The 41,000-nt window shown below is 48.5% G+C and carries 36 protein-coding genes and 3 pseudogenes; 23 read left to right on the forward strand and 16 right to left on the reverse strand.

Features of this window, described 5'->3' with window-relative positions; translation table 11 throughout:
• Positions 1-284 precede the first annotated feature (284 nt).
• The 5 genes from RSA72_RS03160 to RSA72_RS03180 all read left to right on the forward strand — a co-directional run bounded on the left by RSA72_RS03160 (position 285) and on the right by RSA72_RS03180 (position 3,257).
• Positions 285-593, forward strand: coding sequence for a BolA family protein (locus RSA72_RS03160; RefSeq protein WP_332623129.1), 309 nt, complete (start codon positions 285-287; stop codon positions 591-593).
• 18 nt (positions 594-611) lie between these two features.
• A complete protein-coding gene (locus tag RSA72_RS03165; RefSeq protein WP_332623115.1) occupies positions 612-1,004 on the forward strand; it encodes a SirB2 family protein in 393 nt (130 codons plus the stop codon).
• 82 nt (positions 1,005-1,086) lie between these two features.
• Entirely contained in the window at positions 1,087-1,923 is an 837-nt protein-coding gene (locus tag RSA72_RS03170) for a ParA family protein (RefSeq protein ID WP_332623117.1), read from the forward strand.
• A gap of 12 nt (positions 1,924-1,935) precedes the next feature.
• The gene (locus tag RSA72_RS03175) at positions 1,936-2,328 is read left to right on the forward strand and encodes a hypothetical protein (RefSeq protein ID WP_332623118.1); all 393 of its coding nucleotides are present in this window, start codon (positions 1,936-1,938) and stop codon (positions 2,326-2,328) included.
• Positions 2,329-2,663: 335 nt separating this feature from the next.
• A complete protein-coding gene (locus RSA72_RS03180) occupies positions 2,664-3,257 on the forward strand; it encodes a LysE family translocator (RefSeq protein ID WP_332623119.1) in 594 nt (197 codons plus the stop codon).
• A gap of 8 nt (positions 3,258-3,265) precedes the next feature.
• Here RSA72_RS03180 and RSA72_RS03185 read toward each other — a convergent pair whose 3' ends face one another.
• Positions 3,266-3,907 (reverse strand): DedA family protein, encoded by a 642-nt coding sequence (locus RSA72_RS03185; protein ID WP_332623120.1) that lies wholly within the window; start codon positions 3,905-3,907, stop codon positions 3,266-3,268.
• Positions 3,908-4,172: 265 nt separating this feature from the next.
• Here RSA72_RS03185 and guaA point away from each other — a divergent pair, with 265 nt between their 5' ends.
• On the forward strand, positions 4,173-5,741 hold the full coding sequence (gene guaA, locus RSA72_RS03190; protein ID WP_332632748.1) for a glutamine-hydrolyzing GMP synthase: 1,569 nt from the start codon (positions 4,173-4,175) through the stop codon (positions 5,739-5,741).
• 256 nt (positions 5,742-5,997) lie between these two features.
• On the forward strand, positions 5,998-6,936 hold the full coding sequence (locus RSA72_RS03195) for a restriction endonuclease (protein WP_332623122.1): 939 nt from the start codon (positions 5,998-6,000) through the stop codon (positions 6,934-6,936).
• A gap of 38 nt (positions 6,937-6,974) precedes the next feature.
• Here the strand turns inward: RSA72_RS03195 and RSA72_RS03200 are convergent, their stop codons facing one another.
• The 3 genes from RSA72_RS03200 to RSA72_RS03210 all read right to left on the reverse strand — a co-directional run bounded on the left by RSA72_RS03200 (position 6,975) and on the right by RSA72_RS03210 (position 9,840).
• Positions 6,975-7,970 carry a DNA cytosine methyltransferase gene (locus RSA72_RS03200; RefSeq protein ID WP_332623124.1) on the reverse strand — a complete coding sequence of 332 codons (996 nt, stop codon included), beginning with the start codon at positions 7,968-7,970 and terminating at the stop codon, positions 6,975-6,977.
• Between the two features lie 185 nt (positions 7,971-8,155).
• Positions 8,156-9,505: a GGDEF domain-containing protein gene (locus tag RSA72_RS03205; RefSeq protein ID WP_332623126.1), complete on the reverse strand. Its 1,350-nt coding sequence runs from the start codon at positions 9,503-9,505 to the stop codon at positions 8,156-8,158.
• Complete coding sequence (locus RSA72_RS03210) at positions 9,502-9,840, reverse strand: hypothetical protein (protein ID WP_332623127.1); 339 nt, start codon at positions 9,838-9,840, stop codon at positions 9,502-9,504. The genes RSA72_RS03205 and RSA72_RS03210 overlap by 4 nt, the downstream gene beginning before the upstream one ends.
• A gap of 27 nt (positions 9,841-9,867) precedes the next feature.
• Between RSA72_RS03210 and RSA72_RS03215 the strand changes: the two genes are divergently transcribed.
• From RSA72_RS03215 to RSA72_RS03230, 4 genes and pseudogenes are all read left to right on the forward strand, one after another.
• Positions 9,868-10,815, forward strand: coding sequence for a pirin family protein (locus RSA72_RS03215; protein WP_332632750.1), 948 nt, complete (start codon positions 9,868-9,870; stop codon positions 10,813-10,815).
• Positions 10,815-11,183: pseudogene (locus tag RSA72_RS03220) on the forward strand (pirin-like C-terminal cupin domain-containing protein); the annotation flags it as partial. The gene RSA72_RS03215 and the pseudogene RSA72_RS03220, both read left to right, overlap by 1 nt.
• 43 nt (positions 11,184-11,226) lie before the next feature.
• Entirely contained in the window at positions 11,227-11,625 is a 399-nt protein-coding gene (locus RSA72_RS03225; protein ID WP_332624769.1) for an OsmC family protein, read from the forward strand.
• A 116-nt stretch (positions 11,626-11,741) separates the two neighbouring features.
• Positions 11,742-12,350: a glutathione S-transferase gene (locus RSA72_RS03230; RefSeq protein ID WP_332624770.1), complete on the forward strand. Its 609-nt coding sequence runs from the start codon at positions 11,742-11,744 to the stop codon at positions 12,348-12,350.
• 70 nt (positions 12,351-12,420) lie between these two features.
• Here RSA72_RS03230 and RSA72_RS03235 read toward each other — a convergent pair whose 3' ends face one another.
• The 4 genes from RSA72_RS03235 to RSA72_RS03250 form a co-directional block, all read right to left on the reverse strand.
• Positions 12,421-12,570: a hypothetical protein gene (locus RSA72_RS03235; protein WP_332632752.1), complete on the reverse strand. Its 150-nt coding sequence runs from the start codon at positions 12,568-12,570 to the stop codon at positions 12,421-12,423.
• Between the two features lie 194 nt (positions 12,571-12,764).
• The gene (phoR, locus tag RSA72_RS03240; RefSeq protein ID WP_332622642.1) at positions 12,765-14,123 is read right to left on the reverse strand and encodes a phosphate regulon sensor histidine kinase PhoR; all 1,359 of its coding nucleotides are present in this window, start codon (positions 14,121-14,123) and stop codon (positions 12,765-12,767) included.
• Positions 14,124-14,147: 24 nt separating this feature from the next.
• The gene (phoB, locus tag RSA72_RS03245; protein WP_332622643.1) at positions 14,148-14,858 is read right to left on the reverse strand and encodes a phosphate regulon transcriptional regulator PhoB; all 711 of its coding nucleotides are present in this window, start codon (positions 14,856-14,858) and stop codon (positions 14,148-14,150) included.
• 226 nt (positions 14,859-15,084) lie between these two features.
• A complete protein-coding gene (locus RSA72_RS03250) occupies positions 15,085-15,780 on the reverse strand; it encodes a TetR/AcrR family transcriptional regulator (protein ID WP_332622645.1) in 696 nt (231 codons plus the stop codon).
• Positions 15,781-16,003: 223 nt separating this feature from the next.
• Here RSA72_RS03250 and RSA72_RS03255 point away from each other — a divergent pair, with 223 nt between their 5' ends.
• Positions 16,004-16,840 carry an SDR family NAD(P)-dependent oxidoreductase gene (locus RSA72_RS03255; protein WP_332622646.1) on the forward strand — a complete coding sequence of 279 codons (837 nt, stop codon included), beginning with the start codon at positions 16,004-16,006 and terminating at the stop codon, positions 16,838-16,840.
• Between the two features lie 96 nt (positions 16,841-16,936).
• Here the strand turns inward: RSA72_RS03255 and RSA72_RS03260 are convergent, their stop codons facing one another.
• The 4 genes and pseudogenes from RSA72_RS03260 to uvrA all read right to left on the reverse strand — a co-directional run bounded on the left by RSA72_RS03260 (position 16,937) and on the right by uvrA (position 23,004).
• Positions 16,937-18,304, reverse strand: a complete 1,368-nt coding sequence (locus tag RSA72_RS03260) for an MATE family efflux transporter (RefSeq protein ID WP_332622647.1) — start codon at positions 18,302-18,304, stop codon at positions 16,937-16,939.
• Positions 18,305-18,591: 287 nt separating this feature from the next.
• The gene (locus RSA72_RS03265) at positions 18,592-19,059 is read right to left on the reverse strand and encodes a hypothetical protein (RefSeq protein WP_332622649.1); all 468 of its coding nucleotides are present in this window, start codon (positions 19,057-19,059) and stop codon (positions 18,592-18,594) included.
• Positions 19,060-19,231: 172 nt separating this feature from the next.
• Positions 19,232-20,055: pseudogene (locus tag RSA72_RS03270) on the reverse strand (AbiJ-NTD4 domain-containing protein).
• Between the two features lie 117 nt (positions 20,056-20,172).
• Positions 20,173-23,004, reverse strand: coding sequence for an excinuclease ABC subunit UvrA (uvrA, locus tag RSA72_RS03275; RefSeq protein ID WP_332622651.1), 2,832 nt, complete (start codon positions 23,002-23,004; stop codon positions 20,173-20,175).
• Positions 23,005-23,232: 228 nt separating this feature from the next.
• On the opposite strand from uvrA, the gene RSA72_RS03280 reads away from it, so the two are divergent.
• The 4 genes from RSA72_RS03280 to ssb all read left to right on the forward strand — a co-directional run bounded on the left by RSA72_RS03280 (position 23,233) and on the right by ssb (position 26,987).
• On the forward strand, positions 23,233-23,592 hold the full coding sequence (locus tag RSA72_RS03280) for a hypothetical protein (RefSeq protein WP_332622652.1): 360 nt from the start codon (positions 23,233-23,235) through the stop codon (positions 23,590-23,592).
• A 165-nt stretch (positions 23,593-23,757) separates the two neighbouring features.
• Positions 23,758-24,843: a DUF475 domain-containing protein gene (locus RSA72_RS03285; protein WP_332622654.1), complete on the forward strand. Its 1,086-nt coding sequence runs from the start codon at positions 23,758-23,760 to the stop codon at positions 24,841-24,843.
• A 149-nt stretch (positions 24,844-24,992) separates the two neighbouring features.
• Entirely contained in the window at positions 24,993-26,357 is a 1,365-nt protein-coding gene (locus RSA72_RS03290; RefSeq protein ID WP_332622655.1) for an MFS transporter, read from the forward strand.
• Between the two features lie 51 nt (positions 26,358-26,408).
• Complete coding sequence (ssb, locus tag RSA72_RS03295; RefSeq protein ID WP_332622656.1) at positions 26,409-26,987, forward strand: single-stranded DNA-binding protein; 579 nt, start codon at positions 26,409-26,411, stop codon at positions 26,985-26,987.
• A gap of 252 nt (positions 26,988-27,239) precedes the next feature.
• Here the strand turns inward: ssb and RSA72_RS03300 are convergent.
• Positions 27,240-28,117 (reverse strand): annotated as a pseudogene (locus RSA72_RS03300) (IS982 family transposase).
• Positions 28,118-28,465: 348 nt separating this feature from the next.
• Here RSA72_RS03300 and RSA72_RS03305 point away from each other — a divergent pair.
• The gene (locus RSA72_RS03305) at positions 28,466-32,026 is read left to right on the forward strand and encodes an AAA domain-containing protein (RefSeq protein WP_332621776.1); all 3,561 of its coding nucleotides are present in this window, start codon (positions 28,466-28,468) and stop codon (positions 32,024-32,026) included.
• A gap of 2 nt (positions 32,027-32,028) precedes the next feature.
• A complete protein-coding gene (locus RSA72_RS03310) occupies positions 32,029-33,978 on the forward strand; it encodes a phospholipase D-like domain-containing protein (RefSeq protein ID WP_332621774.1) in 1,950 nt (649 codons plus the stop codon).
• A gap of 299 nt (positions 33,979-34,277) precedes the next feature.
• On the opposite strand, the gene RSA72_RS03315 is transcribed toward RSA72_RS03310, so the two are convergent.
• Positions 34,278-34,613, reverse strand: a complete 336-nt coding sequence (locus RSA72_RS03315; RefSeq protein ID WP_332621772.1) for a hypothetical protein — start codon at positions 34,611-34,613, stop codon at positions 34,278-34,280.
• Here RSA72_RS03315 and RSA72_RS03320 point away from each other — a divergent pair.
• Both RSA72_RS03320 and ahpC read left to right on the forward strand, forming a co-directional pair.
• The gene (locus RSA72_RS03320) at positions 34,603-34,803 is read left to right on the forward strand and encodes a hypothetical protein (RefSeq protein WP_332621770.1); all 201 of its coding nucleotides are present in this window, start codon (positions 34,603-34,605) and stop codon (positions 34,801-34,803) included. The two genes, RSA72_RS03315 and RSA72_RS03320, sit on opposite strands and share 11 nt — an antisense overlap.
• 19 nt (positions 34,804-34,822) lie before the next feature.
• The gene (gene ahpC / locus RSA72_RS03325; protein ID WP_332621768.1) at positions 34,823-35,386 is read left to right on the forward strand and encodes an alkyl hydroperoxide reductase subunit C; all 564 of its coding nucleotides are present in this window, start codon (positions 34,823-34,825) and stop codon (positions 35,384-35,386) included.
• 55 nt (positions 35,387-35,441) lie between these two features.
• On the opposite strand, the gene RSA72_RS03330 is transcribed toward ahpC, so the two are convergent.
• A complete protein-coding gene (locus RSA72_RS03330; protein WP_332621767.1) occupies positions 35,442-36,362 on the reverse strand; it encodes a LysR substrate-binding domain-containing protein in 921 nt (306 codons plus the stop codon).
• A gap of 153 nt (positions 36,363-36,515) precedes the next feature.
• Complete coding sequence (gene ycaC / locus RSA72_RS03335) at positions 36,516-37,145, reverse strand: isochorismate family cysteine hydrolase YcaC (RefSeq protein WP_332621777.1); 630 nt, start codon at positions 37,143-37,145, stop codon at positions 36,516-36,518.
• 305 nt (positions 37,146-37,450) lie between these two features.
• Between ycaC and RSA72_RS03340 the strand changes: the two genes are divergently transcribed.
• The 3 genes from RSA72_RS03340 to RSA72_RS03350 all read left to right on the forward strand — a co-directional run bounded on the left by RSA72_RS03340 (position 37,451) and on the right by RSA72_RS03350 (position 40,893).
• The gene (locus RSA72_RS03340; protein ID WP_332621765.1) at positions 37,451-38,332 is read left to right on the forward strand and encodes a pirin family protein; all 882 of its coding nucleotides are present in this window, start codon (positions 37,451-37,453) and stop codon (positions 38,330-38,332) included.
• 431 nt (positions 38,333-38,763) lie between these two features.
• Positions 38,764-40,062 (forward strand): FAD-dependent oxidoreductase, encoded by a 1,299-nt coding sequence (locus RSA72_RS03345; protein WP_332621764.1) that lies wholly within the window; start codon positions 38,764-38,766, stop codon positions 40,060-40,062.
• A gap of 3 nt (positions 40,063-40,065) precedes the next feature.
• Positions 40,066-40,893: an SAM-dependent methyltransferase gene (locus RSA72_RS03350; RefSeq protein WP_332621762.1), complete on the forward strand. Its 828-nt coding sequence runs from the start codon at positions 40,066-40,068 to the stop codon at positions 40,891-40,893.
• Positions 40,894-41,000: the final 107 nt, after the last annotated feature.

The raw sequence follows: 41,000 nt of genomic DNA on the forward strand, positions 1-41,000 counted from the left end.
CGACCCCAACCTTGGCAAGGTTATGCTCTACCAACTGAGCTATTCCCGCATAGCGATGTATAATACATTAAGGATTTCCAAGGTCAATAGCTTTATGCAAAACCTTGCTTCAATTGCATAAAATAAAAGCAATTCGCAAAATAGCGGCAATTATTTGAACAGATTCCTGCACATGCAGCGCATGCAGGGGCGGCGCTGGGGATTAAAAATTGGCGGAAGCTGAAAACCGGCGCGCAGAACAGGCTATACTCAGCGCAGTTCATTTAGATTTTTGGAGCGCAGCCTTGAGCCTGGAACAGCAACTTATCGAACGTTTGCAGCAGCTTTCACCCAGCCATCTGCAGGTGGAAAACGAATCTGCCGGCCACGGCGGCTACTTCCCCGGCAAAGAATCGCATTTTAAGGCGGTGATTGTCAGCGAAGCGTTTGCCGGCCTGCGCCAGGTGCAGCGCCATCAGAAAGTATACGCCGCCGCCGCCGGGCTACTTGGCCCCGGCGCCATCCATGCCTTGGCGATTCATGCATTTCTGCCTGAAGAATGGGCCGGGCAGGACACGTCCAGCCCGGAATGCGCGCATGCCCCTAAGCCTTAACCGGGAGGCGGAGCATTGATGGAAACTCAACAGCTGATGAATCTGCTGCACCTGTCTGGCGCGGCGCTGGCCTGCTTGGCCGTGTTCAGCCGCGGGCTGACCCTGTTTAAAGGCGTGCAGGGCGATTTGCCCAATCCGGCCGGGCGCAAAGCTTTTGTTGCGCTGCAGCATCTGTCCATGACGCTGCTGGCTGCGACAGGCATTGCCTTGCTGGTCATGAAAAACTTTGAGGTGCAGCCGTGGTTTTACGCTAAAATTATCCTGTTTGCAGCGCTTTTATCTGCGCTGAGCAAAGCCTACCGCAAGGAAGGCGGCATTGCCCTGAACCAGCGCCGCGCCGGCCTGTTTCTGGCTGCCGTGGCCTTAAGCGCCATTTTTGGCCTGGTGCTGATTCAGCCGGACTTCGGCTGACGGCTGGACATAATAAATTGCAGCGGCGCGGTGCTCAGGCCGGCTGAAACAGCGGAATAATAATGAGATCAAGGGGGTTTTAATGCGTACACGGGTAGTATTCAACCAAAAAGGCGGCGTGGGGAAATCCAGCATTACGGTGAATCTGGCGGCCATCAGCGCGCATCAGGGCCTGAAAACGCTGGTGATTGATTTAGACCCGCAGGCCAATTCCAGCCAGTATCTGCTGGGCGATGATGCAACATATTCGGCCGGCAAGCCCGCGCTGGAGCCGAATATTGAAAATTATTTTGAGGAAGTGCTGGGCGCGCAGCCCGGCAAGGGCCTGCTGGGCAATGCCATTGGCTCGATTTTAAAAAGCCGCGCCAAAGGGCTGGAAAGCTATGTGCACCAGTCGCCGTTTAAAAATCTGGACGTAATTCCGGCCAGCCCAAGCCTAGGCGCGCTGGCGCACGCGCTGGAATCCAAGCATAAAATTTACAAGCTGCGCGATGCGCTGCAGCAGCTGGACGGCAAATATGACCGCATCTTTATTGATACGCCGCCGGCATTCAACTTCTTTACCCTGTCTGCGCTGATTACCGCCGACCGCGTGCTGATTCCTTTTGACTGCGATGTGTTTTCCAAGCGCGCCTTGCAGACCCTGATTGAAAATGTGATTGAAACGCAGGACGACCACAATGACCGCCTGGAGATTGAAGGCATTGTAGTCAACCAGTTTCAGGCGCAGGCCAAGCTGCCGCGCGAAGTGGTGCAGCAGCTGAAGGATGAAGGCCTGCCGGTGTTAAACAGCATGCTGCCGCCGTCGGTGCTGATGAAAGAATCGCATCATAAAAATCAGCCCTTAATCCATCTGGCGGCGGATCATAAATTGACGCAGGCCTATCAATCATTGTTCAATGAAATTGAGCAAAAATAAGACGGGAGTTCTATGAAAGCGATTAAATTAAGCCTGCTGGCGGGCAGCGCGCTGCTGCTGGGCGCCTGCGCCACGGCAGTGAAGCCGACTTATGTTTCGCCAGCGCAGTATCAGGCGCTGAACTGCCAGCAGCTGCAGAGCGAGTACAGCCGCATTCAGCAGCATATTGACAGCGGCGTGCAGCCTGCGAAACGCACCGGCATGGGGGTTGGCGTCGGCCTGGGCGGAGGCTGGGGCAGCGGCGGAGGCTGGGGCATCGGCCCAAGCATTTCGGTCAACATGGGGCAGTCATCCAACACCAAAAAAACTGAATTGGCGCGCCTGATGGGCGAGCAGGAAGCGCTGGTTCAGGCTGCTCAATTCAAAGGCTGTCCGGCGATTGCGCGCGCCAAAGCGCAGCCTTAGCGGCATGAGCCAATGGCGCTGCCCGGTTTTGCGGAACCGGGCAGTGCGCAGAAAAAAATGTAATAAAATTTGTCTTTGCCCCTGCGGCTATCCCAAAGCGGATTCTATGCGGATTATGCGCTTTGAGCTGAAGGCCATTTTTAATGCAAATCAATGAAAATAAAAAAATTAAACTGAATAATCAGGCACTCCGGCCGCGCGCTTTCCGGGCAGCGGCTGGGCGCTGCGCCTGGGCGGATTTCCGCTGAAAAGATGCTTTCCGGCCTGAAGCAGACTTGTTTTTATAAATTATTTTCAGATATGGTGTGGCCACTTTTGGGCAGTTTCAGGTGTTTATGATTGAGAGTTGGCTTTTTGTCTTGGCAATGATTGCTGTCCTGATGGCGCCGGGGCCGACCAATGCATTGCTCGCAAGCTCCGCGCATCAGCAGGGCACCGCAAAAACCAGCCTGCTTATTCCTGCTGAATTTTTCGGCTATTTTTACGCCATCAATTTATGGGCGCTGCTGATTCATCTGACTGCGCCGGTTTGGCCGAACCTGATTCATCTGCTGCATTTTCTCAGCATGATGTATGTCTTTTGGCTGGCTTTTCATTTGTGGAAAGCTGCCGACCTGCACAAGCATAATCAGAAATACCCCTGCATCCGCCCGCGCCAGCTGTTCTTTTCCACCTTGAAGAACCCGAAAGCGCTGCTGTTCGCAGCCGGCATCCTGCCGCTGGAAACATGGAACAGCCCCGCCAATTTTGCGCTGGTATTTGCCGTGTTCAGCCTGGCGCTCCTGCCTTCGGCAATTGTCTGGATGTCTTTCGGCCGCGCCATCCTTTCCGGAAGCGTCAGGAAAATAAAAGCCGATCTCTTGTATAAAGGATCGGCCATGGTGCTGGTGCTTTGCATGTTTCCGGTGATTATCCGCTTTTTTTCCTAGGCGGATGCTCAGGCGGCTGGGCCGGCCTTTTTCATTTTCTGGCGGATAAAGCCGATAATGCCCGGCAGCACGCTGATGATGATGATGCCGAAAATCAAATGGGTGAAGTTGTCCTTGACGATCGGCATATTGCCGAAAAGGTAGCCGAGCAGGATGAATGAGCCTGTCCAGCACAGCGCACCGACGACATTGTAGGTCAGGAAGAATTTGTAATTCATGCTGCCGGCGCCGGCGACAAAAGGCGCAAAGGTGCGGGCAAAGGGAATGAAGCGGGCGAAAATAATGGTTTTGCCGCCATGCTTGGCGAAGAACTGCTGCGTCGCGATTAAATGCTGCTTATTGATAAAGCGCGATTCGATTTCAAACACGCGCGGGCCAATATATTTGCCAATGTGGTAATTCAGCGTATCGCCCAGTACGGCGGCGATAAACAGCAGAATGAACAGTGTCCAAGGATCCATTGCCCCGGTCGACGCGGCCAGTGCGCCGGCTGCGAACAGCAGGCTGTCGCCCGGCAGGAACGGCATCACGACTAAGCCGGTTTCCACAAAAATAATCAGGAACAGAATCGCGTAAATCCATACCCCGTAATTGGCAATGAATTCCAGCAAATGCTCATCTACATGCAATATAAAATCAATAAGTTCCATGAGTAAAAAACAGGCAAAAATGTAATGGAATCCTAGCAGTCCAGTACCGGAAAGTCAGTATTAAAAGGTAATTAATTTGCCCGGCGGCGGCCTTGCAGGCGGAAGCCGGTGTCCAGCCGCGCTGCGGCGGATTTTGCGCGCCGGCAGGGGATGCCGCCTGCCCGCAAAATTTATGCTGCAAGGCCCTGTCCGAATAATGTGCGCACTGCGCGGAAAAATGCTAGAATAGCGCGCTTATTCCGTTTGCCTCACATAGTTGTTTGTCATGACTTCCAATACTCAAATTACTGAAGATCGTATCCTGATTCTGGATTTCGGTTCTCAATATAGCCAGCTTATTGCGCGCCGCGTGCGTGAAGCCGGCGTATATTCTGAAATGTATGCCTATGACCTGTCTGAAGAAGACATCCGCGCATTTAATCCAAACGGTATCATTCTTTCAGGCGGCCCTGAAAGCGTGCACGAAGAAGGCAGCCCGCGTGCGCCTCAAGTGGTATTTGAACTGGGCGTTCCAGTGCTTGGCATCTGCTATGGCCTGCAAACGATGTCTGAACAGCTGGGCGGCAAAGTTGAGCCGGGCACAGTGCATGAATTCGGCTATGCGGAAGTTGATATTCAAGTCCGCGACAAACTGATTGGCGACCTTGAAGATTCTGCAGATAAATTAAAAGTATGGATGAGCCACGGCGACAAAGTGACGAAAATTCCAGCAGGCTTCCAAATTACCGCCAGCACGCCAAGCTGCCCGGTGGCGATGGTGTCTGACGAAACCCGCCGCTTCTACGGCATTCAGTTCCACCCGGAAGTGACGCACACCGCCAAAGGCGCAGAGCTGCTGTCTAACTTCGTGCATGGCGTTTGCGGCTGCCGCAGCCTGTGGAACTCAGAAAATATTATCGACCTGCGCGTTGAGCAGCTGCGTGAGCAGATTGGCGGCCAAAAAGTGCTGCTGGGCCTTTCCGGCGGCGTCGATTCTTCTGTTGTGGCTGCGCTGCTGCACCGCGCGATTGGCGACCAGCTGACTTGCGTATTTGTAGATAACGGCCTGCTGCGACTGAACGAAGGCGAGCAGGTGATGGACATGTTTGCGAAAAACATGGGCATCCGCGTGATCCGCGCAGATGCTGAAGAGCGCTTCCTGACGGCGCTGGCGGGTGAAGTTGACCCTGAGAAAAAGCGCAAGATCATCGGCCGTGAATTCATTGAAGTATTCGCTGAAGAAGCGCGCAAGCTGGATGGCGTGAACTTCCTGGCGCAAGGCACGATTTACCCTGACGTGATTGAATCTGCCGCGACGAAAAACGGCAAAGCGCATGTAATTAAATCGCATCATAACGTGGGCGGTTTGCCGGAAGATTTAGCCTTTGAACTGGTGGAGCCAATCCGCGACCTGTTTAAAGACGAAGTCCGCCGCTTAGGCACAACTTTGGGCCTGCCGCATGAAATGCTTTACCGCCACCCATTCCCGGGCCCGGGCCTTGGCGTGCGCATTCTGGGCGAAGTGAAAAAAGAATATGCGGACATTCTGCGTCTTGCCGATGACATTTTCATGCAGGAACTGCGCGCAAGCGGCTGGTATGATAAAACTGCGCAGGCATTTGCAGTGTTCCAGCCGGTGAAGTCTGTAGGCGTGGTCGGTGACGGCCGCCGCTATGCATGGGTGATTGCGCTGCGCGCGGTGGAAACAGTGGACTTCATGACCGCCCGTTTCGCGCATCTGCCTTATGATCTGGTGGATAAAATCTCTACCCGCATCATGAACGAAATCAAAGATGTTTCGCGCGTGGTATATGACGTGTCGTCTAAGCCGCCTGCAACAATTGAATGGGAGTAATTTAGGGCTTTCGGACAGCACTGCTGTCCGCCTGAATTACGGCAAGGGCTGTGCCCGCGCCATTTACTGGGATTTCATGAAGCAGCGCTTCATGCCAGTTTTACGCCATGAGCAAAAATTGAAAGCATTGCTTTTCAATTTTTGCGCAAGATGTTCGCGGTGATGTCTAAATATATAGATATGCTAATCAAAAAGGGCGCTTAGGCGTCTTTTTTGATTTATAATTTTTAAAATTAACAGCTTACAGAGTGTAAAAATGTCCTTGCCAACGTATGATCAATTGATGCTGCCGTTAATGAGGTTACTCTCAGAACAAGAAGAAGCTATAAAAATTTCATTGGTTGCTGATTTGCTTGCGCAACGTTCAAATTTATCTGAAGAAGAATTAAATCAAGCATTGCCTAGCGGGAAAAATATTTTTAAAGACCGTGTTGCATGGGCTAAAACATATTTGGTTAAGGCGGGATTGGTACATCAGCCTAAGAGAGCATTTTGTGAAATTAGCGATTTGGGTAAAACTATTGAGCTTAATGGCTTAAATTCAATAACAAATGAATTTCTTGCTCAGTTTGATGGATTTAATGATTTTAAATTTGGCAGATCAAGCGCTTTGAAGCAAAATAGTGATTTAAAATCGTTGCCATATGGCAAACTATTGAATAATAATGAAGAAACGTTAACGCCTGAAGAGATTATTCAAACTGCAACTGAGTTGCTTAGCGCAAATTTAAAGGCTGATTTGCTTAATGCCGTAAAAGAAAATAGTCCGGCTTTTTTTGAAAGGTTAGTTGTCGATTTATTGGTTGCTATAGGTTATGGCGGCTCACATCAAGATGCAGCTCAAGCGATTGGAAAAACTAAGGATGGGGGAATAGATGGCGTGATCAGTGAAGACCGTTTGGGTTTGGATAAAATTTATATTCAGGCGAAACGTTGGGAAAATACGGTAGGGCGCCCTGATATTCAGCAGTTTAAGGGCGCTTTAGCAGATCAGGTTGCAAAAAAAGGCGTATTTATCACCACATCAAACTTCAGTAGGGAAGCAATCGAATCAGCTGAAAAATCAGGGATTGTTTTGATTGACGGTGAAAAATTAACTTCTTTAATGATTGAGTTTGGCTTAGGCGTGCAGGTTGAACGGACTTTCCATATTTATAAAATAGACCAGGATAGGTTTGATGAAGAAACTTATTGAATAAAAAAATGCCTCAGCGTCTGTTATTTCTCCAAACTTTAAAACAGTTTCAAAATCTGCTCGCCAATGCGCTGAATGAGCGGCATGGTGACAGAATTTCCCGCCTGCATGTATAAAGCGCAGTTCCCCATTTTTTTAGGAAAGCGCATTTCATGCACGGGGTAGCCCTGAAAAGCGAAGCACTCTTTCGGCGTCAGCTTGCGGATGCCGTAATCATCCAAAATCAAAGGCACATTATGGCCGCCTGAGCCCATATTCGCGGTTAAGGTCGGACAGACGCTGCTTTTATTTTCACGCACATATACCCGGCGCCATTGATAGACCGTATCTTTGGAGGTCACGCCTTCCGCCATTTTGGCATGATAGCGGTGGCCCGGCGCATAATAATACTTCTGGTCGACCCGGCCTTTTTCCAGAATATCCTGAATGCCGCGGGTCAAGGGAATCTCTTCAGGGAACTCAAAATCCCGATAATTCGGCACTTGCTTGGGGTCAAGCGCGACAATAAAAATCCGCTCACGGTTCTGCGGCACATTGGCATGAGTCATGCTGTTCAGCACTTTATAGCTCACTGTATAGCCCAGCTCTTCCAGCGTGTTGCAGATCACCTGAAAAGTGTTGCCTTCATCATGCGACACTAAATTTTTAACATTTTCCAAAAAAACCGCTTTAGGGCGGTGCTTCCTTGCAATCTCCGCCACATCAAAAAACAGCGTGCCGCGGGTTTCCTGAAAGCCCTTGCGGTGGCCGGCAATTGAAAAAGCCTGACAGGGGAAGCCGCCGCAGAGGATATCGAATTTTTCCGGAATTTTGGCTTTGGTTGCATCCTGCGTAATGTCGCCGTCCGGATGCTCGCCATAGTTCAGCGCATAGGTCTGCTGCGCATGCTTATTCCATTCGCTGGAAAACTCACAGCGCCCATGCAAATTCTGCAAAGCCATGCGGAAGCCGCCGACACCCGCAAACAAATCGATAAATGTGAATTTATGGTCTTGAGGCTGCGGAAACGGTGTCGAGAGCAGGTCGGGTTGCATTAAAAGCCCTTCAATGGCGGAAAAATTCGATAGGGTTTCATTTTAATTCAATTGGCTAAAATAGAAAGGGCGCAGCCGGGCTATTTGCGCTGCTCAGTGCCGGACTGCAGCCGGAGAATCCGCAGCGGATTTCAGCCGGATGAACATCAAAAAAAGCGGCGGCGCGGCTGCATGCGCTGCCGGGCCTATAAAATTGACCATGAGCGCTGCGCCGGTTTTTTGCGCAGCCCTTGCGGCTTGACTGAACCAAACTGCTTTCCGGTTTTTGCCGGCGCAAGCTTGGGCTGAGCGCTCATGGACGGATGATAGCGCACTACGCAGTTGCGCCCGTTTTCTTTGGCCTGATACAGGGCGATATCCGCCTGCTTGACCAGTTCATCCAGCTGCTGCTTATGCGATTTCAGCTCTGCAACGCCAATTGACACCGTAAAGCTTAAAGGCTGATCCGGCTTGAGGCATAAATACTCCTGCTGAATGCGCTGGCGGATGCGCTCGGCAATAATCATGGCGTCCTGAATATGGGTTTCCGGAAGCAGGGCAATAAACTCTTCGCCGCCGAAGCGGGCAAGGACATCGCTTTGGCGCATTTCCTTGCGGGCGGTGCCGGCAATCACCTGCAGCACGCGGTCGCCGCTGTCATGGCCATAAGCATCATTGATTTTCTTGAAATAATCGACATCCAGCATCAGCAGGCAGGAACTGGCCGGCGTGGGCCATTCATGAATTCTGCGTTCCGCCATATGCACAAACTGGCGCCGGTTGTAGAGCTGGGTCAGCTCATCGGTATGCGCCAGATTTTCAAAGCGGCGCAGGTTCCAGTCATCCAGCAGGCAGCGCAGGAAATTCCTGCGCGCGCTCAGCGCGCTGCTCCAGCTGATGTATAGGCTGAACAGTACAATCGGGCTGAAGGTCAGCAGGAACAGCAGCGCCTCCTGCGGGCTGAGCAGCTGCTGCGCGCCAGCCAAGGCGGACAGGCTTATAAACGCCGTGCTGTACAAGGCCGGCTTAAAGCGCACCTGTATGCACAGGTTGGCGATCAGGATGAAAATAACCGATGCGTAAATATAGGAGCTGGCCCACGGGCTGTGCGACTGCAGCAGCAGGGACATCCACAGCGCCATGCTGCAGGCGGTGCTGATGGGCAGGATCATATCCAGCAGGCGGATATCTTTTTTTAACTTGAACAGGTAAAAGCAGGCCAGCAGGGCGGCTGCCGCGCAGCCGATGCGGAGCAGGGCCGACGCAATGTAGACGTCAGGAAGAATAAAGCAGTCGGCAAAGAAATAGAGCAGAAAAACCAGCTGGGCAATGTAATTGATGCGGCGCAGAAAAAAGCGCTGCTGCGCATACTGGAAATTCAGAAAAGCCTGCTGAAATGCTGCAGGAATGCGGGCCTTCCGGTCAGCCAGCGCCTGCTCAATCAGGTTGCGGCTCTGCAGGCTGTATTCTGAGGGTTTAAGCAAATGCTGCTGGCGCGCGCTCTGTCTCTGGACGTCTGGATTGGCTCCGCTGCCAATCTGTCTATCTGCAGTCATGTGATCTTCCTTGTGAACAGAAGAGCTGGCGAATAGACAGCATGAACCGGATAAATAAAAAATGAACTCACCAAATTTGGGTATTTTTCAGGCGAATTTATAACAAAATGTGTACAGCGCTGGCGGCTGAAACCGCGCCGCAGGCTTTTCCAGGCAAGGCCGGGCGCGCCTGAAGCAACGCAGCGCGGGCCGGCATGGAGCTTGGCGCCGGAAAACAAAAAGCCTATTGTCCTGTTTATACAATTCAGCGTATTAAGGGAAGCATAGGCTGCAGTGAAATAAGCCGCTAAGATGGCAGCGCGGCTGGGCAGAAGGCCGCATCCAGCAAAAGACAACCGATGAGCCAGATTCAGGATAGAACCATGAGCAATAACAATTATACCGAGCTGTCCGATTCGGACGATTGTGAAAAATACATCAGCCAGTTCATTCAGGACTTTCCGCTGCGCAGCGCAGAGATTGGGCAGGGCACCGTAATCAAGCGCGCTTTGCCCAGCCGGCATAAGCGCATGATTGGCGCATGGTGCTTTTTAGACCATGCCGGCCCGGCGGTTTTTCCGCAGGGGGATGGGCTGGATGTCGGCCCGCATCCGCACATTGGCCTGCAGACTTTTACCTGGATGATTGAAGGCAGCATGATGCATACCGACAGCCTGGGCAGCCGGCAGCTGATCCGGCCCGGGCAGGTCAACCTGATGACGGCGGGCTATGGCATTGCGCATGCCGAAGTAGCGCCGGAAACCGAAACCCATCTGCATGCGGCCCAGCTGTGGATTGCGCTGCCGGATGACAAAATCAATATCGCGCCGCGTTTTGAGCATTACCCGGAACTGCCTGCGGTCAGCCGGGACGGCATAGACTTTACCGTGCTGGTCGGCGAATTTTTATCCGCAAAATCGCCCGTTGCGGTGCATTCAGCGCTGCTGGGCGTTGACCTGCAGGCTGCGCAAAGCACCCGCACCCGCCTGAGCCTGAATCCAAAATTTGAATATGGCTTTATGGCTTTGGAGGGCACGGCGTCAATTAACGGCCATGAGCTGACTGAAGACAATATGCTGGTTTTAGAGCCGGGGCTGGATCATGCCGGGATTGAAATCCATGCCGGCAGCCGCGTGCTGCTGCTGGGCGGCGAGCCGTTTGAGTCGCCGATCCTGCTGTGGTGGAACTTTGTCGGCCGCACGCAGGAAGAGCTGCGCCTTGCGCGGGAGCAGTGGGCTGATCATGATCCGCGCTTTGGCGAGGTTGCCGGCTATGAAGGGCCGCGTTTAGAAGCGCCGGCCTTTCCGGATAAAATGCGCGCATCCAGATAGCTGCGCAAAGCACCCGCACCCGCCTGAGCCTGAATCCAAAATTTGAATATGGCTTTATGGCTTTGGAGGGCACGGCGTCAATTAACGGCCATGAGCTGACTGAAGACAATATGCTGGTTTTAGAGCCGGGGCTGGATCATGCCGGGATTGAAATCCATGCCGGCAGCCGCGTGCTGCTGCTGGGCGGCGAGCCGTTTGAGTCGCCGATCCTGCTGTGGTGGAACTTTGTCGGCCGCACGCAGGAAGAGCTGCGCCTTGCGCGGGAGCAGTGGGCTGATCATGATCCGCGCTTTGGCGAGGTTGCCGGCTATGAAGGGCCGCGTTTAGAAGCGCCGGCCTTTCCGGATAAAATGCGCGCATCCAGATAGCTGCAGTTCAGCCAAGATGCCGAAATTAAAATAAGGAAAAAATATGGGATTAATTGCATCTGCCAAAGTGCACAGCCTGCCTGCGCCGTGGGCGGGCGCGGTCAGCAGCCGGCAGCATCAGCTGCTGACCGACAAGCCGGAATCTGCCGGCGGCGGCGATACCGGGCCGGCGCCCTATGATTTGCTCTGCGCCGGGCTGATTTCCTGCACCATGATTACCTTGCGCATGTATGCGCAGCATAAGGGCATTGAGCTGGGAGAATTCAGCGTAGAAGCGGATTTTCATGCCGGCAGGGAAGGTCAGGAATGGATTGAGCGCCGCCTGCATTTCCGCAATCCGCTGAGCGCGGAACTGCAGCGCAAAGTGCTGGACATCTGCAGCAAAACGCCGGTCAGCAAAACCCTGCTGCGCAGCCTGGAGATCAGCACCACTTGGGCTTAAGCATCTGCAGGCCTTTTCAGGAAGGGAAATGCTTTTTCTTTTATGTTTATTGCGCCGCGCAAGGATAAAAATAAAGGCTGACGCTGCATCATCTGGAATAGTCCCATCCTTTCCGCATTTTATGGGCGCTGGAAGAATTGGGTCTGGATTGCCGCATCCGGTTTGATAAGCGCCTGCCGAATTTTTCCGGCCCGTCTGAGCTGAAAGCGGCGCATCCGCTGGGCAAGGCGCCTGTGCTGACCGACGGCGGGCAGGGCATTGCCGAATCTGCGGTGATTTTGCAGCATCTGCAGGAAAGCTATGACGCCGCCGGGCTGCTCAAGCCGGCTGACGCTTCCGCGCGCCAGCAGTACCGCTACTGGATGCATTATGCTGAAGCTTCGCTGATGCCGCTGCTGGTCATGCAGCTGGTGATGAATAATGTGCCGCAGCATGCGCCGTGGCTGATCAGGCCGGTTGCGCGGAAAATCAGCGCAGGGGTGAAAGCCGGCTTTGTGCAGCCGCGCTTGAAAGACCATATTGAATTTTTAGAAGGCTATTTAGCTGAGCATGACTATTTTGCCGGGCAGTTCAGCTTTGCAGATATTCAGATGAGCTTTCCATTGCAGGCGCTGCAGCTGCGGTCGCCGGGAAAATACCCGTATATTCAGGCGTTTTTGCAGCGCATCAGCAGCCGTCCGGCCTTTCAGCAGGCGCTGCGCAAGGAACAGGCGCTGGAGCGCTGAGGCGGCTGCCGTAAAAAAGCCTGCGTTTGGCACTAATGCTGATCAGTTAAGGAGTTCTACAATAAGCTCCTTAACTTTTGGGCCATTCACGGCGGAGTCTTACCGTTTTTAAATCGAATTTTTGGAGCTCGTTTTGTTCTTTTGTTTCGCCAAAAGAACCAAAAGCATTTGTCATCCGCGAAACCTGTTCACTTCCTGCACTTAAATAGCCTTTTTGCAAAAACAATCCATTTCAAATGCCACCGCTTCGCCTTGCGCTTCGAATAAAAGCAGTGCTTTTATTCTTGCTCAGGTTGCGGATGACACTTCCGCGTATCAAATAAAGTCTAGAATTTAAAAAGAAAATGCCAGTTAATTTCTTAACTGACTGGCATTACTGCGTTTGGCGCAGGCTTTTCTATGCGCAGGGCGCAATCAGCTGACGTGATACAGGCGCTCTTTCGGAAACACCACTTTAAAAATCGAGCCGCGGTTTTCCTTGGACTCAATTTCCAGATGCGCCTGATGCTGCATCAGCACATGCTTGACAATGGCCAGGCCCAAGCCTGTGCCGCCGGTTTGCCGGCTGCGCGCGCTGTCGACGCGGTAAAAGCGCTCGGTCAGGCGCGGCAGATGCTTGGGGTCAATGCCGATGCCGGTATCTTCAACAGTAAAATAGCCGTGTTCGGCGTCATCATGCCAGCCGATGGTGACGGTGCCGCCTTTGGGCGTGTATTTAATGGCGTTGGTGACCAGATTGCTGAAGGCGCTGGCCAGCTCAGTGTCAGAGCCGATTAAATCGCAGTGGCTGTCAATTTCCAGATTCAGCTCATGGCCGTAATCGGCATTATATGCATGCGCGTCGTCATACAGCTGATGCATCAGGCTCGGCATGTCAATAATTTGATTTTTAGCGATTTTCTTTTCATTTTCTAGGCGCGACAGCAGCAGCAGGTCATTCACCAGCGCATTCATGCGCCGGGTCTGCGACTGCATCTGATCGAAGGCGCGCTTCCAGCGCGGGTTTAAATCTTCCTGATCGGTAAAGGTTTCAATATAGCCGCTGAGCACGGTTAAAGGCGTGCGCAGCTCATGCGAAATATTGTCGACGAAGTCTTTGCGCATCTGTTCCAGATTGTGCATGCGGGTGACGTCATAGGCCACCAGCAGGCGGCTTTCGCCGCCGAAGCGGGTCATTTTGACCTGCACATAATGCTCATCAAAGCCGGTGGACTTCATTTTCAGGCCGTCCGGCGCCTGATCGATATTGTTGAAGTATTCAATAAAGCTTGGCTGGCGCAGAATGCTCAGAATGCTGCGGCCGCGGTCGGTGGGCTGAATGCCCAGCAGCTTTTCAGCCGCCGGATTCCACCATTCAATCTGATGCATTTCATCAATCAGCACCACCGCTTCGGCCAGCGCCACGAGGGATGACTGCGCGCGGTCAATCAGCCCGACCATTTCCGCCTGCACAATGCGCTCCTGGCGCTGCGCGCGGTAGACATTGAACAGCAGCGCGCCCCAGATGCCGTCGAGATTCGGCGGCACGTCATAGGGGCGGTTGGAAATCCAGTCATTGACCAGATACAGTGAGCGCAGCTGCTGCGCAAAGAAGATGGCGGAAGCTGCGGAAATGCAGACCCAGAAATAGCCGACCCCGAGGCCAATGAAGCCGCCGATAATCAGCAGAAACGCCAGCAGGCGCAAGTCCTGCTTGGCAAAGGCCCATAAGCTGCTGTAGCGGAATTTTCTGTGCCCGCGCGCAAGCTCAGGGACCGGGTAGGGTTCGTACATAAAATGCTGTTAACCTGAAAAGTTTTAGCCTAAGGCGACATCCGCGCGGGTAGAAAAGCGGTAGCCGGTGCCGCGCACAGTCTGCACATAGCGGTCGGCGCCATACGGCTCCAGCACTTTGCGCAGGCGGCGGATATGCACGTCAATGGTGCGGTCTTCAATATACACGTTTCCGCCCCAAACCTGATCCAGCAATTGCGCGCGCGTATAGGCGCGTTCCGGATGGGTCATGAAAAACGCCAGCAGGCGGTATTCGGTCGGCCCCATTTCCAGAATGCAGTCGCCGTGGCTGACGCGCTGGCTGACCGGATCGAGAATCAGGCCGTTGGCGTCAATGGTTTTTTCCCCGCCTAGCGCATTGGAGCGGCGCAGCACGGCTTTGATGCGCGAAACCAGTTCGCGGGTGGAGAACGGCTTGGTCATGTAGTCATCCGCGCCGGCATCCAGGCCCTGCACCTTATGGTCTTCTTCGCCGCGGGCGGTCAGCATAATGACCGGAATCTCGGACAGGTTCTCATCACGCTTCAGGCGGCGGCACAAGTCCACGCCGCTGACGCCGCCAGGCATCATCCAGTCCAGCAGGACAAGGGCAGGGCGCTGATCCACAATCATCTGGTGGGCCTGTTTGGCGTCTTCCGCCTGCTGGCACTGAAAGCCGGCCATATCTAAGGAAGTATGGATCATTTCCCGGATCGGGAGTTCATCGTCGACAATTAAAATGTAGTCATCTTTCACAGCGCAATACCCTATTTCATGTAAACGGTGAACCGTTTTTTATTTATGACAGGCTTATTACAAAGACTAATTATGACAGTATCATTGCAGAAAGGCGCGGTCAGCCGGTTTTCGAAAGAATTTGTGACAATTTTATGCACTTAAAATCCGCAATCGGGCGGTTTACGGTAAATTTAAGCGCCTGTATTGCAAAGGGCAGCAATTTTTTTCAGCAAAAACGCAGCCCTTATTTGCTTTTCGCCGCCTGCCCGTTTTTGGCAAAGGTCTGAAGCAAGGATAAGAAAACAATGCTGCAGGAAGATAACACTTCCTGCATCGGCTGCCGGTAGCCATTCATCACCCAGCGGATGGCGATTTGAGTGACATAGCCGTTCAGGCCGGTCGCCACCAGCGAAATTTCGCGTTCGGAACGGCTGAGATGCGGCATCATCAGCATGACAAAGGCGTGAATCATGCGGTCAAAGCGCTGCACGGTTTCATGAATGGTGGCCTGATTGTGCAGCTCCTGCACCAGCATGGCGTCTATATAGATAATCCGGGCCATGCGCGGATTGTCCTGCAGGGTGCTGAGCAGCGCGCTGAGGCCGGATTCAATCATTTTTTCCGGATCGGCCGAGGCCTGCATGATGGCCTGCGTCACGTTGCGCTGCAGCTCGTCAATCAGCTGGATGAAAATGGCCTGAAACAGCTGTTCGCTTTTTTTAAAAGACTCGTAAAAATAGCGCTCGGTCAGCTTGGCTTCAGTGCAGATGTCCTTGACCGTGACCGAGAAAAAGCCGTGCGTGCCGTAGGCTTCAATGCCGGCTTCAATCAGCTTTTCACGGCGCAGCTGCCTGCGCTCAGCCAGCGACAAGCCTTTGAACTGGCGCTCCCTGCCGCTTTTACTGTGCTCCGCTTCCGCCGTATTGCGCTGTTCTGTCATAAAAAACCAAGCCAAGCTGAAAAAATTCCCTTGCCCTATAGTAGCAGCAAAAGGGCGCAGCGCCTACGCTGCTGATGCGCAAAATACGCGCGTCTGCCCAGTCCTGAGATGATATTGACAATGCATATTGTCAAAACTATATTGGGTGTGCAGGCTGCGGAAAATGCAGCCGGATGGCCGCCGCAGCATCCAGCTCAGGGCCGGTTTAAGCAAAGGAACAAGAATGAAAAACTTCAACAATAAAGTCGCTGCGATTACCGGCGCCGGTTCGGGCATTGGCCAGCAGCTGGCGGTGCTGCTGGCGCAGCAGGGCTGCCATCTGTCATTAAGCGATGTCAATGAGCAGGGCCTGGCGCAAACCGCCGCGCTGCTGCAGAACAGCGGCGTGCGCGTGAGCACGCATAAAGTCAATGTGGCCAGCCTGGATGAAATGCGCGCCTGGGCGCAGGACACGGTGCAGCAGCACGGTGCGGTGAATATGATTTTCAACAATGCCGGCGTGGCTTTGGGTTCAACCGTGGAAGGGGCGGCCTATGAAGAGCTGGAATGGATAGTCGGCATCAACTTCTGGGGCGTGGTCTACGGCACCAAAGAGTTCCTGCCTTTAATCAAGCAGACCGGCGACGGCTGCATCATCAATATTTCCAGCCTGTTCGGCCTGACCGCGCAGCCGACGCAGTCGGCCTATAATGCCACCAAGTTTGCGGTGCGCGGCTTTACCGAATCGCTGCGCCAGGAACTGGACATGGAAAACAGCGGCGTGAGCGCGCTGTGCGTGCATCCCGGCGGCATCCGCACCAATATCGCCAATGCGGCCCGCATGAACGACAGCCTGCGCGCATTCGGCATGAACCCTGAAAAATCCGCGAAAACCTTCAACAAGCTGCTGCGCTGCCCGCCGGAAGAAGCTGCCCGCCAGATTCTGCAGGCGGTGCAGAAAGACAAGCGCCGCCTGCTGATCGGCAATGACGCGAAAACCCTGGATTTGATTCAGCGCATCTTGCCCACCGGCTACCAGAAAGTGACGGCGCTGGCGGCCAGATTCAGCAAAGGCCGATAAGCGCAGTCTGGCGCTGTTAAGCCCGCAGTCTGCGGGCTTTTTTGCGGCTGGAACGCCCTGCAGCCGGTTTTCAGCTGGCCTGCAGCGCTGTCCGCCTTAAATCAGCGCCTTGACGGCTTTTTTCTTCCAGAAAAACTGATAGTACAGCCCTTGCGCAATGCACAGGCAGACAAAAGCCAAAGCATAGGCATGCCAAATGCCCTGCAGGCCCCACCATGCGCTGAACAGGTAGGCGCAAGGCACTTCAATCAGCAGAATGGCCGCGATATTGATCATCATCGGCACGCTGACCGTGCCGCTGGCGCGCATGATGGAGGCGAAAATAGCGCTGGCGCCAAAAAATAAAATGGACCACAGCACAATAAACAGCAGCTGCTGGCCCAGCGCCACCACCTGCGGGTCGGTGATAAACAGCGCCATCAGGTATTTGGAGAACAGATAGGCCAAGGTCACCAGCGTTCCGGTAATGGCGATGTTCATGCCCAGCGCGGTGCGGGTGACTTTATTCAGCAGTTCAGGCTTGCCGGCGCCAATCGCCTGAGCGGCGAAGATCGACGCCGCAATGGAGATGGACAGCGCAGGGAACTGAATATAGTTCAGCACCTGATTGACTGCGCCGTAAGCCGCGGTGGCATCTGCGCCGTAGCGGTTGACTAAGCCGACAATCACCAGTCCGGCAGCCGAGGTGGTGACCATCTGAATGCCGGTGGGAACGCCTAAGCGCAGAATGATTCTGCTGAGTTCCGGCTGATGGCGGATATGCTGCATTAAGGCCCAGTTGGGGCGCAAAGGATGATCTTTCCGGTTTAAATACATATACAGGAAAACCAGTGCAATCAGCATGCCGATGGAGGCTGCGATGGCGGGGGCAATAATGCCCAGCCGGGGCAAGCCGAATTTGCCTAAAATCAGCACCGGGGTAATGATCAGCCCGGCCGCGATGGTCATGCCCGAAGCAATCAGCGGCGTGGCGCTGTCGCCGACGCCGCGCAGAATGGAGGTATAGATAATATACACAAACAGCAGCGGGCTGCCGGCCAGCATCCACCGCACATAAGGCACAGCAAGATGCAGCACGTCAGGCGCCGTGCCCAGCGCCAGCAAAACCGGCTTGGCGAACAGCATGCCCAGCAGGGCAATCAGCGTGCCGCCGATCAGGGTCATGAATAAGGTGGAGCCGACCACGCAGCGCACTTTTTCCACATTCTGCGCGCCCCAGGCCTGCCCGACCAGCACGGTCGCGCCGGCGGACAGGCCAATCACAAAAGCCATCAGGCAGAACAGAATGGGAAAATATACGGATACCGCAGCAATGGCGTGCACACCCATCATTTGCCCGACAAATACCGTATTGATGGTGCCGGACAGGTTTTGCAGAATATTGGTGGCGATCAGAGGAAGCAGAAAAAATAAAAAGTTTTTCCATAATTTCTGCTGGTTTACGAGAGGCTGATGCTCCGGCATGCGCAATCCTTTGATCTTGTTCTGAGGCTTATTTTCAGGCTTCACATTAGCATATCTGGGCTGAAAAAAGCCTGAATTTTTAAGTAACTTAGACAGCGTTTTAGGGCGAAGACAAAAGGGCAGAATGTCATTTTTGACTAATTTGATTCCTGTTTTTCAGCTACATTTTTTGATGTTCAGGGAATTCTCTCACAATTGTCATAAATCAAATGGCAGAGGACTTTTACACGTTGGCTGCATAAAATCCTCCAAGTGGAAGGCTCCTGTAATTCCAGCACACATCAAAATCACCAATTACTCTGCAAACATTTTACCCAATTTTCCGCCACACCAGCTCCAAAAATCGTTTCTTCTTTACACCAAACAAATAAAAAATCTCCACCTGCAATATAGAAATTAAAATTATATGTATTTTCAAAAATCCTTGATAAATCATCAAAACTATTAAATTTGAATATTTTTCTACAGTAATAAAAATCAAAAAAAATGTATAAACTTTGTTCTCTAGGGTTACAAAACTCAAAAAGCCGCTCCATTTGAGAAGCCCCCATAGGAAAATGTACACCAAACGTCTCTTTTTTTAATTGTCGCCAGAGTTCAGAATCATTCAAAGCTGGCTGTTCCCTAAAATATTTTTCAAAAACCTGAATATAATTTTTTTCACTTTCACTAATACCCAACTCACTATACAAGATGCTTAATTCATCAGCCACATCAAAAAAATCTTCAATAAAAAAATCTTCACCTTTTATCATAGATATATCTTCCTTTAAAAATTTTTATCGATCTTTTTCTTTAGACCTATTAGCAGAAACATCATCTAATAAAATATGAACCACTATAACCAATTACCTAAATAGCTATTACATACAAAACCGAATGAGAGCATATTTTATGGGAGATAATGTGTGATAAATATTTTAAAATTCAGCTATAGTTAATAAAGTTGATACAAGCAACCAGCATGAATTTTGCATCAATATAAGAAAGGTTCGATTCTCCTAACATCGCATGGCGAATACCGTCGCCGTCTGAAGTGTACCCATAAAGCTGGCTTAAACTGCTTTTTAATGCGGGATGTAATCCGTATTTATCTTCAATGATTTTTAGTGCCTTTCCAAGTGTTGCTTTGTCGTCATTGGTGACAATTTTACAAATAGATTCGACAGCACTAATGGACTCTTTAATTGAATTACGATAATCAGGATTTTGTCGATCTGACATTAATTTTAAAGCTTGATTTAAATGTTGTTGAACACCTGAATATTGATTTGTATTTTTTAAGGTATCTTCAATGGATTGAATTTCTTGTTCTGAGGTTATTGGTGTAATTTCGTTATTGATTATTCGATATGCACTATTCTCATGTTCTAGAACATTATTGACTGCTTTAATAAAAAGTTCTTTATTTTTAATAAAATCATAAGGAAGATTATCAGTAGTTTCCTCAATTAAGCTATAAATTTCGTGCCATTTACATGAAAAAAATGTTCTCTAATTTTTTTGATCGAGTCAGAGGTATATAATGGAATAGTATCTATAGGTATTTTGAATATATTGAACCAATAAGAATGAACTAATCCATAAGTATTCGAGTACTTAGTATAAGAATATGAATTTTTGTGACTTGTTTTATTCCAAATAAATGTATGGAGTATGCTCCAAAGAGCATTCTTAAGATCACTGTTAATGCTTTCTTTTTGAATAATCTCTCGAACAGGTTTATAGCCATATCTTTCAGAAAACCGCATTATTTACCTCAAAATAAAATATTTTATTTTTATCAATTTCTTAAATTTCCCCTAACCCCTCTTTGGGAAAGAGGGGAAACTCCCTCCTTTGCAAAAGGAGGGTTGGGGAGGATTTAATTATTTCAGCAGCGGCTTCAGGAATTTCGCGGTATGCGAAACCTTGGATTTCACCACCTGTTCAGGCGTGCCTTCCGCAATAATCATGCCGCCGCCGGCGCCGCCTTCAGGGCCAAGGTCAATCACCCAGTCCGCGGTTTTAATCACGTCCAGATTATGCTCAATCACCACAATGGTGTTGCCCTTGTTGCGTAGCTCATGCAGGATATCCAGCAGCTTGGCAATGTCATGGAAATGCAGGCCGGTAGTCGGCTCATCCAGCACATACAGGGTCTTGCCGGTATCGCGCTTGGCCAGTTCGCGCGCCAGCTTCACCCGCTGCGCCTCGCCGCCGGACAGCGTCGTTGCCGACTGGCCCAGGCGGATATAGCCCAAACCAACCTGATGCAGGGTTTCCAGACGGCGGTGAATCACGGGAATGGCGTCAAAAAAATGCATCGCGTCTTCCACGGTCATTTCCAGCACATCGGAAATATTCCTGCCTTTATAGTTCACTTCCAGCGTTTCGCGGTTGTAGCGCTTGCCGTGGCAGGCGTCGCAGGGCACATACATATCCGGCAGGAAATGCATGGCGACTTTAATCATGCCGTCGCCTTCGCAGGCTTCACAGCGCCCGCCCTTCACGTTAAAGGAGAAGCGCCCGGCCGCGTAGCCGCGCGCTTTGGCTTCCTGAGTCTGCGCAAACAGCTCGCGGATTGGAGTGAACAGGCCGGTATAGGTTGCAGGATTGGAACGCGGGGTGCGGCCAATCGGGCTTTGGTCAATATCCACCACTTTGTCCAGGAACTGCAGGCCGTCAATTGAATCGAACTTCTCCGCAGTTAAGGTGGTTGCGCCATTCAGCTGCGTCGCCGCCAGCGGCAGCAGGGTGCGGTTAATCAGCGTGGATTTTCCTGAGCCGGAAACGCCGGTCACGCAGGTCATAATGCCCATTGGAATGGTCAGGTCGACATTTTTCAGGTTGTGGCCGGCGGCGCCCAGCAGCTTGATCTGCTCTTCGGGCTTCGGCGGCGCGGTGCGCTTTTCCGGCACGGCAATTTTCAGCTTTCCTGAAAGGTACTGGCCGGTCAGCGAGTCTTCATGGGCCGCCAGCTCTTCATAGGTGCCCTCGGCAATGATGTGGCCGCCGTGGATGCCTGCGCCCGGGCCAATGTCAATAATATGGTCGGCCGCGCGGATTGCGTCTTCGTCATGCTCCACCACCAGCACGGTATTGCCCAGGTCGCGCAGGCGCATCAGCGTTTCCAGCAGGCGGTCGTTGTCGCGCTGATGCAGGCCAATCGACGGCTCATCCAGCACATACATCACGCCCATCAGCCCCGCGCCAATCTGCGAGGCCAGGCGGATGCGCTGTGCTTCGCCGCCGGACAGGGTTTCCGCGGAACGCGACAGGCTGAGGTAATTCAGGCCGACCGAAACCAGAAAATGCAGGCGCTCGCGGATTTCCTTGAAAATCTTGTCGGCAATTTCGCCTTTGGCGCCGGTTAAATGCAGGTTTTGATAATACTGCTCGGCATCGCCAATCGACATTTGGGTGATTTCGGCAATGGTCTTGTCCTTGACCCGCACATTGCGGGAAATTTCATTCAGGCGCGAACCGCCGCAGGCGTCGCAGGCGGCATTGGACAGGTACTGCGCCAAGTCATCGCGCACATAATTGGATTCGGTTTCGCGGTAGCGGCGCTCCAGATGCGGCAGGATGCCTTCAAAAGGCTGCACGCGGCTATGCCGGCGGCCGCGCTCATCAATATAGCTCAGGTCAATTTTTTCCTTGCCTGTGCCGTAGAGGAATGTCTTTTTGCCGCCGGCATCCAGCTCATGCCACGGCGTATCCAAAGACAGGCCGTAATGCTCGGCGACTTTCTGGATCATGCTGTAGTAATACGGGCGCTGCCTGTCCCAGCCGCGGATGGCGCCTTCGCTGATGCTGAGCGCGCTGTTCGGAATCAGCTTATCGGCGCTGAAATGGCTGCGCGTGCCGAGGCCGTCGCAGACCGGGCAGGCGCCGAAGGGGTTGTTGAAGGAAAACAGGCGCGGCTCCAGTTCCGCCACAGCGCGGTCACATTCGGGGCAGGAATGCTTGGCGGAGAACACGCGGTCGGCCTGTCCGCCATCCATCCAGGACAAAACCGCAATGTCGCTGCCCAGGCGCAGCGCGGTTTCAAAGCTTTCGGCAATGCGGTTGCCGAGGTCTTCGCGGACTTTAAAGCGGTCAACCACCACTTCAATGGTATGCTTTTTCTTTTTGTCCAGTTCCGGCGGCGCGTCAATTTCAATAATTTCGCCGTCCACCCGCGCGCGCACAAAGCCTTGGCCCTGCAGCTGTTCAAACAGCGCAGTGTATTCGCCTTTGCGGTCACGCACCACAGGCGCCAGCAGCATTAAAGCGGTGCCTTCCTGCAGGCTTTTCACCGCATCGACCATTTCCGACACCGTTTGCGCCACCATCGGCAGGTCATGCTCCGGGCAGTACGGCGTGCCGACGCGGGCGTACAGCAGGCGCAGGTAGTCGTAAATTTCGGTGATGGTGCCGACGGTGGAGCGCGGGTTGTGGCTGGTGGATTTCTGTTCAATGGCAATTGCCGGGCTGAGGCCTTCAATCGAGTCGACTTCCGGCTTTTCCATCTGCGACAGGAACTGGCGCGCATAGGCGGACAGCGACTCGACATAGCGGCGCTGGCCTTCGGCATACAGCGTGTCAAAGGCTAAAGATGATTTGCCTGAACCCGAAAGCCCCGTAATCACCACAAACTTGTCGCGTGGAATATCGAGCGACACATTCTTTAAGTTATGAGTGCGCGCGCCCCGAATACGGATATGACTTTGGCTCATGCAATGGTCCTGAAAAAATTCATCAAAAACCTTTATATGATAGCGCATGAAAAATGTTCAAGTGTAAAAAACCGCGGATTTCCGCGCGGGATTGCGAGAAAAATAAACCGATGCTGCGGAGCCGCGCAGCCGGAGCGCCGGGCGCAAGCCCGCCGGGCCTGCTAAAATAGCCCGATTCAACTTTGCAGGATGCCGCGGCTGGACGGCGCAGCATAACGAGGACAGCACATGAAGATGAAAACTAAATGCGGCGTTTTGCTGGCGGCCCTGCTGCTGGCCGGCTGCAGCAAGGCGCCGCAGGCTGAAGGCCGGAAATACACATCGGCGGCCGAAGCTGCACAGGCGCTGAATGCGGAAAATGCGGCGATTGACCGGCTGATTGGGCAGCTGGCCAAAGCGGATTCAGATGCTGAGCGCAAAAAGCTGTCCTGCGGGCAGATTCCGCAGCAGTATGACCGCATGCTGGGGGTGCTTGAAGCCAATCAGCAGCTGCTGACCGAGGCGGATAAAAAACTGCAGGATGCATTCCGGCAGCTGGCCCTGCAGCAGAAGGCGCGCTTTGCCGGCAGCCTGCTGTGCAAATCCTGAAACAGCCCCGGCAGCATGCCCTGCAGCACACTGCATCAAAAAACCCTGTCAGGGGCTTTGGCTAAACAGGAAAAAGCCGTCATACTTGTGCGCATTAAATCTTAAGCGCTTTTTAAGCTTTAGCGATTTCCCCCCAATTTTTATAGATTCATAGGTCGATCTGTCATGATGAAACATTTTGGTTTCTCAATCATATTTACGGTCGTGTGTCTGGGTATTTCTGCGTACTGGGGCTTCAGCCACGGGCCAAACGCAGGCATTCAGGCCATGTTTACGGCGCTGACCATCACCGCCATTCTTGCAGTGATGGAAGTGTCGCTGTCATTTGACAATGCTGTGGTCAACGCTTCGGTGCTGCGCGGCTGGGATCATTTCTGGAAAATGCTGTTCCTGACCGTCGGCATTTTAGTGGCGGTGTTCGGCATGCGCCTGATTTTCCCGGTGGCGATTGTCGCAGTCACGGCGGATATGGGCTTTATGGAAGTGGTCAGCCTGGCGCTGAATGATCCGAAAACCTATTCGCAGCGCCTGATGGATCACCATCCTGAAATCGCCGCGTTCGGCGGCGCCTTCCTGCTGCTGGTGTTCCTGAATTTCTTTCTGGATGAGGGCAAGGACACCCACTGGTTCAAATGGCTGGAAGCGCGCCTGGCGAATCTGGCCAACGTGCCCGCCATGTCGGCTTTCCTTGCGCTGATTGCCCTGCTGGTGATGGCGTCGAATGTCGAAGAAGCGAAGCGCCTGGTGGTGACCATGGCCGGCATCTGGGGCATTGTGGTGTACATCGGCGTGCAGGTGCTGAGCCATCTGCTGGGCGGCGAGCCGGAAATTGACGAAGACGGCAATGCGGTCGCGCATGACGCCAGCGGCGCCTCTACCGGCGTGATCAAGGCCGGCATCGGCGGCTTCCTGTACCTTGAAGTGCTGGATGCCTCCTTCAGCTTTGACGGTGTTATCGGCGCCTTTGCGATCACCTCAGACGTGGTGATCATCATGCTGGGCTTGGCGATTGGAGCGATGTTCGTGCGTTCAATGACCATTTATCTGGTGGAAAAAGGCACGCTGGATGCCTATATTTATCTGGAGCACGGCGCGCACTATGCAATCGGCGCTCTGGCGTTCATCATGCTGGCCAGCGGCACCGGCGTGCATGTGCCTGAAGTGGTGACCGGCCTGATTGGCGTGGCGTTTATTGTCTGGGCGATTATCGCCTCAATCCAGTACCGCAAGCGCCAGGAACAGCACGGTTAATCCTGGCTTAAGAAACAAATGCTTCAATCTGAGGGCGCATGCAATGCGCCCTTTTTTATTGGCGCGCTGCCGTGAATACCTCAGCACCGCGCGCCGGAATGATGTAGGATATCTGCATCCATTTGGCCCTTAAATTTACGCTGATTGATATGATGAATGCTTTAGAACGCCGCTCAACTTTTGCCCTAAGCAGTATTTTTGCATTGCGCATGTTGGGCCTGTTCATGATTATCCCGGTATTTTCGGTGGCAGGGCAGTCTTATCAATATGCAACGCCTGCTTTAATCGGCCTTGCAGTGGGCGTATACGGCCTGACCCAGGCGGTTCTGCAGATTCCCTTCAGCCTGATTGCCGACCGCTACAGCCGCAAGCCCCTCGTGGTGATCGGCCTGCTGCTGTTCGCCCTAGGCGGCGCAGTGGCGGCCATGTCCGAAACCATTTACGGGGTGATTATCGGCCGCGCGATTGCCGGCGGCGGCGCAGTTTCCGCAGTAGTGATGGCCCTGCTGGCCGATGTGACCCGCGAAGAGCAGCGCAGCAAAGCCATGGCGGCGATGGGCATGAGCATCGGCCTGTCCTTTGTGGTGGCGTTCAGCTTGGGGCCATGGCTGACCGGCCTGGTCGGCATTTCCGGCCTGTTCTGGGTCACCACCATTATGGGCCTGGCGGCGATCAGCATGCTGCTGCTGGTGCCGAAAGTCACCCGCCATCACCGCAATTTTCAGCAGGGCTATCTGACGCAGCTGAAGCAGGTGCTGAAAATGGGCAGCCTGAACCGCCTGCATGTTTCGGTGTTTTCGCTGCACTTGCTGCTGACCGCAATGTTTATTTACCTGCCGTCACAGCTGATTGATTTTGCCGGCATTCCCTTGTCCAGCCAAGGCTTGGTGTATTTGCCACTGCTGCTGATCAGCCTGTTTTTTGCCTTTCCCAGCATTATTCTGGCGGAAAAATACCGCAAAATGCGTGGCATTTTCCTGACGGCGATTGGCGGGATTATTCTGGGCCTGGCGGTCTTGATCTTTGGCTATGAATCCAAATATGTGCTGCTGGCCGGCTTGGGGCTGTTCTTTATCGCCTTTAACGTGATGGAAGCGCTCTTACCGTCCTGGCTCTCCAAAGCTGCGCCGATTCAGTCCAAAGCCACGGCGATGGGCGTCAATGCCAGCAGCCAGTTTCTGGGCGCATTCTTTGGCGGCACGCTGGGCGGTCAGCTCCTGCAGCTGAACAGCACCGCCGTGGGCTGGAGCATTTTAACCGCCATCGCGGTCATCTGGCTGCTGATCAGCTTCGGGCTGGAACAGCCGCGCTACCTGTCTTCGCTGGTTTTGCGCCTGCCGGAAACCAGAGAAACTGACGAATGGACTTCTCAGCTTTTGGCAATCCGTGGTATTGAAGAAGTCGTGGTGATGTCTGACCAGCAGGTCGCCTATCTGAAGGTGGATAAGCAGCAGATTGATGAAGCTGCGCGACAAGATTTAACGCACTTGTTGGGGAAAGAGGTAGCCATTTAAGCATAACTCTTATAAAGTAAATAATAGCAACAAATAGGAAGAATACGTCTGATGCGTGGTGTTAATAAAGTCATTTTAGTCGGTACTTTGGGCCGAGATCCTGAAACAAAAACTTTCCCGAATGGCGGTTCCCTGACCCAGTTCTCTATCGCCACAAGCGATTCATGGACGGACAAAAATACGGGTGAGCGTAAAGAGCAGACAGAATGGCACCGCATTGTGCTGCACAACCGCCTGGGCGAAATTGCCCAGCAGTACCTGCGCAAAGGCTCTAAAGTGTATATTGAAGGCTCATTGCGCACCCGCCAGTGGACCGACCAGAACGGCCAGGAGCGCTACACCACGGAAATCCGCGGCGAGCAGATGCAGATGCTGGACAGCGCGCGCCAGCAAAGTGACCAGGGCCAGGGCTTTGAACAGCCGCGCTTCAACAGCGGCAATCAGCAGGGCGGCTACAGCAATAACCAGCAGGGCGGTTACGGCGGCGGTCAGGCCAATGCCAGCCAAGGCGGCTATGGCGGCGGCAACCAGGGCGGTTACGCCAACAACAACCCGAGCGGTTTTGCGCCAAAAGCTCCGGCTGCGCCAGCAGCGGCTCCGGCAGATTTGGATGATGACCTGCCGTTTTGACACATACCTTAGATCAAGTTTTGTTAAATTTTAATATTTTTTATTATTTAACAATAAATTAAATAAAGAATTTACAGATGCTAGAAATAGTTCTGTAAATTTTTTTATTTATAATATTCAATACTTAGATATTTTGTTAAATATAGTTATGATGTCCGTTAAAAGATTTGTAATGAGTAGTGGTGAGCGATTTGCTGTTCTTTTGGATAGTGATGGTGTTCCTATGGCTTATCCAAATTTATATAACCCCAATTACGGATAAGCCAAATTTCTAACGACATGAATTTTTGGCTTATTCTTCTGACAGAGTTGATAAGCACATAAAGATGAAAATATGCCTGCCAGAAAACCAGAAATAGCCCGATGCTTACTGGTCACTAAATGGTATTTTTCTTTCAACAAACCAATTAAAGTTTCAATTCTTTTTCGCTGTCTCAAGTGGTATTCATCAGAAAAAGGCAATAGACTTACTTGCATATTTTTTCTTGGATAAGTAATTAAATCAATACCTTGATCTGATAATTTAGCTTTTATCGATTTTCCAATATAACCTCTATCTCCATAAACAGTTGCTAATAGGCCATCAACCAGTTCTTCGATTTTTATAATATCCGCAATGTGTCCAGTGGATAAAACTGTATTAGCGATTTCCTCTTCATTGTTCATGAGAAGATGTAATTTACAGCCATAAAACCAGTCTATGGAACTTTTGCCACGAGAAGCAATATCATCTAAAGCATGGCGACCTTTAGGAATTCTTTTGTTTTACAGACAGGTAAAGGTGTTGAATCAACCCATAGATATTGACATGCTTGTCCTTTGCTTAAAGCACGATGTAGCGCATGGATCGCAAGCTGATGCTGATTAATCAAGCTGAGTATATTTTTATAGCAAGGTAAAGACTTAAACAATTTACTCTCAAATTGGCAAAGCAATTGGAAAAATATTTTAAAGTTATGTACTTGCGATGTTTTATAACAAATTGCAATCGTCACAATTTCAGAGAGGGATAGGGTTGCTAATCGGATCCGTTTACGCCTATTTTCCTGCTTAAGAAATTGCCAATAAATGGGTTCAAATTTCTTAAAAAAATCATCAACGGTGCAGAAAATTTCTGTAAAATCAAACATGGTGGTTAGAGTCTTTGGTTGGTGTGGTAACTTTCTACATGGCTCTAACCATCTTTTTTTCAAGGCATTTTCTTATCCGTAATTCGGGTTATAGGTATGAAAAAACAAATATTGAAAGGATAAAATATGTTAATTAAATTATTTTAATTTTTAAGATACAAAGAAGAACTAGAGTCAAATTTTACATTATCAAAATGGAATGTTCTATGTGTATTTAAAGTGAATATAAATATAATTTTTTCTAAAGAATTGTGGAAATTAGAGTGAATTTATAAGTTGCTTAATGAGAAAAAATTTTTTAGAATTTCAACTTAGTATATTTATAATTTCTTGGATAATCATAATATTATGGTAATTTGTAACATAGAAGATAAGCTTGAAATCTATTCGAATGATACTCAGGCTGGAAGAGTAAGCTTAGTAGAATATATGGATAGAGATGAGGTTAAAAGAGTAAAAATATGGGAGTTAAAAAATGAAAAAAGTGAAGCATTAAGAGATATGTGGCTTCATGAAATTAGACAAATATTAAAAATACAAAACTATCCCAAGGCTAACAATTATTTAGAATTATTAAAAAGTGCCCATTATGATGATAAAGGGTTTTATATTTTCTATGAAGATGCAAATACATCGAGAGTTCTATCTGAATATTTGAAAAGTAGAGTAAATATTGAAAAGAGAGATATAAGAACTATATCTAGAAATAAACATTGGTTGCATAAAAAAAGTTTAATGTTAAGTCACAATAGAATAATATTTTGGAAAAATATTTTAAGAATTTCAAGAGCTATTCAAATTTTACATGATCAAAATATTATTCATAGAAATATTAATTGCGAAAGTATTATTTATGATTTAAATGTGGAAAATGATTCTGAGCGATTTAAACTCTCTGGTTTTGAATGGACATTATGCTTATATCAATTAAAAAAAGAGGATCCAATACTTACTGAGAGGAAACTTTATCCATTTGCTAGCTTTAGGTCTGATTGGCTTGCGCTAAGCTACCTTATTTGTAAATTATTAGACATAAAGACTACCGAAATAAATGACTCATATCTTAGTAGTAAAGAAAAAAAATTTATAGATAATTTAATGAATTATAATTCAATTTCTAATAATATTAATTTGGAGAAAGTAGAAATTTCTATATCTTCAATAATCAAAGAATTATCCTCATTAGATTTAAGTGCGACTAGAAATAAAGATTATATCTTACTACTTCATTTCGATTCAGAAAACTCGAAAGATAAAATTATTCGAGAAAGTATAATGAATGAATTAGATTATGAACCAAGTAAAGATGAAGTATTGAATTTTGTAAGAAATGATTTGGATGTTAAAAATTTAATAGTATATAAATGTACAATTAGAAATAATACTTTTTATTTGATAGTTGGGAAAAAACGAGTATATCAAGTTGGTAAATTTAAATATTTTGAAGAGGATGAAGAAAGATTTACATGGGATTATGGATATATAGAAAATGTATTTCCAGTGCTTCCATCATTTGTGAAAAATGATAAAATAGAAGTTTTCGCAAAAATAAAAGTTGAGGTGGCAAATGGCTTCTACACTCGAAGAGGAAGTTTCGAAAATACAGAATCATGGGTAAACATTTTTGAAATTTTTCCAAATAATGAAAAATATTCAGATAATCTTCAAGAACTTTATCAGGGGTTGTTATTTTCATATGCTGTTGAAGTCGGCTTATATAAAGCTAACTTATTCCAAGTTTGTGCTGAAGTTGAAAAAAATAATAGTTCCACTCACACAAATATATTAATAAAATTAAATGAGGATATAAATAATAAAATTTTATCGAAGAAACTAAAAATTAAACCGTTTAAAGAAAGATTTGATGATTTTATTAAGGATGAAAAGATTCAAAAGTGGGTGCTAGTTAGAAATAAAAAAAATAATATTGTAGATGATTTATCAATCCCGATTGAACTTGAGTTTATTAAAAAAGACTATGCAAGAAAAGTTTATATATTTCGAGCAAAAAAAGATTATAATATTAAAAATATATTGTCAGATTCAATGACTCTTATGGCAGGAGATACTCAAGGAGATAAAATAAACTTTAGAAGAAAAAGTAAAGCATTGGTAAAACTTGCGAATCAAACACTTTTGGTCAACAGTATTGTAAATCCTATTGATAGTCTAAGTAAGATAAATTATACACATGAATTTCATGAGTCTTTTCAAGAGCTAGATCATGTGAAAAAAGAAATTTTTAAGCAAGTTCTTGAGACACAACCAAATTTTATAGTGCAAGGGCCACCTGGTGTTGGGAAAACTTTCCTTATCACAGCTTTAATCAATCAAATTTTTAAAGATGAAGCGTATAGTAAAATATTACTAACAGCCCAAAGTCATGCAACAGTTAATATTTTATATAATGAAGTAAAAAAACTCAAATTTGATAAGGAATTAATTATTATTGATGCTTTCAATAACAAAAGTAAAGATCAAGATGATGAAGACTTTAAAATTAGTAGTCGTGTAACAAAGCCATATATTAATGATTTTAAAAGAAGCCAAATGTTTAAAGATGGTTGTGAGAATCAAACTGATGATTTTAAAAATAAATTAAATAATTTTATAAATGAAAATGGTGATTGGGGGAGTTTTTTCGAGCAAATACTAAAAGCAGCTAATATACTGTTTACCACTTCAAATTCAAAGATTATTGAGAATTTACTTGATAATAACATACAGTTCGATTTTTCTATTCTTGAAGAGGCTGGTAAGTCATCTGGACTAGAAATTATTAGCCCATTAATGTTGTCTCATAGAAGAATTTTGATTGGTGATCATATGCAATTACCTCCATTTTTAGAAAGATCTATAAACAAAATTTTAGATTCTGATATTTCAAATATAAGGCATGTTATTGATGAAGTGAAGGATGGTGAGTTTAAGTTTCCTCTTTTTAATCAAATTTTAGGTGATACTAATCAGGATCAAAGTGATCTCAATATAAGCTTAGACTCAAAGTTAAAACTTCAAAAAAATTCTAAAGATTATTTTGGACTATTTAAATTTCTTACTAAAAAAGCAGAAGAGTTAAATAAGAGAAAACAGCCTAGTTTTGGTAAGAGAGTTAATATTCAGCATAGAATGCATCCAGATATAGCAAACATTGTTTCAAAAACGGTGTACAATTCAGAGCTTGAAACTTATCACGAATTGCAAGCTAAGTTTAGTGATCCTAATCCATTTTACTTTGAATATTTAGAAAAATTACAACTATCGACCAGTACAAAAGGTGTTCTATGGTTGGATGTACCTTATAAAAATGATCACCAAAAATTAGAAGGTAATTTTGATGATAACTATATTAATTCACAAGAAGTAGACCTGATAAAAGCTATATTTTCAATTTTAAAAAAGGATAATAGTGTTAAAAAATATAAAAACAAAAAACTAACTATACAAGTTTTGAGTCCTTATTTAAAGCAAGTAAATTTTATTAATGCTAGAATTCCTAAGAATATATTACCAGAAGGTTTCGATTTAAAGAATTCTGATGAAATTTGTAAATCAGTTGATTCATTTCAAGGTGATGAAGCTGATATTATTATAGTTAGTTTAGTAAGACATAATAATGCATCATCTATTAGAGAAAGTCTAGGATTTTTACTTGATCAAAGGAGAATGAATGTATTGTTAAGTCGAGCTAAATTTAAATTAATATTAGTGGGGAGTTTTGGTTTATTTGAGAGTTGGGCAAAAACTGTTGATTATTATGAGTCTGAAGTCCAAGAAAAGCTATCAAATGATACAAATGCAGATGATAAAAAGTTTGTAAAAAGACTTAGTAATCTATTAAGTAGTTTTCCTCCTGCGTACTGTGATTTTGTTAGTACTGAAGACTTTTTTAATGAGAATGGAAATTAATAATGAAATATAATAGATATGAAGATTTAAAATTAGCTGTTCCTTTTTTTTATGGAAAAAATAAATTTACTATTACAAGAAAGTCTGAGTGGTCAGTGTTAGATTTATTATTTTTAAGGAGAATTGCAGATTCATCAGTATCATTAGAAATATTAGAACAATATTCTAATTTGAAACGTCAAATAGTAATTCAAATTGTTCTTCCTTTTGTATCAAATAATTGGGTGGAAATCATACCAATAGAAAATACATATGTTTTTACAATTACTAAATTAGGAAAATATATTTCAGAGTTTGATACCATACCTCAATTTTCAGAAAAGTATTATAGAACCAGAGATTATGTTTTTGATCCTATTGGTAATAGGTATTATGGGTTGTTAAAAAACAATCCACTAAGAGTTGAGTCATTTCTTAGAATACAAGAATTAATAGAGGATGGTATTAAGATAAAATTCTTAAATCTACCGTTTAAATCATGTTTTCCTGATACCGAAGCAGTTAAAAAGTGTGTAACTTATTCTGGAGAGCATATTGAGGATTTAGAGTTTACTAGTGGGAATATAACACTTAATGAAACAAGATATATTTTGTTGGATACGATTTTTGATAAAAAAATTAAAAAAATTGAATTTAATGAAGACTATTCAAATATTTTTACACTTGAATTACTTAATGAGGTGAAACTTAAATTTTCTATTTTAGCAGATCAAGTTATTAATGATTTAGAATTTAATAAAGAAAAAACCATAACTTCTGGATCAGAATCAAATATAAATCAGTTTGTTTTAAATTCTAAAGAGCCATTATTGAAATTTTATAAAACGAGTGCTGAAAATATTAGAACTATATATGGTGGTGATGATCATAAAATTATATTTTTAGATTTAATAAGAAACTCTAGTAAATACTTGGTAATACACTCCACTTTTATCTCAGAACGTTCATTATATAATAAAAAATTACTTGAATGGACTGAAATAGGTTTTGAATTAAAAAATGCTCTTAAACGAGGAGTTGAAGTTACTATATTATTTGGTAAGGATAAGCCAGACGCTGATGATTTAGATGTTGATGACAGCTCACAAATTAAGTTAGTAAAATCCTTAGATGAAATCTATAGAATTGAAAAATTACTAGATAGATTCAATGAAGAATGTACTCTTGAAAATATTACTCCACTTCAATTAAATGATCACAAAAAAACTGGTTCTCATTCTAAATTTATAATTACACATCATAATGAATGGGGCCCAAGTCTTTTATTAGGTTCATGTAATTTTTTCTATAGTAACTTTGATAGATTTGAGGCTTCTGTAATTATTAAAAATAATCAAATAGTTCATGATTTTTTAAGGATATCTAGTATTCTATGCAGTGCTAAAGACTTTCACTCTAATGATTTGTATAATTATTTTTCTGATTTGGCTAAGGATGTGCTCTTATTTAATCAAAGAGAATCTAATGATACTGAATTTGCTAATTTAGCAATTGTTTACAAGAATCAGCATTATAGCCTTGTTGAAAAGGCTAAAGTAAACGCTAAAAAATTAATTCTCATTACAAGTGACAAATTAAGTAATGTTTCTCGAAAGCCAATTTTTGATTCAATTAAAAATAACCATAATGCAAAGAAAATAGTATTTTTTTCAGAAAAATCTGAAAATTTTACTCACAATGATGAATTGAAATTAAGAGAATTACTTAAGCAGCCTGAATACAAAATTGATATTCAACTACATACACCTAATATTAATCCTAGGAAGAAAAGTCATTCTAAGGTTCTTGTTTGGGATGATAATGATATTGTTATTAGCAGTCTTAATTGGTTGTCATCTAATGCATCTGTGAGTAATGCAACAGATCCTTATCATGAAATAGGAATTTATATCCATTCTAAAGATATTGGTGAAAATTTTAGAAAAGCTTTTCAAGATACAATAGATGGTTAAGCCTTAGTTCACATTCATTTCATAATTATTTTATATTTACTATGGCAAATCAAAGTTTTCATAATTCTTTGTAAAGGAAGTTAAAAATGTTAAATATTTTGTCTTAATATATACAAAAAATTTAACATTTTAATTTAAGTTATTGTAATATAAATAATTATGTGTTTTTGGTGGGTATATCCTTTTTAATTGGAACGGCAGCCTGTCATGATGAGAAACCCTCTGCCAAGAGGGTTTTTTATGGCCTGAATATTATTTTTTCCGCAAAAAACCGCTTTAAGCGCAGCTTGGCGCAGGCGTTAAAACACCCGCGAGCTTTGCATATAATCTGAGCTGACTTGGTTAAGCGCCTCTAAAATGCGGGCTTCGTCTGCGCTTTCCAGCGCATCGCTTAGCCTTTGCATATAGCCGAGCAGCTGGTTTTTCGCATTTTGCGCAAATTCAGGGCGAATGGCCTGATCTTCGTAAAGCAGCACGTAATTTTTAGCAAATCCGCTGATGAGGAAGAGGGCGGTTTTTTCCAGAGAAGGCTGCGGCTGGCCGAGCTGCTGTTCGCAGAGCTGTTTCAGCTGCTTGAAGGCGTCGGTGCCTGAAGGGAGCTGGCTAAAGTTCAGAAGAATCGCTTTGAAGTTCATTTCTTTCATCCGCTTAAAAAGAAAATCTACAGAACAAAGCGCCAGCGGTCAAGCTGGAATAAAATTAAATAGAAGATGGCTGCCGCAGGAATTAAAATCTAATAATCCGATTATTTATATAAAAAATTACAGTTTTACCAATGATGATGATTTGGTTATTCTGGCTTCAACAGATCAACAGCCGCATTAACCAGCGAGAGGAATATTCCATGAGCCTGATCAATACCGCAGTCAAACCGTTTAGCGCCACAGCCTATAAAAATGGCCAATTCATTGAAGTATCTGAAAAAAATATGCTCGGAAAATGGTCAGTCGTGTTCTTTTATCCTGCAGACTTCACTTTTGTCTGCCCGACAGAATTGGGCGATTTAGCCGACCACTATGCTGAATTTCAAAGCATGGGCGCAGAAATCTATTCGGTTTCCACCGATACGCATTTCACCCACAAAGCCTGGCATGACGCTTCTGAAGAAATCGGCAAAATCCAGTACCCGATGCTGGGCGACCCGGCGTGGACTTTGGCGAAAAACTTTGAAGTGCTGATTGAAGCCGAAGGCATGGCCGACCGAGGAACCTTTGTGATTGACCCGGAAGGCAAAATCCAGATTGTGGAAATCAATGCCGGCGGCATTGGCCGTGACGCTTCTGAACTGCTGCGCAAGCTGAAAGCCGCGCAATATGTGCATGCGCACCCGGGTGAAGTCTGCCCGGCAAAATGGAAAGAAGGCGATGCCGCTTTAGCGCCGTCGATTGATTTAGTCGGCAAAATCTAAGCTGATTCAGCCGCAGCTTAAAGAAATCCGGAACCGCTGTTCCGGATTTCTTTATTCAGGGCAAATAGCCGGCGCTGTGCGGGGCATGGCGCCGGATGCCTTCAACAAGGGATTCAATCAGCTTTTCCATCACCAGGCGCTGCCCTTTGCGTGAGGCATAGACCAGCTGCACCGTGCCGATATTGGAGCACCATTCGGGCAGCAGATGAATTAAGCGGCCGGACTGGATATCCTTTTCCACGGTTAAATAGGGCAGGTCTGCAATGCCCAGGCCGTCTAAGGCCGCAAAATAGGCGCCCATCAGGTCGCTGCTTTTAACCCGCGGCTGCAGCGGAATGCTGATTTCTTCCTGATGCTTTAAGTTGTGCAAATGCCATTGCTGCTGCTTCTGCATGCCTAAGGCAATGCTGGGAAAATCCGCCAGTTCAGTCACATACTCAAGGCTGCGGCCCTGCAGCAGTTCCGGGCTGGCGACCAGGCAATGCGTGGTTTTAACGACATCGCGCACAATAATGCTGGAGTCTTCATTGGCCTGAAAGCTGGTGCGGATGGCCAGGTCAATGTCGTCATGCAGCACATCGGTGCGCCGGCTGGACAGCTCCATTTCAATGCTGACTTTCGGATAGTCCTTTAAAAACCGGTGCAGCAGCGGCCGGATCTGATGCTCCATCATCACCGGCGGGCAGCTGATTTTGATCAGGCCCTGCGGTTCGGCTTTCTGCTGCAGCAGCACATTTTGCGCATTGTCCGCCTGCTCAATGACTTTGCTGCATTCTGCAAAAAACTCCTGCCCCAAAGGGGTCACTTTGAAATGCCGCGTCGAGCGCTGAATCAGCGTGACATTGAACTGTTCTTCCAGGTCAAGAATCCGGCGGCTGAGCTTGGACTTGGTCATGCCTGAGGCTTCGCTGGCGGCGCTGAAGCCGCCGTGCTTGACCACCAGATAAAAATACAGACAGTCATCAAAAGAATGCATGAAGCCCCCGGCGGATAATGCGGAATGTGTTTTTTATCATATCATTGGCAGGAAAATAACAACACTGGAAAATTGGCTGATGCGCTTCAGGCTGCCCATCTGGATCGGCAGCAAACCGGCGCTGAGGCCGGTTTGCTGCGGTTCGGCATGCAATTATTTTTTGCCGGCGCTATGCTGCGCATAGCTGTTGATCAGGTTGCGGTAGTCAGGAATATGGCTGCTGAACAGCGCGCCGAGGCCTTCAATATCATTGCGCCAGTCGCGGTGCAGCTCGCAGGCGGCGCCGAACCAGGACATCAGCTGCGCGCCGGCATTTGACATGCGCTCCCATGCGGCGTCGCGGGTCAGGGGATTGAATGTGCCGGAAGCGTCGGTAATGACAAAAACATCAAAGTCTTCCTCCAGGGCGGACAGCGCAGGGAAAGCCACGCAGACTTCAGTCACCACGCCGGCAATGATCAATTGCGTTCTGCCTGTGGCTTTGACGGCGTGGACAAAGTCAGCATTGTCCCAGGCGTTGATTTGGCCCGGGCGCGCAATATACGGCGCATCCGGGAACATTTCCTTCAGTTCCGGCACCAGCGGGCCGTTAGGGCCCTGTTCAAAACTGGTGGTTAAAATAGCCGGCAGCTTGAAGTATTTGGCGGCTGCAGCCAGCGCCAGCACATTGTTTTTGAATTTATCCGGGTCAATATCGCGGACCAGTGAAAGCAGGCCGGTTTGATGGTCGACCAGCAGTACCGCAGCTTTATCTTTATCTAAGCGCACATAAGGCTTGCCCATAATCTTATTCCTCATTGTCTGTATTCAGCGGGTTGAAAAACTGTCTGGCCGGATGCCGCGCAGCCGGCCTGCAGTTCATGCTAAGCAGCTTGCCGGGCAAAATTAAGCCGCTAAATTGAGATAAATAATCTTAAAAATAAGACAGTCTTTAAATATTCAGATTTTTCTGAAGCTTAAGGGAAAAGCACAAATACCCGCAGTGATTGTCCTATTGCCGGGATGCAGTATGCCGGGCGCCGGCTTGGTTCGGCCCTTTAAAAAATTTAAGATGAGCGCATGTTAAGCCCTAGAGATAGGAGTTTGTGATGAAAAAAATCATTGGCGTTTACCGCAATCAAAACATGCACTGGGTCGGCGACGGCTTTCCGGTCAAAAACCTGTTTTCCTATGACCGCCTGGGCCAGGCCATCAGCCCATTCCTGCTGCTGGACTACGCAGCGCCGTACCGGTTTGAACCGACCGCGCAGCAGCACGGCGTCGGCTCACATCCGCACCGCGGCTTTGAAACCGTGACCCTTGCCTATCAGGGCGCAGTTACGCACCAAGACTCCGCCGGCGGCGGCGGCACCATTCAGGCGGGCGATGTGCAGTGGATGACCGCGGGCGCTGGCCTGGTGCACGAAGAGTTCCACTCCGCTGAGTTTGCCCAGTCCGGCGGCCTGTTTGAAATGGCGCAGCTGTGGGTGAATCTGCCGGCCAAAGACAAAATGGCCGCGCCAAAATATCAGGCCATTGCAGCGCAGGACATTCCGGCGCTTCAGTTTGCTGATGATGCCGGCCATCTGCGGATCATCGCCGGAGAATATGCTGGGCATCATGGCCCGGCCAGCACCTTCAGCCCAGTCAATGTTTGGGATGGCGCCCTGAACGCCGGCCATGCCGAGTTTATTCATGTGCCTGCGGACCACACAGTGCTGATTGCGGTGCTGCAGGGCGAAATGCTGCTGAACGGCGGGCAGCGGGTGCTGGACAGCTCAATCGTGATGTTTGCCAAAGACGGCGAGGCGGCCATTCAGCTGCAGGCGGTGCGCGACGCCAAGTTTCTGGTGCTGACCGGCAAAGCGCTGGATGAGCCGATTCAAGGCTACGGCCCCTTTGTGATGAACAGCAAAGCCGAAATTGCGCAGGCGGTCAGCGATTTCAACAGCGGCAAGTTCGGTGAAATTCCGGTGCAGGCCGAGTCCTGAGCCGGGAAAAAGCGCCGCCGCGGCAGGAAAAAAGCCCCTGAATGAATTCAGGGGCTTTTTCTTTTGCGCTGTATATTTTTTGTTTTTTGCTGCATCCCTGCGCCGGCCTAAGCCGCTGTTGAGTGATGCAGTTATCATTTTTATGTGGCGCGCATATTAGCGCCAATTTTTTAATAAGTAAACCGTTTGTTAAAAAAATGGTTAATTTAGTCTAATGGTTTTAAAAAGGTTTTATTTTTATTTTGCTTTAATATGTATATAAAATGCAATTTTAAATCTAAGGCGCGCCACGCGCTGCAGGCTGCGCCGCCGGGGTTTTATGCGGTTTTGCAGCCTGCGCTGAAAAAGCTGCAATCTGGTAGTTTTTAATAGCCTGTTTTCGGTTTGCATAGGTCATAATTTTATCAAACTTTTATAAACGGAATAGAAGATTGGATATTGCAGTCATCGGCAGCGGCATGGCTGGGCTTGCTGCCGCAAGAATTCTGAAAGACGCAGGGCATAACATTACCATTTTTGAGGCTTTGCCTGGACGCGGCATGGACAGTCACAGCACCGAATTTGAAGGCGGCCTGATTGACGCGCCGCTGCGCGTAATGAATCCGCACCTTTGGAACAATACCCTGAGCCTGGCGGCCTATTTGGGCATTAAAACCTTTCCAGTGCGCACCTACATGGCCTGCAGCTGGCTGTTTGAAGACCGGACCGAAACCTGGCTGACCACCACGCGCAGCCGCATCGGCAATTTTCCGATCATCAACAACCGCAAAGGCATACAGCAGTATGGCTGGCGCCTGGTGAAAGGCATGCTGCAGCTGAAAACCGCAATTGCCAAATTTTTCAAGTCGCAGAATCAGGACATTACCCTGGCGGAATTCATTAACCGCAATGAGATTGAAGAAGTGTTCTGGCATGGCGCGGTGATGCCGGTGCTGTATACCATTTGCACCTGCAATCCGAAAACCATCGGCGAATGGCCGGCTAAGCCGCTGCTGGTGTTCCTGCGCCAGCTCACCGACGGCGATGCGCTGCTGCGCCTGCAGGGCGGCACGCCGGCGCTGGTCAATAAGCTGATTGAAGGCATTCCGATTAACAGCGGTTCAGCGATCACTTCGGTCAAAGAGCAGGGCGATAAAGTGCTGGTTGCCAACAATGCCGGCCAAATAATGGAGTTTGACCGCGTGGTTGTGGCCACGCCGACCTCTAAAATTGAAGAATTTCTGGATGCTGAACAGTTTGCCGATGACATTGCGCTGCTGAAAAAATTCAAATTTGAGCAGGGCGATCTGGTGATTCACACCGATTCAAGCGTCATGCCGCCGAAGCGCAAAGACTGGGCGGTGCTCAGCTATATGATGGACCGCAAATTCACCCGCCAGCAGTTCACGGTCTGGCTGAACGCGGTAGAGCCGAGCCTGGTCGGCAAGGCGCCGGTGTTCCAGACCTGGCGCCCGGTGACGCCGATTGATCCGAAAAAAATCATTTCGACCGTAACCCTGACCCGCGCGGTGGTGGACTCGCAGACGGTGGCTTTAAATGCCGAGCTGCAGCAGCGCCATAAAGCGCCGAACCGCAAAGTGTTTTTCTGTGGTTCATGGTCATGCGGCGGCCTGCCGATTTTAGAGTCTGCAGTGACTTCCGCCATGCATATTGCGGAAATCTTCGGCGCGCCATTGCCGTTTGTGGGCTTAAAGCCTGAGGTTGAGGTGGCGCCGCAGCTCGGCTATTGATTCATGAAATGGCTGCAGGCATGGCGCGGGCATCTGCCCGCGCATAAATACGCCATTAATGCCCAGCTGCTGGGTGACGATGCCGAACTGGCCTGGAGCAATCTGGGCTATTGGCAGGCCGATACGCCGCCGTATCCGGCAGCCTGCCGGGCGCTGGCCGACCATCTGGCGCAAGCTGTTGGCCTGAACTCAAATGACCGCCTGCTGGATCTAGGCTGCGGCCAGGGCGCCAGCCTGCTGCACTGGCAGGCGCGGTATCAGGTGCGGCAGCTCAGCGCAGTAGAGCTGCAGCCGGCCTGTGTGGCCAAAATCCAGCGCTGTGCGGCGCTGCAGGCCGATGTGCGCTGCGGCTCTTTTTTAAATTTAAAGCGGATTTTCCCGCAGCCGGCATTTGACGCCGCGCTGTGCATTGACGCAGCCTATCACTGCAATTTGAATTCCTTCCTGCTGTCCGCGCATTCAGTTTTAGCTGCCAACGGCCGCCTTGGCTTTCATTATTTAATGCTGTCGGAAAACTATCTGAATCTAAATGCGCTGCAGAAACTCAGATATCAGGCCCTGCTTAAAGCGGCTGATGTCAATCTGCAGGATCTGCTGCAGCCCGCGGCGCTGCGGCAATGCCTGGAAAAATTTCAATTCACAGATATTCAGATTCAGGACATCAGCGCGCAGGTCTTTGCCGGCTTCGCCGCCTATGAGGCTGGGCATTTAAAGTCAAATGCCAAGGGATTGGATCAGTTTAAAATTCAAGTCACGGCCAAGCTTTGCCGCGCTTTATATGAGGAAGGCATTGTCCGCTATGTGCAGATCGCTGCGCGCAAGGCCGGATAGGCCAAAATGCAGGGCCTGAAAACATCAAAGCCCCGCTGAAAAGCGAGGCTGAGAAATGGTGCCGGCACACGGATTCGAACTGTGGACCTACTGATTACAAGTCAGTT

The organism is Acinetobacter sp. (assembly GCF_036659555.1).
Taxonomy (GTDB): Bacteria; Pseudomonadota; Gammaproteobacteria; order Pseudomonadales; family Moraxellaceae; genus Acinetobacter.

What these genes read in the sequence shown, in the direction of transcription:
- RSA72_RS03165 (WP_332623115.1), top strand. Translation starts at nt 612, where the DNA reads ATGGAAACTCAACAGCTGATGAATCTGCTGCACCTGTCTGGCGCGGCG.
- RSA72_RS03170 (WP_332623117.1), top strand. Translation starts at nt 1,087, where the DNA reads ATGCGTACACGGGTAGTATTCAACCAAAAAGGCGGCGTGGGGAAATCC.
- RSA72_RS03175 (WP_332623118.1), top strand. Translation starts at nt 1,936, where the DNA reads ATGAAAGCGATTAAATTAAGCCTGCTGGCGGGCAGCGCGCTGCTGCTG.
- RSA72_RS03180 (WP_332623119.1), top strand. Translation starts at nt 2,664, where the DNA reads ATGATTGAGAGTTGGCTTTTTGTCTTGGCAATGATTGCTGTCCTGATG.
- RSA72_RS03185 (WP_332623120.1), bottom strand. Translation starts at nt 3,907, where the DNA reads ATGGAACTTATTGATTTTATATTGCATGTAGATGAGCATTTGCTGGAA.
- guaA (WP_332632748.1), top strand. Translation starts at nt 4,173, where the DNA reads ATGACTTCCAATACTCAAATTACTGAAGATCGTATCCTGATTCTGGAT.
- RSA72_RS03195 (WP_332623122.1), top strand. Translation starts at nt 5,998, where the DNA reads ATGTCCTTGCCAACGTATGATCAATTGATGCTGCCGTTAATGAGGTTA.
- RSA72_RS03200 (WP_332623124.1), bottom strand. Translation starts at nt 7,970, where the DNA reads ATGCAACCCGACCTGCTCTCGACACCGTTTCCGCAGCCTCAAGACCAT.
- RSA72_RS03205 (WP_332623126.1), bottom strand. Translation starts at nt 9,505, where the DNA reads ATGACTGCAGATAGACAGATTGGCAGCGGAGCCAATCCAGACGTCCAG.
- RSA72_RS03215 (WP_332632750.1), top strand. Translation starts at nt 9,868, where the DNA reads ATGAGCAATAACAATTATACCGAGCTGTCCGATTCGGACGATTGTGAA.
- RSA72_RS03225 (WP_332624769.1), top strand. Translation starts at nt 11,227, where the DNA reads ATGGGATTAATTGCATCTGCCAAAGTGCACAGCCTGCCTGCGCCGTGG.
- phoR (WP_332622642.1), bottom strand. Translation starts at nt 14,123, where the DNA reads ATGTACGAACCCTACCCGGTCCCTGAGCTTGCGCGCGGGCACAGAAAA.
- RSA72_RS03250 (WP_332622645.1), bottom strand. Translation starts at nt 15,780, where the DNA reads ATGACAGAACAGCGCAATACGGCGGAAGCGGAGCACAGTAAAAGCGGC.
- RSA72_RS03255 (WP_332622646.1), top strand. Translation starts at nt 16,004, where the DNA reads ATGAAAAACTTCAACAATAAAGTCGCTGCGATTACCGGCGCCGGTTCG.
- RSA72_RS03260 (WP_332622647.1), bottom strand. Translation starts at nt 18,304, where the DNA reads ATGCCGGAGCATCAGCCTCTCGTAAACCAGCAGAAATTATGGAAAAAC.
- RSA72_RS03265 (WP_332622649.1), bottom strand. Translation starts at nt 19,059, where the DNA reads ATGATAAAAGGTGAAGATTTTTTTATTGAAGATTTTTTTGATGTGGCT.
- uvrA (WP_332622651.1), bottom strand. Translation starts at nt 23,004, where the DNA reads ATGAGCCAAAGTCATATCCGTATTCGGGGCGCGCGCACTCATAACTTA.
- RSA72_RS03280 (WP_332622652.1), top strand. Translation starts at nt 23,233, where the DNA reads ATGAAGATGAAAACTAAATGCGGCGTTTTGCTGGCGGCCCTGCTGCTG.
- RSA72_RS03285 (WP_332622654.1), top strand. Translation starts at nt 23,758, where the DNA reads ATGATGAAACATTTTGGTTTCTCAATCATATTTACGGTCGTGTGTCTG.
- RSA72_RS03290 (WP_332622655.1), top strand. Translation starts at nt 24,993, where the DNA reads ATGATGAATGCTTTAGAACGCCGCTCAACTTTTGCCCTAAGCAGTATT.
- ssb (WP_332622656.1), top strand. Translation starts at nt 26,409, where the DNA reads ATGCGTGGTGTTAATAAAGTCATTTTAGTCGGTACTTTGGGCCGAGAT.
- RSA72_RS03305 (WP_332621776.1), top strand. Translation starts at nt 28,466, where the DNA reads ATGGTAATTTGTAACATAGAAGATAAGCTTGAAATCTATTCGAATGAT.
- RSA72_RS03310 (WP_332621774.1), top strand. Translation starts at nt 32,029, where the DNA reads ATGAAATATAATAGATATGAAGATTTAAAATTAGCTGTTCCTTTTTTT.
- RSA72_RS03315 (WP_332621772.1), bottom strand. Translation starts at nt 34,613, where the DNA reads ATGAACTTCAAAGCGATTCTTCTGAACTTTAGCCAGCTCCCTTCAGGC.
- ahpC (WP_332621768.1), top strand. Translation starts at nt 34,823, where the DNA reads ATGAGCCTGATCAATACCGCAGTCAAACCGTTTAGCGCCACAGCCTAT.
- RSA72_RS03330 (WP_332621767.1), bottom strand. Translation starts at nt 36,362, where the DNA reads ATGCATTCTTTTGATGACTGTCTGTATTTTTATCTGGTGGTCAAGCAC.
- ycaC (WP_332621777.1), bottom strand. Translation starts at nt 37,145, where the DNA reads ATGGGCAAGCCTTATGTGCGCTTAGATAAAGATAAAGCTGCGGTACTG.
- RSA72_RS03340 (WP_332621765.1), top strand. Translation starts at nt 37,451, where the DNA reads ATGAAAAAAATCATTGGCGTTTACCGCAATCAAAACATGCACTGGGTC.
- RSA72_RS03350 (WP_332621762.1), top strand. Translation starts at nt 40,066, where the DNA reads ATGAAATGGCTGCAGGCATGGCGCGGGCATCTGCCCGCGCATAAATAC.